Here is a 52,360-nt window from a genome sequence, read left to right as displayed (position 1 = left end):
CTATAGTCATCCGCCTTGATTCTTGAGGGTAGATCGGTAAGATCAGAGAACCTGTATCCATCAGAGCATCGCCTCTGCTTATCGTTATGAGTTCGGAAACAACATCCTCCAGTAACACCTCTGCTATCGAGGAATTGAAAGCCTTCATCAAGACGCAACGTGATAGTCGTCAGGTGAAGAAAGCCCTGGCGGTTAAACTGCTCTATCAAGAGCATACCTATGAATCAATCGTCAGCATTCTGGACGTCTCGATGGGCTTTATCGCGAAGTGGAAACAGGCGTATGGAGCCGAAGGAGTCAGTAGCTTTGCTCCTCGGCACAAAGGCCGCCAAAGCTATTTGAGTCATGCGCAAAAGACAGCGGTTATCGAGTGGTTAGGAAGCAAAGATATTTGGACGTTGAATGAATTGGAGTATCACCTGGCCAGTGAATATGGGGTGAGTTATGAATCTAAACAGAGTTACTACGATTTGTTTGAGTCAGCGGGACTGAGTTGGAAGAAAACGAGTAAAGTCAATCCTAAGAAAGATTCAGCTTTGGTTGCGAAAAAAAAGCCGACATCGAACGGCTATTGGCACGCTATCGAACCGAGATTGAATGCGGCAAGTTGAGAGTCTTGTTTGTCGACGAATGTCATCTGATGAGTGGTGATCTGGAAGGCTATGTTTGGGGACGTCGCAACCAGCGAGTCGAGGTGCCCATGATCAATGAGCGGGAACGACAAACCTACTATGGGGCATTGGATTTACTGAGTAAGCGTGTCTTCATTGAGGCGCAAGACAAGGGGAATACGGCGTGTACATTGGCCTACCTGAAGTTTTTGCAACGGCAGTTTCCAGACCAGCGCTTGCTAATTTTATGGGACGGGGCCAGTTACCATCGCGCTCAAGAAGTAAAATCTGCCCTAAGCGCCTTGAACTCCGGTCTGCCAGAATCCAAGTGGCGAATACATTGTGTTCGATTTGCGCCCAATGATCCGACTCAAAATCCGATTGAAGATGTGTGGTTACAGACGAAAACGTGGGTCAGACGCATGGCTGGATTAAAGCCTTCTTTTATAGGGCTCAAGGCATTATTTGAACAATTCTGCGCACTGGAGATTTTTGATTTCCCAAAAATGCACATGTATGGAACATTCTCATTAATCAAGTAGGAAAGCTATACATAAGAGATTGGCTTTTTGCCCTAAAACTCGAATTGTAGTTTCTTCTATCTCTTTATCTCTAGATTGATTCGGATACTGATTTAATTTTTCACCAACAAACTCAAAAACTTTTAATTCACTTTGATAGTCACTTATAACTTCATAATAAGTTCCTAAACAGTTGACAATTGTGGGGTTTTCACATCTCTCTAGACTAACTTTCAAAGCACTAAAAAGATTCTCATATTCCAATCGGCAGAAAAACAATCCTAACTGCCGCTGATTCGCTTCCTTCGAGCCCATCAACTGCTGATACTGCCCGGCTAGTCTCTGATAGTGATTCTTAAACCCCTCCTCCAGCGCCTCACGGGTCTCCCCATCCAGCTCCCTCAGCTTCGTCCGCAAAAAATAAGGAAATATGGGCTGTATCGTCAAACACCCTGGCATACCAGACTCATGGGGTGACAACAATCCCCAATTAATCGCCTCCTGAATCGCCCCATCAAACTGTTCAAAATCATACTCCTGAAACGGAGCCAGCTTTTTCAGCTCTTTAGCATACTCATCAATCACGCTTTGCAAAATAAACCCATTAAACGGAGCCAAACACACCAAAAGCTTCTGCGCCTCCGGCGACAAATTACTATGGGAATACTCCACACATTTCAAAATATTATTCGTCCGTTCCTCCCCACCCACATTCAAATCCACATCCACCGCCTGCAGCCCCGCCAACACCTCCTCAGGCCTCTGCCGCGCCAGATTCCCCAGTACCACCTCCATCGCCAACGGATATCCCGCCAACAGTTTCATCAGCCGCTTAAACCCATCATCTGAGCGCAGTGTCGCAATCTTCTGCGGATCTTTTACTTGGGCTGCTAACACCTTCTCCGCCAGCACCGATCGCGACTCCGGGTCCAGCCCCGCCAGGGCATACACATTCGCTTTACCATCCTTGGTAAATACCGAGGCCAGCCACTCCTCCCCCGCACGGGACCCCAGCAACACCTTTGTCTTTCCACCCCGCAGCAGGCCCAAAAACTCTGCTATCTGGGCCTGCTCCGCCTCCGGCAACGTATTTTGGATTGCCAATGCCTGCCCCGTTACAGACTCTAGATTATCCAACACCAGCCCGTAGGGGCGCGCCCGCAGCCGCTCAGCAATGTCCTCCATTTGCGCGTCTAGGGGCATAGCCTCAAAGCCCGCAAAGTCATACTGATCGGGATATAGCTCCTTCCCAACCATCCGCAAAATATATTGCAGCGTGTGGGCCGTCTCATCATAACCAAAGTAAAAAATATCCTGTACAAACCCCGTCGTCTGCCACCATTCCCGCAGATAGTTCAGCAGCGTGGTTTTGCCCGTACCCCCCATACCCCGCAACAGCAAAATATTGTGTTGCAACAGCGCCTTTTCAATTTTAAGAATCTCTAAATCCCGCCCAATAAACCCATAGGTGGGTCGCTCAAATCGATACCTCTGTCGTCGCTGCATCAGGTACTCTGCCTTCTCGCGGGGCTCCATCTCTCGCAGCTTTAGATCCACCTCCCGGTTGGCATATACCACTGGCAGCAGCCAGTCCTCTAGCTCCACAATCTGGTTAAAATACACCCGCCGATTCTTGCGGTTATGAAGCTCCTTGCGCCCCAACCGGATCGCCTCGGGAATTCCCTTCTGGGCAAACAGCTGACCATAGAGCTTTTCCATCATCAGCGCCGCCGCCGACACCGTCACCGAGTAGCCCATGGCCACCACCATCTGCACCCCCACCGCCATTAGCCGACTGCCCAAGCTGGTCTCCACAGCGCTTTCGTCGCCTGCCCGCACCTGTTTACCCGACTGACAAGCATTCAAAATACAAACCGGAATACCCTTGTTGATCAACAGCTCCGCCAGTTCCCTAGCCTCCACCGGGTCCGCCTTGCTCTTAGCTTCCCCTTCCAAAAATAAAAACGCCTTCACCCCATCATAGGGCTGCATATCTGAGCGACCATACCGGGACTGGTAGGTGTAGCGATCTTTTTTAACACCTTCCTGAAACTGGTTGTAGGTCATCAGGCCACCATGCACGTCAAAATGCACAATGTGGTAATACCCTTCTTTGTCTTCCAAATGCTCCGACAGCGTCTGATAGGTACCCGGTCGCAACAGTTCGACATTTACTCGCAGCTGCGCCTGCTGGATGGCTTCAATCAACGGTCGCGAAATGGTGCGATAGCCCACATCCGACTCTTCATCCGGTCGAGCTGTTACCACTAGCAAATTAATGGTGGACGAGGGCTGTAGTACGCTGTCCACATCTTTCTGAAAAAAGCGCTTGCGCGTCACCACACAATCTACCGCAAACGCCCTGGGCTGGTCGGGATCTTTTAGGGCTTCCCAGTGCAGCGCCTGAAACTCTGGAGATTCTCCGATGATCTCAATTTGCAGATTGCTCAATCCCTGTCGGCACACAGTCTCATAGGCGCTGTACGCTTTACGAGCGGAAAATATCTGCTCAAACAAATCGTGACCATAGGTCTGAATACTAGCCGCTGCCCGCTGGGCCTTTACCGTCTGATCAAACGGAAACTTAATCCACTCTTCGAAGTAAAACTCCAGTTCCTGTTCCTGCTTCGCATCAAAGGGATCGCTAATCGTAATGTCGTACTGCGTTTGATTATCGACACTTAGCGTGGCCTCAAAACCAGTAGCTGTTTTTGCCCGTTCACGAATGGTTAGCGTAGGCATAGGAGCAATTTTGTAGGAGGAGCGCCAAATTCACCGTTATGCTAGCTCAGGCAACCCGAGGGTAACCATCGTCGTTAGGCTACTTTTGGACCAGTTTCTATTCATACAAGCCTCTACACCCAAACCACGGACAAATTGCCCTTAATCTAAACTGCTAAAATTAGAACCACATTGGGCTGCCGATTTCTCATAGCCATTGCAACTCAGCGCTTCACCCTCAATGACTACCTGGCCTATGATGACGGCACCGCCTACGAACTTGTCAATGGAGAACTTGTCCGTAAACCCTTTCTATCAGAAATTCTCTGGAAACCTAAAGCTGACTTTAAGTACGCCTCATTTTAGCTGGGACGTTCTGTAATCTGGGAGACATACCTGAGTATGGGGGAATAGCTGATGAAATGGCGTAACGTCACAAAAGGACTGATCCTTGCCGGTTTAGGAACGCTTGCCGTACTTGCTGTTCCCTCAGCTAATGCTCAGGAAGATGAGCTACCCCCTACCGCCCGTTATGCGGCTGGCGAAGATGTTGATCTTGCCCTCATTATCGCAGAATGGAAAGAGCGCTTTCCCGATATCCCGGTCTTTGCCTGTGCTTGTAATGCTGACGTGTGCGACCATACTGAACGCTGGCCATTTCGTAGCTATGACCAGTATCAGCTGACTGTTGCTCTGGGACCCTTCAATGGAGAATACACAGAAAGTCTAGGCTTCAATTGCTTTGATATCCAGACAGGGCAAGGATTAAACCAGGAAGCCGAGACTCCAACAGAGCCAACAGAGCCAGCCCCCCCCCACAGAACCAACTGAACCAGAGCCCAACGGCCCACCCACCGCATCTGTCTCAGACGACAATACGGGTCTGATTTTGACCTGGCCAGATAATCAGACTAATACGATTGACGTTACGGGCTGGAATATCACCATTTTAGATGCGCTAGATTGTGAAACTGCAACTCAAGTCCCTGAAACGATATTCAACGCTCGTCGTATTATTGGTACTCCTATTGTCGATCCACTCACCAGTAATGTGGCAGTGCCAGTACTCTTAGAAGAATGTTTTGAGACACAACAAACTGCCGTATTTGTTGTTGCCCCCCAGGGGGTGAGAACCTATGCCCTATATCGAGTTCAGGTGCCGGGCGAACGTGCATTTCCCAATGAGTTTTCTAGCTACGGCCTGGATAGTATTGGCGGTTTGCAATATTGGGACTCTACTCTGCTAGTCCGTCATGGTTCAGCATCGGGAGCCGAAGCGCTGTTGGTATTTCGACCGGATAGTACGCCAGCGGGTTCATTTGCCAGTTGTGGATTCTTAAACACATTGGAAGGAGCAGATAGACTTTGTCCATCAGACCTGGCACAAGCCTCGCAATAGACGGTGCAACTTTTCAGTGGGGACAAAAGCTGGTGCAAAGTGACACTAGCTGCTCAATGCGTGTCTCTCGTTCAAAAAGCTACCCAGTGCGGTTAATTCATAGAGAGGTGTAGTAACGATATGGACGCACCCCACAGGCCCAACAGATAACACTTCTGAGTTTTAAGGTCTAGCATTTTCTCAGACTTATGGAACTATTGTTTGTTTCGTTGTGGTAAAGGTTCTAAAGTCGCTCTGTCACTTGCTTTATACAATGAATGCATGGTAATCAGAGGCTGAATAACCATGTCGACTAAACGCTATGGCATTATTGGCACAGGGGCCATTGGTGGATATTACGGAGCGCGGTTACAGCAGAGTGGCTGTGATGTGCATTTCTTGTTGCGTAGCGACTATGACCAGGTGAACAAGCATGGATTGATCGTGGAATCGGTCGCTGGTGATATCACGCTACCCCAGGTAAATGCCTATAACAATCCCAGGGATATGCCACCCATGGATGTTGTTGTCATTGCTTTAAAGACAACCCAGAATCATCGATTGGCAGAGCTGATACCACCACTGCAAGAGGGCGCAGTCATCCTCACATTACAAAATGGTCTGGGTATTGAAGCGGACATGACTCAGCTAGTGCCACCGCAACAAATTATGGGAGGGCTATGTTTTATTTGCTCTAACAAGACTGGCCCTGGACATATTTGTCATCTGGACTACGGCAAAATTCAGCTGGGGGCCTACAGCGCTGCCCATCAACAGCGAGCGTTGACGCCAACCATGATGACTATTGCCGACGATTTCCGTCGGGCTAAAATTGCTATTGATATTACCAACGATCTTTTTATTGCTCGCTGGCGCAAGCTTGTGTGGAATGTTCCTTACAACGGGCTATCGGTAGTGTTGGACGCGACAACCGATGAGCTGATGGCGGATGCAAGGGTAAAAGCTAGAATTTACACCCTGATGACAGAGGTGATTACCGCTGCTAATGCTTGGGTGGATCACCTGGCCGCCTCTGCTGTCTCGACCCGGCGAATTCCCCTCACCTGGGCCACTCAAATGCTGGAGGCCACCACCCGGATGCAGCCCTATCGTACCAGTATGAAAATTGACTTTGATGAAGGTCGGCCTTTGGAGGTGGAAGCGATCCTGGGGAATCCAGTTCGGGCGGCAGCTCAGATGGGGGTGGCAGTGCCTGAGATGGCAACGCTTTATCGGCAGGTGAAGGAACGCTCTCATTGAGCCCCCCTTTACATAGGTTTACACTGGTAGATAACTCTGGTCATTAACCAGGACCCTCTTCCTAAATCATCACTGCCCCATGCCTACCGTTATTAAATGCGTATCCCAGGAACTGTTTGATAGTGTTTCCCAGGAGGCGTTGGCCTTACCGCGCTTGCGTAAAAACCATAATTTTCACCAGCTGCCAGACAGGGTGCAGCGGTTTATCAATGTGCTGCAGCCGGGGACCTATGTGCGTCCCCATCGTCATTTGCGGGCTCAGGATGGTAACGGGTTTGAGCTGTTTTTGGTGCTCCAGGGAGAAATTGGTTTTTTAGTGCTGGATGGGCAGGGCCAGGTGCTGCAGATGGAGCGGCTCTGTGCTGAGGGGCCAACCTACGGACTGGAGCTATTGGAAGGGCAGTATCACACGTTGATTGCCTTGGCTCCCGATACGGTGATGTTTGAAATTAAAGAAGGTCCCTATGTGCCAGCGGCGGATAAGGACTTTATGGATGCTTTTCCGGCGGAAGGAACGGCGGCAGCTCAGCGCCAGGTGCAGGCCTGGGCTGACTTGTTTTTGACATGACCTGATGGGGGCAGTACTTGCCTAGGCGATACCGTTTTGTTTTATACAAAGATATTATTTTGAATTACGTTTTAACGAATTTTGACCACGTTTTTGATCTTGGGGTAACGCTGTTGGAGCGTACTCTGTTTTTTAAGCTGTGGGGAATGCCGCTGATTGTGCTGTGGCTGATGGCTGGGTCGGTATACCTGACGCTGCGGATGGGGTTTATTAATGTGCGCGGGTTAGGCCATGGTCTGGCGGTGCTGCGGGGTGACTATGATGATCCAGATGAAGTGGGTGAGGTGAATCACTTTCAGGCCTTGGCGACGGCGATGTCGGCAACGGTCGGGTTGGGGAATATTGCTGGAGTTGCGATCGCAATCCAACTGGGTGGACCTGGTGCTGTCTTCTGGATGACCGTAGCTGGGCTCCTGGGCATGACCACCAAATTTACCGAATGTACCCTGGCCCAGCAGTACCGCGTTGTCCAAGACGGTCAGGTTCTCGGCGGTCCCATGTACTATCTCAGCCAGGGATTAGCTGAACGTGGTCTCAAACCCATGGGACAGTTACTCGCGGTCACCTTTGCCATACTTTGTATGGTGGGAGCCTTGGGGGGTGGCAACATGTTCCAGGCCAATCAGTCAGCTATAGCTGTCGCTGCACTGGCCGAACAGCTGCACTGGGGCTGGCTCAGCGATCCACGAGTTTATGGTGTAGCCCTGGCCCTGGCTGTTGCTGCCGTCATCCTGGGGGGACTGCAGCGTATTGCCCAGGTTGCCTCGGCCATTGTCCCCACCATGGTCGGTCTTTATCTCACCGCTGCCCTATGGATCGTCTTTCACCACCTGGGAGATATCCCCGCCGCCCTGGCCCAAATCTGGCACTCCGCCTGGCATCCGGTGGCCATTGAAGGCGGTATCGTTGGCGTCATGGTCCAGGGGCTGCAGCGCGGTGTTTTCTCTAACGGAGCCGGGACTGGTGCTGCGGCCATTGCCCATGCCACCACCAAAAACCCCGAGCCTGTTCGTGAAGGCCTTGTTGCCCTGGTGGAACCGCTAATCGACACGGTCCTTATCTGTAATCTGACGGCTTTAGTCTGTCTGCTAACTGGGGTTTATCAGCCTGGTAGCATTGTCAACGGCATTAAACTGACAGCCACCGCCTTTGCCTCTGAGGTGCCCATAATGACTTGGGGGCTGGCCATTATTGTCTGTCTGTTTAGCTTTTCTACAATTATTTCCTGCTTTTACTATGGTGAAGCCTGCTGGCGCTATTTGCTTGGTGAACGGGGACTGCTGACCTACAAACTGCTCTATATTTTGGGTAGCTTTGGTGGCACTGTTATTGGTCTAGAAACCGTCATTCGCTTTAGCGACATCATGGTCTTTGCCCTGGGTATTCCCAATATGTTGGGACTACTGCTGTTGTCCAACCAGGTAGCCCGCAGCCTAGAGAAATACTGGCAAGTTAAACCTCAGCCTGTGTCGCTGCAATCGCCTTCCTAGACATCCACGTCAATCTAAGACTCCACTTTTGATAAATCGGTGTACCCTATAGGCACTTTTAATGGTTAGTCGGGCTGTGGTCAGGTAATGGGTAGTGATGTTTTGATTTTGACAATTTACTTTTTGGTGGTGATTTATGTGCTCTACCAAATGGCGCTATCTGTCGAGAATGCACTAGAGAATAAGTTAAGGATCGATCTCAATCGCACTGTGCTGACTGAGCAACTTGGTCAGCAGTTGCAACAATTACCTCCTGACCAGAAAATCACAGCAGAGATAGAAGACCTGGAAATAGAGGGTAAAAAATTACCCCCCCAACTATCGCTCTCTGTTACATCCCAAATCAACCCTAAACAGACCCGCAAGGTCGTCGTTAAAGTTGGCCCCATGGGCAAAATGCCTATGGCTGAATCGCTGATGGCCCTGAATGTGACCATTATCAATACCACCAGTGATGCCCAGATTTTTATTGACTGGGATAAAAGCTCTGTTACGGCCGGCCTTGCTCGACAAACGCAGCGAGTTGTGCGCTCCGGCATCCCCATCAGTAGTGATTTGTCTCGTTCCCAGGTGCTGAGTGTGATCAATCCGGGGGAAACATTTAGCACTAAGGTGACCGGTGAGAACCGGCTCAGTCTTAATGCTGAAACCCGTACCCTGACTCCGGGTAGGGCTTTGGTCAATATGCAGGAAGTGGCCACTAAGATCGCGCTTTTCATGGAAGACTCTGCTGAAGATGAGGAGATTCCTCCTGTTTTTGCCTATAGTCTGGGGTTAATGATTGGTATTCGTCAGATTACTCACGACCAAACTAATCACACAACTTATTTATTGTTACCCTTTGCGTTTCAGGCTGTCTTGCTACCGGATGAGATTGCCTTTCCACCCTTGCGTTGGCTGCTCAATCGTCCTCGACCAGCGACGGCCCGTGAAGCCTTTAGCGCTCTGATTTTAGGTCGTCCAAGACTGTAGGTGGTGCGGAAAAACCGTTGGTGTGTATTGGCTGCTCCCTATGGACCGGGTTAGCTAGAAGGATTGCCCTATGGTGTCAGAGATTTTGACGCCTACCTAGTCAGGGTCACAGTCTGAATTCCCATGCCTCCGCCTTCATGCTTCCGTCCTTTACCGGGTGAATGTAACGGAAATCTTAAGGCCATATTTTTGAGTATAACCGTTGCTATACAAGTCTTCCAGCCGCCAATTCATAAATTTATGTAAATAAATAATTCGCAGAGATGACTCAGTTTTGCAAATCTTAAGATATTATTAAGCATAGTAATTCGTGATTTGTGTCTCAGCCGGGTCCTATTGTTGACTTGGCCCATTGATTTTAAAAATCCAACTAATTTGAGGGTTTTCGAAAGTTCGTTTGTAGTGTGGCTGAGGGGTATTGATCCTCATTTGGTTGTTGGCAGATCTGCTTTGGCAATGTGCTCTTTAAAGACCAGTTAATTGAACCAGCTTTCGCCCATCCAAAAGAATTTCTCGAATAGCTCTTTTTGTCCATCATTTCAGTCGAGGATTCTTGCTGTGATGCTGAATAACAACACAACGGTCTTTAGAAATCTGCCAGCCGCTTTATCCCGTCAAGGTTCGGGTAAGGTGTCAGTGTTTATCGATGCTGCCCACATCTTTTATGCCGCTTCAACCTTAGGCATCGAGATTGATTACAGTAAACTGGTGGCCCAGTTAGTGCCCCAGGGCCAATTGCTGCGAGCTTATTTTTACTCGGGAGTTGATCCAAATAATGCTAAACAGCAAGGGTTTTTACTTTGGATGAAACGCAACGGCTATCGGGTGATCACTAAGGAAATCATCACAAAAGAAAATGGAGATGGCGGGCATCGCCCCATTGATTTTTGTGTGGAAATTACAACAGATATCCTGGCTCAAGCGGCTGTTTGTGAGACTGTTATCTTGGTGACTGGAGATGGCCGCTTTACTCATCTACTCAGGCATCTTGCGTATTCCAATACCCGTACTGAACTGGTTAGCCTCCAGTCGATTACCAGTGAGAAGTTGCTGAGTGAGGCTGACTGTGCGATTGATATAGAAGGGTTTAAAGATGCGATCGCAAAACGCCATATTACCTATAAGCGTTCTAGGTTTAGTGCCGCCTAGAGTGTAGCTATCAATAGTTTTGAGTCTCCAGTTTTGGGTCTCCTAATCAGCAATTAGAGCTTGTCTTTGTATGCAACCCTCTAATTGCTGTTTCTTCTAACAGTCAATGCTTAACAAAAATGATTTCATTTGATAGCAAGCATCTACATCTACTCTGGAGTGTGGTAGAAACCCATAGCCATGTACTGCAAGAATTGAGTGATGAGGCTCTCTGTCTGTGGCTGCAGAAAAAGATTAAAGACAGCATTTATCTAAGTCATGAAGACATGGGCGAGATTAAGGCCTATATTGCTAGCCGCAGTCATTTAATTCGCGATGTAGCTAACTCCCAACATCTCTAGGGCTCCCATAGCGAGATTGTCAAATACCGACTGCGGGCAAGCTATAGAGTTTCCACACAATAAAGCAATATAGTCCCATCGGCATCAAGACCAGGCCAGCCAAAAACATAAAAGCGGCCCAGCGGTGCTGGGAAACCATTGCCTTTCTATTCAAAACCATCAATAGGATTCCTACTTTCAACAAACAAGGCTGTGTCCCACCCATAGGCAAAACAAGCCAACCGAATCATTAAGGAAATGGCTATCTATCCGCACAATCAATGGCGATAGCTATCAAATACTCTGACTAACGCTTAGGACCAAATACACTAGCCGAAGATTTGTACATATTTATATCTGAGGTTTTTAGCCATGTTAAGCAAATTTCAGGTTCTCTTAATCTTCCGTAATACTTGCAGCAGGAGGAAAATATATTAAGTTGTTTCCTATAGCTGCCCACACCCACACCCGCCAGAATGCGACCGTCTGATTCCCTCCATAGTCCAGGTAGACTTCTGCAGGATCATGAATCCTTTCCTGTCCATCTGATTGACTTGACTCAGCCCCATGGTGTGTTGATGGTCCTGGAACAGACTACTTTTACCATCACGCAAATTAGTGAAAATGCAGCCTGTCACCTAAAGGTTAGCCCTCAAACATTGCTAGGGCAGCCATTGCTCGATCTGATTGAGCCCACAACGTCGATGGCACAACTGCAGAATTGCCTGGAGACCTGTACCCCACACCCCAGCTATAGCTCCATTGCAATTTCCGTCGCTGGAGTCACCCAGCACTTTGATGGCCTGATTCATCGGGTAAATGAAGCCATTATTGTAGAGCTTGAGCCTGCCAGCTTACAGACAGTGGTTGAACTGACGCCTTTACAAAATCAGGTTCAACGGGCCATGGCTCGTCTGCGAAAACTAGAGGATATTACCGAATTTCTGCACGCCGCCGCCACGGAAATACAGTCACTAACTGGCTATGACCGCGTCATGGTTTACCAGTTTGATGACAATAATGCTGGTGAGGTAATTGCTGAAGTTAAACCGGCTGAGGAAGTCTCCTACCTGGGACTACACTATCCGGCAACGGATATCCCTGCTTTAGTGCGACAGCTTTATCAGCAGACTATTGTCCGCTTTATTCCCGATTTGACTGCTTCCCAAATTGAACTAGTCAGTGCCGTGCCAGCTGAGGCTCCTCTTGATTTAAGTCAAGCCGTACTGAGGGGAGTCGATCCGTGCTGCATCGAATACCACCAGAATATGGGCGTGACGGCTTTGCTGGTTGTTGCCCTGGTTAGAAACAATCAGCTTTGGGGCTTGATCGCCTGTCATCATCGTACGGCAAAGTTTTTACCCTATGTTGTCCGTTCTGCCTGTGAGGTGCTAGGGCAGCTGGTGGCGGCTGAGTTAATGAGTAAAGTCAATCGTAATGAACTGGCTTATCTCAATAGCCTACAGGCGATTCAGACAGATTTTGTGGATTCCATTGCCAGGGCCAAAGACTTTAAGCAAGCCTTAATTCATCCAGTGCCACGGCTTTTAGAGGTGGTCAGTGCCCAAGGGGCTGCCATCTGTCTCGATGAGGATATTACGCTGATTGGGAATACTCCTGCGTTGGCAGATGTACGGGCTTTAATTGATTGGTCCATGGCTGAACAGCCTACGGAGATTCTTCATACCAACTGTTTATCCAATGTCTACCCGGACGGGGGCCATTTTCAAGCCGTTGCCAGTGGGCTGATTGTGTTAAAAATCTCGCAGCTGCGGCGTTATTTGATTCTTTGGTTTCGTCCGGAGGTCCTACAAACGGTTAACTGGGCTGGCAATCCCCATGACTCTGTTGATGTTGCTGATGATGGCAGCATCGTGCTTTGTCCCCGCGCGTCTTTTGAACAATGGAAAGAGATTGTGCAGGCCACTGCGTTGCCCTGGCATCCGGCGGAGTTGGCCAATGCTCTGGCTCTGAAAAACGCCATTGTGGGTATTGTGCTGAATAAAGCCGATGAACTAGCTCAAATTAATCTTGAACTAGAGCATAGGAATCTTGAACTTGACTCATTTGCCTATGCCGCCTCCCACGATCTCAAAGAGCCTCTAAGGGGTATCACCAATTTTTCCAATTTAATGTTGAGACGCTATGGTCAGACTCTAGATGAATCTGGGGTTAAACGGTTAAAAACCCTGGTCAAACTGGCGGAAAGAATGGATCGATTAATTGATGCTCTGCTCAAGTTTTCTCGTTTAGGTCAAGCAGAGCTACAGTTCCAATCAACAGACTTGAATGTCACGTTATCCAGGGTGATGGAGATGTTGCAGACGGGGCGTGAGGGAGCAATGCCCCCGCTCCAAATTCAGGTGCCCCGGCAGCTCCCTACGGTCACGGCTGATCCTGTGCTGATTACGGAAGTATTGAGTAACCTGCTGAGCAATGCTCTCAAGTATACCCATAAGTCTGAGCCAACGATTGAAGTGGGGTATTTAGACCCGGCTGATCCACACATTCTGAGCCAGGAGATCGCTGCCGATGCCTGTGTCATCTATGTCAAAGATGATGGCATCGGCATCCATGAGCGCCATTTTCAAAACATATTTCGTCTCTTCAAACGGTTGCACGAACGTGACAGCTACGGAGGGGGTACCGGTGTAGGGTTGACGATTGCCAAAAAAATTATTGAGCGTCACGGTGGACAAATCTGGGTAGAGTCTAACGCTGGTGAAGGAACAGCATTTTACTTCGTGCTAAGCTGTGAAGAAAAATAATAAATTCTGACGAAAAATTAATTTTTCCTTAAATTTATGCGCGAGCCTAACAAAACCCCTTTAATAGTCGTTGAAGATAGCGATGAAGATTTTGAAGTTCTCCAGCTCTTCATGGAGGACATGGCCGTTGCTAATCCGATCTATCGGTTTACAACCGGGGATAAGGCTCTAGATTTTTTGTATCGTGGTCAGTATAAAAGTGCCGAGACGGCTACCTGGCCTTCGATGATTTTGTTGGATTTAAATTTGCCTGGAACTGATGGTAGAGAAGTTTTGGAACGGTTGAAGCAAGATGAACAGTTCCGTGAAATTCCCATCGTTATTTTTACAACCAATTCTGACCCTAGAGATATCAAGTTTTGCTATCGAAAAGGGGCTAACGGATATCTGATCAAACCGGTTAGAACAGAACAGTTTGAGAAAGCAGTGCAGGCGTTTGTTGACTACTGGCTCAATACCAATACTCCTCCTGAATGGGTGGAATTGACTGGCATTGAGTAGGGGCAGCCCGTGCTTAGGAGACATGAGGCTGCGGCCATCAGTCTCTTGGAGAGCATATGTTAAGTTTTGTATTCTAAATTTTATATTTTATTAACAATTAAAAAATGGTGTCATGCTAAGGTATCAGATGCTCAGTTGTCATCCATGTCTTCAGCCCACACATTACTCATCGTTGATGATTGTGCCGAGGATCGAGAGGTTTACCGCGAATACCTTTCTAGCGATCCTCATAATACCTATGAATTCTGTGAGGCTTCCCTGGCTGAAGTTGCGCTGGATCTTTTCTTAAATCAGCAGTTTGATGTTGTTCTGCTGGACTTCTATATGCCCGATATGACGGGGCTAGAGTTTCTGGGGCAGTTAAAGCAACGTCAGCACAAGCTGCAATCTCCTATTATTATGCTGACGGGCCAGGGGAACGAAGAACTGGCGGTACAGGCCATGAAGCATGGTGTGCAAGACTATCTGGGCAAACAACATCTGCAGCCGGAAATTTTGCAGCGTACGGTTAGAAGTGTTATTCAGCAATCTCATCTCCATGTTGCCCTCCATAAAACCCGTGAGCAACAACGGTTGATTGCTACGACGGCATTGAGAATTCGACAGTCTCTAGATCTCGATCAGATTTTGGATACGGCTGTGGCTGAAGTGCAGCAGCTGTTGGAGTGTGATCATGTGGCGGTGTATCAATGTAATGGTCAGGAAACTCCTAAAATCAAGGCTGAGTTAGGTAACCGCTGGTGTCCAACAGATGATCTACATCCTGGACTAGACGGGGCGAACCCTAGCTATCGTGAGCTGAGCGCGCCTATTTTGATTAATGCACCACCATTATCCCAGAGTCATACCTGGGGATATCTGGTGGCTTATCAATGTTCTAAGGTGACGATGTGGCCGCCGGAGGAGCATAATTTGCTCCATGAGCTGGCGGTGCAGTTGGCGATCGCAATCCAACAAGCCGAACTCCTCTCCCAAACCCAGGCTGCCTTAGAAAAAGCTCAGGAACTCAACCAGTTTAAATCCCAAATTCTGGCAACAGTTTCCCATGAATATCGGTCTCCCCTATCGGTTATCCTGGGCGCATCGTCTACCCTAGATCGCCACGGTCAGCGTCTAGAACCGTCCCAGCAGAGTCGTTTTCTCACTATGATTCAAGAGAAAGCCAGACATATGACCCGGCTGGTTGACAACATGCTAGTTATGCACCAATGCGAGTTAGATCAGGCCCGGTTTGAGCCTGCTCCGATCAATATTCTACAGTTTGTTGCCGATCTGGTTGAAGAGCATCGAGAAGCGGCAACCAAGCACGAGCTAGTCTTGCAGGTGACTGGTAAAACAGGTGGCTTTTGGGGAGATCAGGGGATGCTGCGTCTTGCTATCGACAATCTTCTCTCCAATGCTTTTAAATTCTCTCCCGATGGAGACCGCATTGAAGTACATTTGTTGGGAGACAACAGCACAATCACCGTTTCCATCAAAGATTTTGGCATCGGTATTCCCGATGATGATCAACCCCATTTATTTCAGTCTTTTAGTCGCGCTAGCAATGCGAGTCATATTCAAGGAATTGGTCTGGGGCTGTCGATTACCAAAGCCTGCATTGATTTACACGAGGGCACTCTAGGCTTAGAAAGCCAGGAAGGCTGTGGTACCAAGGTGTTTTTTCAACTGCCTAAACAGCCGCAATCTTTGCAACAGATGTATCCCACAGACCAGGGCTAAACCGGCATCCGGTATCCCATGCCTCGCACGGTTTCAATTAAGTGACTGCCCAACTTTTTACGTAAATAGCCTACATAGACATCCACCACATTAGAACCGGGGGCGTAGTCGTAGCCCCAGACACGATCGAGCAGCTGTTCACGACTGAGCACCTGTCCTGGATGGCTCATAAAGGTTTCTGCTAGGGTAAACTCACGGGCCGATAGTTCAATCACCTGTTCTCCCACCTGTGCTAATCGTGTGCGCAGGTTAAGCACAACATTGTGATGCTGCAGCATCCATTCCGGTTCCGGGCTGGCATTGCTCGGCCGTAGCCTGACGCGAATCCGGGCTAACAGTTCTTCAAACCGGAAGGGTTTGGTGACATAGTCATCGGCTCCTAGCTCAAAGCCTGTGAGCTTATCAGCAATATCGTCACGGGCGGTCAAAATAATAATGGGAATCTGACAGGCTTGACCGCGTAACTCTTCTAGCACCGACAGGCCGTCTTTTTTTGGTAGCCCTAAGTCGAGCACAATCAGGTCAAACTCGCCGTCTAAAGCGGAGCTAATGGTCTCTTCACCAGTCGTTGCGATCGCGGTGCTAAACCCATTAGCCTGCAATCCTTTATCCAGAAACGCCGCTACCCGCGCTTCATCTTCAGCAATCAAGATGCGTCTCATTAGTGAACCTCCTGATAGGCACTTAGAACCAACGGTTGTTCTATCGGGAGGGTCAACGTAAATACCGAGCCGACATTGACCTGGCTAGATAGCCCAACGCGACCACCATGGGCCTCAACAACCGCCCGCACAATGGCTAGCCCCAAACCCGAACCATCGGATTTACGCTGAGTGTGTTGCACCCGTGCAAAGCGGTCAAATACCCGCACCTGCTCCGCTTCCGGGATACCTTCACCCGTATCCTCCACCCAAAACTCTACACAGCCATTTCTCCCTCGGCAGCCCAGGGTAATCCGATCGCCCGTCTGGGTATGTTGTGCTGCATTATTGAGCAAATTTAGCAGCGCCCCCGTTAGCCGTTGCGGATCGGCAACAATCTTGGTGCGAGTCTCTATGGCTAACTGCCAATCACGATCTGCCAGGGTCTGGGCCTTGGTAAACAGGTCAGTACAGAGATGGGCAACATCTAGAGTCTCAAAGCGGAGAAAGTTGGGATGCTCAGACTTAACAATCAAAATCAAATCGTTAACCAAACGCCCCATGCGGTCTAGTTCATCCAGGATCAAGTCTCTGGTCTCCGCTTGCTCTACCGGATCATCTCCCATCAGCTCTAAATGCCCTTGCATGATGGTAATTGGCGTACGTAGCTCATGGCCAGCATCATTGATAAAATTACGCTGGCTATTAAATGCTGCCTGCAGACGATCCATCATGGCATTAAAGGTGGTTGCCAGGTCCGCCAGTTCACCAGTGCCGACAACAGCAATGCGACTATCTAAATCTGTCTCGTTAATAGCACGGGCCGTCACGGCTAAATCCTGAACTGGTTTTAACAACCGTCCTGAGGTCAGCCACGCCAGGGCTAGTGCCAACACCAGCAGCCCACCGACAACTTCCATAAATACATACACACCGGCCAGGGCCTCTTGCCGTTCCCCGGCTGACAGATGGGCGATGACAAACTGTCCCTGGAGTTCACCATCTATCACTAAGGGCTCAACTATGTAGAGTATATCGCCAATGCTAGCATCCCCAGTAATCTCCTGATCTTGAGTGTTTTCACTGAGCTGCGTCCATGTTTCAAATAATCCGGAGTTTTCATTGATGGCGTTCGGTAGAAAGCCAGGGTTAGACCGATAAACATTATCCTCTACAATCGCAATCAGAAAGTTGTCATCCTCTGGCAAAGTGCCGGACATATAGTCATCAATAGTTGTCTTTAGGGAGGCCATTGATTGGTTTTCGGACGCTAGCCATTCGGTATAGGCATCCTTAAACTCTTCAACTTCTTCTTGCAGATCCTCGTTCACACGCTTATCAACCCCTGAGAATAGCAACGTGCGAAAAATAGGCACAGCCAGACCCACAGCAATAAGCATAAAAGCCACATAGATCAAAAAGATCCGAGTTCGTGCTTCTCTAAAAAAATCTAATGTTCTAGAGGGTTTCATCCTAAAAATGCATACAGATTATGTTGAACTCAACTTTCAGGAAAGGTATCTGTAACTTTACTTCCTTTGTTTACAAACGATGTCTGCAAGAATTATTCGGAACTGCTCAAAAAATAAGATTGCTTGACTAACCAGACAATGAAAGATGTGACATTTCAAGAACTGGCTACCTACGAAGATAAAATGTTTTTTATACACGGTAGAGATGCGTGACTTTTTCTCATTCCGATGCTTAAAAACAGTATCTAATAAAACTTTAGATGAGTTCTTAAATTAATTTTAGAGAGTCCTGAAAACCCTGTAAATTTAGGGCTTTCATAAAAATAATGGCTTTTATAAGCGATATCCTATCATGTTTGTGTTATTTGGGGTTGACGGCTGAAATATACTCACAGCAACTTAATCAGCGATTAACCTCAATTATCTAAATTAACTCTCATGAGAGTGCTCTAATAATTGCTTCATTCAAGATTTAAGCAAACTAGCGACAGTAGTTTCATCGGTCCAAATGGAACTGTTGGAGAATAAAGTTATGCGTGTATCTGTCATTGGCACCGGCTATGTTGGCCTTGTTACTGGAGCCTGTTTGGCACACATTGGTCATGATGTGATCTGTGTGGACAACAATGTTGAAAAAGTTGCGGCCTTGCAGGCAGGTCAGCCGCCAATTTATGAACCAGGTCTGGCGGATATTCTAGGGTCAGAGCAGCTATCGTTTACTACTGATTTAGCCGCAGGGGTAGACCATGGGGAGATCATCTTTATTGCTGTGGGTACGCCGCCGCTGCCCAGTGGTGAAAGTGATACTCGCTACGTAGAAGCTGTGGCCCGTGGCATTGGTCAGCACATGGGCGAGCCCTACAAGGTAATTGTCAATAAATCTACAGTGCCAGTGGGGTCCGGTGACTGGGTGCGCCGTTTAATTTTGGATGAGCTGGCCTGTCGTCAGGTGCAAACGTCGTTTGATGTGGTCAGCAACCCGGAGTTTTTACGGGAGGGGTCCGCTGTTTATGACAGCTTGAATCCAGATCGGATTGTTTTAGGCGGTCGTTCACCTAAGGCAATTGAGCGGATGCGTCAGCTGTATGCGCCCATTATTAACCGTCAGTTTGCGATGGATTCCACACTGCCTCAGGTGCCAGTAGTTGTGACTGATTTGGCCTCTGCCGAAATGATTAAATATGCGGCCAATGCTTTCTTGGCGACTAAAATCAGTTTTATTAACGAAATTGCTAATATTTGCGATCGCATCGGAGCCGATGTTACCCAGGTAGCCAAGGGCATTGGTTTAGATAGCCGCATTGGCGAGAAATTTTTGCAAGCGGGGATTGGTTGGGGCGGCTCCTGTTTTCCAAAGGATGTCTCAGCCCTGATGCACATTGCCCAAGATTACGGCGTAGAAACAGCGCTATTAGAGGCCACCATTGCCACCAATCAGCGCCAACGGCTACAGGTGGTGTATCAGTTACAAAAAACCTTAAAAATTCTCAAGGGTAAAACCATTGGTCTGTTGGGGTTAACGTTTAAGCCAAATACCGACGACCTGCGGGATGCCCCGGCCCTCGATATCATTGCCGAACTGCAGCGATTGGGAGCTAAGGTCAAGGCCTATGACCCCATCATTACCGAGGTCTCAGCCCCAGTTACCCTGGTGGATACCCCAACAACATTGGCCTATGACTGCGATGCCCTGGTGTTGGTGACCGACTGGGCTGAATTTAAAGACCTGGACTACACCGACTTAGCCCGCTCTATGACCCATCCCATCCTGATTGATGGTCGTAACTTTCTCAATCCTCAGCGCCTGCAGCAGGCCGGTTTTTACTATCAGGCCATTGGTCGCCCGAGCGTCGGTCAGCTGCTGTGGCCCACTGTCAAACGTTTTCCTGCCCTGGCTGCCTAGGGGATGTGGAAATCCTAAGGAGATCCTGACATGAAATTAATGGTCTATTCCCACGACGCCTTTGGTCTGGGCAACATTAGACGCATGCTGACCATCTGTGAGTATTTACTTCGCACACTGCCTGATGTTTCCATACTGGTGGTTTCAGGTTCCCCTGCCCTGCATACCCTCAGACTGCCTGAGGGGTTGGACTACATAAAGCTACCCTGTCTGGGGCGCGATGCTAAAGGGCAGCTGGAGGCGAAATACCTGAAGAAAATGCCAGATACCTTGGTGCGGTTGCGATCTCATCTCATTCTCACCGCCGCCGTCCACTTCCAGCCAGATGTGTTGCTGGTGGACAAAAAACCCCAAGGTCTCCGTAATGAACTCAAAGAAACCCTGGCCTATCTGAGTCTGTATGGCCCCAATACCAAACGAGTTCTGTTACTTAGAGATATTCTCGATACCCCCACCGCTACTATTCAACAGTGGCAGAAAAACAACTACTACCACATTACCCAAAAACATTATGACCAGGTGTGGGTGGTGGGGACCCCCGAGATTTTTAACCTGCCGGATGAGTATAATTTTTCACTGCCGTTGCGGCGAAAAGTCAGATTCTGTGGCTACCTGAGTCGCAACAGTGGTCGCACCCCCCGGAATGTACTACGGCAACAGTTAGGGATACATCCGGATGAATCCCTGGTGGTGGTCACCCCCGGCGGTGGCGGTGATGGTTATCAACTGATCCAGACCTATCTAGAGAGTATCCGCCAGCGCACTTTAGCGGCGCAGCCCGTCCCCAAAACAGTCATTATCTCAGGGCCAGAGATGCCTGCTGACCAGCGGCAACAGCTCCAAACCCAAGCAGTTGCCTATCCTAACATTCAACTTCTAGAATTTAGCGATGACTTGATCAGCTACCTCAATGCCGCCGATGCTGTTGTTGCCATGGCCGGCTATAACACCACCTGTGAGATTCTCTCCTTGCGTAAACCCGCTGTGGTTGTGCCCCGGACTCAACCAGTCAAAGAACAGTGGATACGAGCCAAACGCTTTGCCGATCAGGGGCTGCTTTACACCATCCATCCCCAACAACTCACCCCTCAACAGTTATTCCAAGCTTTAGATCAGGCGCTGACTACCAAGCCTCCTGCCATCAACAGTTTTCGTCTTGATGGCTTACCTCGCATCGCCCAGCTCATGCATGACTTTATGCCCAATGCTGGCTACACATCTAATCGTGATTTAGCGGAACTACCATGCGCCCTCTAATTGGCTTCTTGTTAAAAACCTATCCCAAGCTGTCAGAGACTTTTATTCTTAATGAGATTTTAGAACTGGAAAGACAGGGGCTTAATTTACACCTGTTTTCCTTAAGACGTCCGCCGGAACAGCCGACCCATCCTGGCGTAGCCCAGGTAAAAGCCCCAGTTACCTATCTTCCCTCGCTGCTGCCGGAGTTTAACCCAGTCCAGGAAAAACAACTAATTGATGCCCAACTGGATCTGTTCCATCGAGACAGTAGCACCTATCTGAAGACTCTGCAATTCTACTTGAGCCGCCACGAGGAACGACGACTCCACGAGTTTTTACAAGGATGTTATCTAGCCTGGCAGTTGCAAAAGCTTGGTATTAATCATCTCCATGTCCATTTTGCCAATGTGCCCACTGCCACTGCTGAAATTGCCCACATGTTGACTGGTATACCCTATAGCATTACTGCCCATGCCAAGGATATTTATCTAAGCGATCGTGCCGCTTTAGACCGCCGCATGACTAAGGCAGAATTCATCCTGACCTGTACAGACTTTAATCGCCGCTATCTTGAAGAGATTTCCACCGCTAGCACGCCTATCTATCTAGCGTATCACGGGTTAGATATTAGTCGCTTTAGCCCTGCCCCTAGAACTCAACAATCAGAGATTCCTCTAATTCTTAGCGTCGGGCGTTTCTGTGAGAAAAAGGGATTTCCCTATCTGTTGCAGGCTTGTTATCTACTCAAACAGATGGATCTACCCTTTCGCTGTGCAATTGTTGGTTATGGTCCTCTAGAGGATGCCCTGGGACAACAGATTAGTGAGTTGGGCCTCAATGATCAAATTACCCTGGTGGGTAAGCTGACCCAAGATCAGCTGATTGAGTATTACCAACAGGCCGATCTCTTTGTCTTGCCCTGTTTAGTCACTGATGATGGTGACCGTGACGGTATTCCCAATGTGTTGCTGGAGGCCATGGCCATGGAAGTGCCCGTGGTATCTACCCAGATCTCTGGTATTGCCGAACTGGTGCAGTCGAACCATAACGGTATGCTTGTGCCTGAGAAGGATGCCCTGGCGCTGGCCCAGACACTGGAACCTCTGCTACGGCAACCAGAGCTAAGAACAACCTTAGGCAAAGCCGGACGTTGCACCGTGTTAGAGAAATTTGGCCTGACTCGTAATGTGGGCGCGGTCAAAGACTGGCTGCTGCAGGCTGTTAAATCACCCATGAGTCCCCAAACCCAGGCCAGTATGCTCAGCGATTTGCTAAAAATGGCAGCGTTTTAGGTGCAGCCTCCCAATCATCCCATGACATCCTATTCATCTTCGAGAGACTATCCTATGAAGACATTACTGTTTTACTGTCAGCACATCCTTGGTATTGGTCATCTGATCCGCAGTATGGCTATCGCCCGTGGTCTTACACAAGATTTTAAGGTCTACTTTGTTAATGGTGGGGAAGTGATTCAGGACTTTCCTATCCCTGAGGGGATTGAAGTGATTAATTTACCTGCCATTAAAACCGATGCCGATTTTCGGGAGCTACAGGTGCCTGACGGATTTGCCGATGTGGAAGCCACGCTGGCATATCGGCGGGATCGACTGTTGGAAATTTGCGATCGCATCCGTCCCGCCGTCGTCATGGTTGAGCTATTCCCCTTTGGTCGTCGCCGGTTTTCCACAGAACTGATTCCCCTACTGGAGCGAGCCAAGCAGTATGGAGCCAAAGTCACCTGCAGCCTACGTGACATTGTGGTCACCAAGCAAGACCAGACCCGGCACGAAGCCAAAGTTTGTAAACTGATGAATCGCTATTTTGACCAGCTCTTAATCCACGGCGATCCCCAGTTTCTACCACTGGAAAATAGTTTTTCTCGGGTAAACGATCTCACTGGTGACGTACACTACACTGGCTACGTCGTCCCCGATGTCCACCGCAGATTTGCTCCTAAAGCCGAAACCGATCCACCGATGATCTTAGTCAGTGTTGGCGGCGGGCGCTTTGGCCATGAACTACTCGACTGTGTTGCCGAAGCCAGCGAGCTTTTAGAAGGGATTCTGCCCCACCAAATTCAGATGTTTACGGGACCGTTTGCTCCCGATCGGGTGTATGAGAGTTTACAGCTGATGGCTAGCCATCGCTCAAATCTCACAGTACAGCGCTACACACCCGACCTATTGAGCTACATGGCCAAGGCTGATTTATCCATTAGCATGGCAGGTTACAACACGACACTCAATGTGTTGCAAACAGGGGTACGGGCCATGCAGCTACCCTTTACCGGTAATGACGACCAGGAACAGCGGCTCCGCTCTAATCGGTTAGCAGACTTCGGCATCATCACCGTAATTGATCCCACCGAACTCCAACCTACCACTTTAGCTAACAACATCATTGATGCCTTGACCCGTACTCCCCAGCAGATGCAGTTCAATCTGCGCGGTGTTGAAGCTACCGCTGCATGGGTTAAATCCCTTGTATACCAAACAGTTTTGGCTTAATTCAGCTCAACCACAAAATTCTGACAATTCTTTCCTCTTTCTTTTCAACCCCATGACACATTCCAAAGTCTGTATTACCACCCTCGAATTTCCCCCTGACGTTGGTGGCGTCGGTGAGTCCGTAGCCCGGATTGCCAATTTGCTAAAAGATATCGGCTATGAAGTGCATGTCGCTGTTTTTCATTCCAAACAGCGTAAAGCAGAAGGTTATTATCGCTCCGACTGCAGCACTACGGATCAAAACGGCATTCAGGTTCACCGTCTGACTCCGGCCAGTCGCTCCAACGCCCCAATTTTGCAAGACTATCGCAGCGAGATTTACTTTCAACTCAAACAGCTACACCGTCAGCACCAGTTTGATCTGTTCCATGCATTCTTTATTAACGAAACGGGTTTTATTACCACTCTGCTCGCCAAAGAAGAAAGCATTCCTGTGATCAACAGTGTCCGTGGTAGCGACTTGCATAAACACGTATTTAGCCCTAAACAACATGGCCAGATCGGTTGGATTTTAGAAAGCTCAGACTGGGTCACCTTTGTCAGTGGCGACTTACAACGTCGAGGTCAGGTGCTGGTGCCTGCCCTCAAAGAGAAATCTAGCGCCTTCTGGAATTCAATTCAGCCGGTGGATTTCTCAGACTTGCCAACACCGCCTTTGGCTGATCAACTTAAAGGTCTAGTGATTGGCTCCGTTGGTCGATTCCGTGACAAAAAAGGGCTGGAATATCTGTTGGCCGCCTGCGCTGAACTTAAACAGACGATCCCGCTAACTCTGTTGCTAGTGGGCGATTTTGCTGAACGCGAACGCCCCTACTGGGAAGCTGCTATTCGCGATCTCGCCATGGCAGATCATATCGTCCTCACCGGTATGGTTCCCCGCACTGAGGGCATGGCCTACCTGCACTATATGGACATTTACACCATTCCTTCCCTCCATGACGGTTGTCCCAATGCTCTCCTCGAAGCCATGTTGGCCAGCCGACCCATTATTGGCACCAGGGTTGACGCCATCGGCGAGATTTTGGCACATAACTACAATGGCTTAGTCGTTCCTCCAGGGTCTACCGCTGCACTAAAGGCCGCCATTCTTACCCTGGCACAATCCCCAGAACTTCGTCAGCGTCTGGGTCAAGCCGCTTTGTCCACTGTGCAACACCATCTCTCTCCCAGTATCGAGCAGAGAAATTGGGCCAGAGTCTATAACCAGGTGCTGACTCGTTCCCTGTCTGTCCTCGCATCTTAACTTTAGGAGATTTACTATGACTTCTATAATGAGTGCTGCATCCACATCACCACAGTCAACAACATTTCCAGACATCACTATTGTGGTGGTCCCCCGAGAGCGATTTAGCTACACTCAACCCTCCTTAGAGAGTATTTACCAATACACCACACTGCCCTTTAAACTCGTGTATGTGGATGGAGGCTCTCCTCAGCCGGTACAGTCCTATTTAAATCAGGCCGCTGCTGAGAAGGGCTTTAACCTACTACGGACTGAGCATTTTCTGGCCCCTAACCAGGCCCGTAATCTAGGATTAAGTCAGGTTACCACTGACTATGTCTTATTTATCGACAATGATGTCCATGTTTCCCACGGGTGGCTAGAGCATCTGTGGCAGTGTGCCCAAGAAACTGATGCAACCGTTATTTGCCCCCTGACCTGCATTGGTCAGCCTTTGCACCAAAAGGTACATTTAGCCGGCGGTGAAGCCAGAATCTTTACCGAACTGAAGGGTAACACAACCCGTCGTCGTGTCCATGAAAAGCATTACTTTGTAAATCGGGCAGTGGCCGACGTTCAAGATCAGCTGCAGCGTCGAGCCTGTGAATTTGCTGAGTTTCACTGCATGTTGATCAAGCGCTCTATTTTTGACCAGATTGGCACATTGGATGAGAAATTACTCAGTACCCGAGAGCACATTGATTTTTGTCTCACAGTAACCCAGGCCGGTGGCAGAATTTACTGTGAACCCGACTCCGTTGTCACTTATGTGCCGGATATTCTCTATCGCTGGTCGGATTTAGCCTTCTTTATGCTGCGCTGGAGCGATGAATGGGAGGTGAAGAGTCTGAAACAATTTCGCAAAAAGTGGAATTTGGACAAGGATAAATACTTTAAGAAGCGCTATAACCGTCTGGGCCACCGTCGTCACTATGCATTTTTGCGCCCATTGGTTCGCAAGCTCACCTTTGGTCAGCCTATTCCCTGGTTGGAAAAGATATTTATTCAACTAGAGCGGCAGTTAAATCGCTTGATTACTCAACGCTACCAGCGATTGTATGGCCAGGATGCACAGGTGCAGGGCAAACCGTTGATGAGTAAGGTACTCGGATAGGTGCGAGATCTCTTCTGAACCGATTGGGTACACCCGAGTAACGCCTGCCTTACCCCCTCTCGCTCCCCCTGATTAAGCTACGGTGTACACACAAGTCGAAGAATAACTCAAGATGTCAAGCCCACTCTGCGAGAAGAGCAAAGCTCTACATCCCCCAACCCCTTCTCCCCTGAGGGAGAAGGAGAGCTAGTCTCAAAGTCCTTCTCCCTCAGGGGAGAAGGATTTAGGATGAGGGCTAATGCAGAGCATAGAGCTGATTTCCAGTAGATCTCTTAGATGTGTGTACACGGTAGCCCTAACTAAAGGAGGAGGACTGCCGTTTTCCCTTGGTTAGGAGAGATTGAGGAGATAAGGCAAAGATCTTGAAGTTCAACATGAGATATGTGCACCTTCTGAACTGACTATTTTGGTTAGCATCTTCCATTATCCAAACATACAATCCTTTCATTACAGACGAGAAGAGTTATCCTAACCCACCTATGGCAAAGCCCAAAAACCTGAGGTCATCCCTCCCTGGCTTACAACGTATTGCCCAGCGCTTTTGGCCCCACATCCGCAAACAATCTCATTTGCTGATCGGTGCATTCTTTGCCCTACTGGCCGAAACAGCCCTAAGGCTGTTGGAGCCCTGGCCCCTAAAAATTATTTTTGACCGGGTGATCCTCCCCAGCGGTTTTAACGTTCATGGTCACAACATTGAAGCGCTAGCAGGGGTCTCACCCATCGTTGTATTGACTGGCTTAGCCGCGGCTCTCATTGCCATTTCCGCTGCACGGGGAGCAGCTGCCTACTTTAGTACCGTCGGCATGGCTGTTGCTGCCACCCACGTGATGACTGATATTCGCGGGCAGCTCTATAGCCATATCCAGGCGCTATCGCTATCGTTCCATAGCCGGGCCAAAAGCGGTGACCTGATTACCCGCGTCACCTATGATATTGAACGACTGCGGGAAGTGACTGTAGTGGCAGCCCTACCACTGGTCACTCACTTTTTAACTCTCATCGGTATGGTGGGTGTGATGTTTTGGTTGAACTGGGAATTGGCGCTGATTGCGATCGCAATCCTCCCCCTGTTTATCTTGACCACCACCACCATGTCAAAGAAAATCCACAAGGTGGCCCGCACCCAGCGTAAACGAGAAGGAGCTATGGCGGCTTCGGCGGCGGAAGCGATTGGCGCGATCAAAGTTGTTCAGGCTCTATCCTTGCAAGACTTTCTCGGACAGACCTTTGCCAAAAACAATCGTAAAAGCCTCAAAGAAAGTGCTGAAACCCAGCGGCTGCGGGCCGGTCAGGAGCGTCTAGTCGAAACGCTGGTGGCGATTGTGCAAGCCCTGGTGCTATGGCGCGGTGTCCAGTTGGTCCTGGCTGGCAATGCAACCCCAGGAGACCTGCTGGTATTTATCACCTATTTGAAGGTGGCCTTTAAACCCATCCGTCAGCTGGCCAAATATACCGGGCAAATTGCCAAAGCCGTTGCTTCCGGTGAACGGGTGATTGCCCTGCTTGAGACTGAACCGGAGGTACGTGACCTGAAGGGGGCCAAACCTGCCCCAGCATTTCGTGGTGACGTCCGCTGCAACAATGTTACCTTTGCCTATGACCCAGAACAGGGGATTTTACGGAATCTCACCTTTGCTGCTAAGCCCGGACAGCAGGTGGCCATTGTCGGCCCCTCTGGCGGTGGTAAATCCACCCTGATTAGTTTGTTATTGCGGTTTTATGACCCCATCGAAGGGGGCGTCCACATTGACGGCCATGACCTACGGGAATATACCTTAACTTCTCTACGTCAGCAAATCAGCATTGTATTACAAGACAGTGTGCTGTTTGCTGCCAGTGTGCGCGACAACATTGCCTATGGTGCCCTGGGGGCTAACAACATAACAGTCAGTGATGCCGAGATTAAAGCGGCGGCTCGTTTGGCTAACGCCCACGACTTTATTCTGGAGCTACCCCAAGGATATGACACAATTCTGGGAGAACGCGGTGCTACCCTGTCCGGCGGGCAGCGCCAGCGGATTGCGATCGCTAGAGCTGCCATTCGCCAAGCCCCTATCATTATTCTAGATGAGCCCACTAGCGGTCTTGATAGCACTAGCGAAGCGCTGGTGAGTGAAGCCCTGAATCGCCTCACCACCAACAAAACCAGCTTTTGGATTTCCCATAATCTCAGCACCGTTCAACACGCCGATCAGATTCTCTATATTGAACAGGGCTGCATTCTAGAACGGGGTACCCATGCCCAGCTGATGGCTTTGGAGGGCCGCTATGCCCAGATGTATCGCACCCAGTCCGGTAGTTATTCAGCTGAAACCAGCTATGCGTGATCGATTACCTAGTCGCATTATTTTGGTCCGCCACGGGCGCAGTTCCTTTAATGATCAGGGACGCTACCAGGGCAGTTCGGACGAGGCTATCCTCACCGCCAAGGGACTGGAGACCGCTCAGCAGGTGGGAGACTATCTCAGTAAAACAGCGATTGATGCGGTGTATACCAGTCCTTTATTGCGGGCAAAGCAAACCACCCAGGAGATTCTCAAGGCCATGACCGATCGACGGCTAAAGCCGATTACCGTGAGTCAGGAACTGCGAGAAATCGACCTGTCTGTGTGGGAGGGGCTGACCTATGAGTATGTGCGTCAGCAGCAGCAAGACAGCTATGCCTGCTGGCAACAACGCCCCCACAAGTTTAAGTTGCAAACAACAGATGGCGAGCATTTCCCCGTTAATGATCTTTATCAGCGAGCTCAGAAATTTTGGGCACAACAGCTACCCCACTACGCTGGCAAAACAGTACTGATCATTAGCCATGGTGGCACCAACCATGCATTGATTAGTACCGCGTTAGGGTTCTCTCCAAAACATCATCACAGCTTGCAACAGTCTAACTGTGGCGTTAGCGTTTTGGAATTTTCAGGCTACGGAGTACAGTTAGTTCAGCTGAATCAGACGACTGCAATTCGGGAAATCTTACCTAAGCTTAAGGCTGGCAAACAGGGGCTACGACTGTTGTTGCTGCCTGAGGAAAGTCTTACCTCGACTGACTGTAAACAATTGGCCCATCGTCTGTCCTCGATTGATTTAAATTTCGGTCTGGCGGCAGCGGCTGGGCAAAAATGGCTGTCTCCTCTGTTGCAGCAACATCCCCAGGCGACTCGGTTTGGTGCTGAAAATGCTGATTTCTTGCCAGACTGGCAACAGACTCTGGTGGCATCGCTGGACACTGAGCAGGGTTTAATGACTGGAGTTGCGATCGCGCCCACTACGGCCATTCAAACCCTGCTGATCCAAACCCTGGGCGGTCGCCCCTACGAAAGCACAAAAATCTCCTTAAAGCCCGGTCATCTTAGCGTGATCCACTATCCCAATAACCATCGCCCCGTCGTCCAGGCCATCAATATCTGACGATTAACTGTTAAATGCGATTAACCGCTACCTAACCATTTTTCTCTAGTCTAGTACCCTGAAGGAAACTCTCCCCATGACCACAATTCTTGTAACTGGTGCCGCTGGGTTTATTGGCTATCATGTTGCCCATAGCTTACTGAACCAGGGCCATACCGTCATCGGTGTTGACAATCTCAACACCTACTACGACGTTCGTCTCAAACAAGCCCGACTGGCTCAGCTGAACCCCTATACCGAATTTCACTTTTACCAACTCGACATTGCTGACCGCGATGGCCTCCAGCGCCTATTTACCAACAACACCCCAGAGCAGGTGATCCATCTGGCAGCCCAGGCCGGTGTCCGCTACTCCCTGGAAAATCCCCATGTCTATGCTGACAGTAATCTTGTTGGCTTTGTCAACATTCTCGAAGGCTGTCGTCAGCATCAGATCCAACATTTAGTATTTGCCTCCTCCAGCTCAGTCTATGGTGCCAACCGTCATTTACCCTACGCTGTTAGCCACAATGTAGACCATCCCCTTAGCCTGTATGCAGCGACCAAAAAGGCCAATGAACTCATGGCCCACACCTACAGCCATCTCTACGGTCTACCGACCACTGGTTTGCGCTTCTTTACGGTTTACGGTCCCTGGGGACGTCCCGACATGGCACCGTTTAAGTTTACGAAAGCCATCCTTGAAGGCCGCACCATTGATGTATATAACTATGGCCGCATGCGCCGTGATTTTACTTATATTGACGATATTGTTACAGGAGTGGTGCAAACTCTCAACCATATTCCCCAACCTAGCGAGAACATAGCGAGCGATCCGAGCCATAGCCACGCTCCCTATCGCATTTACAACATTGGCAATGGTCGCCCGGTGGAGCTCATGGGCTTTATTGAAGTGCTTGAAAAGCATCTGGGGATCACAGCCCAAAAGAACATGTTGCCGCTGCAGCCCGGTGATGTTCTAGAAACCTGTGCCGATGTTACGGCCTTGCAGCAGACTGTTGGCTTTCAACCCACTACTCCTCTAGAATTGGGCCTACCCAGGTTTATTGACTGGTATCAGGACTACTATCAAAGGCACGACCAAAGGCAGGATTTATCCCTATCAGCGTAGCTCTCAGAAAAATACCGATTTATACTGATTTTTGTTGATTGGAACTGTCCTATGATTTCTTCTAGGTAGGGATGGAATGCTGACACGCCCCCGTAGCTAATCCAAACTGCTGACCACTCAGATTGATAGTTTGGTTTGATTTCTCATGATTCATTTTTAATGAATCTGGTCTCACCTAGGTTTCATTAAATTCTTAACTGTCTCTGTCATACTAGTCAGTAGTATCACCTAGTGTTGCTATTGAAGTGTTGAACTAATACTAAACCCTCATTCTACTGACGGGTTCTTTATATCATCAGGGGAAATGCATTTGGACCCAGGTCCACGGTCACTTCTGGCCGTTACTATCCCAATGTTCCCGCTGCCATTTTTGGATAGTTCCCATGACTGTTACACTTCCCTTCCCGCGCACCGCACCTACATCGCAGCCGTCAATTACTGTTGTCGTGGTTCCGCGAGAAGGCTTTAGCTGTATCCAACCGTCCCTAGACAGTATTTATAAACATACTAATATACCGTTTGAGCTGGTGTATGTTGATGCTGGGTCTCCCAGACATATTCGTAAGTATCTGATTAACTCAGCTGCCAAGCGCAGGTTCACCCTGCTGTGCAGTGATCATTTTCTCTCACCAAATCAAGCTCGTAACCTGGGACTAAGCCAGGTGACTACCGATTATGTTGTCTTTATCGACAATGATATTCATGTTTCTCCTGGCTGGCTAGAACATCTCTGGCAGTGTGCCCAGCAGACTGATGCCGCTGTTGTTAGTCCCCTTACCTGTATGGGTAAACCGCTCCACGATCGGATTCGTTTAGCTGGCGGAGAAGTCAGGATTTTTGTGGATGTTGAGGGCAATCAGAGCCGTCGTTGTTTGTATGAAAAACGCTTTTTGGTGAATCGTTCGGCAGCGGCAATTAAACATCAGCTCTACAGACGCTCCTGTGAGTTAGTGGAATTAGGCTGCGCCCTAATAAAACGAGATATCTTTGACCAGATTGGTCCCCTGGATGAAAAGTTGCTAGGTTCTCAAGAAGATGTCGACTTCTGTCTGAGCGTGAATCGGGCGGCAGGCAAAATGTTTTGTGAGCCAGCGGCTGTAGTGACCCATGTACCACAGTCCTCCATTAGCCGAACAGACCTGGCCTACTTGATGCTGCGTTGGAGTGATGCTTGGGAAGTGGAAAGTCTCACATACTTCCAACAAAAGTGGGATCTAGATATGGATCACTATTTTTTACAACGCTATAAGCAGCTGGGACAGCATCGTCGTCAAGCATTTTTATACCCGCTGATAGGCTGGCTATCTAGAGGGCGTAAAATGCCCTGGTTAATGAACTTTGCCATTAAACTCGAACAATGGTTCAACCAGATAATTGTTGATCGCCATGGTCGGTTGCCTAAAACTACTGTTAAAAAAGTAATGTCTGCATTACCTGACGATGGAATTTCTCCTCAAAAACAATTTCAACGATCGGTGCGCAACCCTGTCCGTCGATCTGAACCGCATCTAATGTCTCACTAAAAGCGCGTTGCAAAACGTTATCAAAACGGTATCAGAGGCGGTGATGGGTAGGCCCTGGCTTTTGGATGGAAACCCTGCTCCGGGTCACGATATGATTTGGGCACAAGCTAATGGCATAGTGTTTTTAGACTATGCCTAATGTAGAAACCTAGCATTGTCTTTACCCTCTACACCCGGACACTCCCATGCCCGATTTTGCTACTTTTTCCCTATTTCTTAGCGCTGCCATTATTTTGGCGATTACCCCAGGCCCCGGCATTTTTTATGTGATGACCCGCAGTCTCAAAGGGGGGCGAGGTGAGGGGATTGCCTCGGCCATGGGAACTTCAGTGGGCGGTATGTTCCACGTCGTTGCTGCAACCTTAGGAATTTCGATTGTGTTGGCGGCCTCTGCGTTGGCCTTTAATTTGGTCAAATATCTGGGAGCAGCGTATCTAATTTATCTTGGTATTAAAACAATTGTGGGCCGTGATGGCCATTGGGAAAGTGCCAATATTTGTCGTACGGGATACAAGCGAGCGTTTTGGCAGGGGGTGACGGTTGAGGTCTTGAATCCAAAGACAGCACTGTTTTTTTTGGCGTTTATTCCTCAGTTTATTAATCCTGATGGGGTTGTTTTTGCACAATTTTTGTTGCTGGGCTCGACTTCTGTTGCTCTAAATACTAGTGTTGATCTGGTTGTGATTACCCTGGCGGGTCCCATTGGTCAGTGGTTAAAGACGAGCCCCAGGTTGAGAACAGGGCAGCGCTATGTGACTGGGACGGGACTCGTTGCCCTGGGTAGCTATGTGGCGTTAACCGGTGAGGCAGAGTAACCCATGCTGTGTGCAGAGTCGTTATTGCAGATGGAGGCATTTCAGTCACTGCCTCGGGCGCGGTTAGATTGGATTTGCGATCGCGTCGAACCCATGCAACTCAAAGCCGGTGACGTCTTGGTGAAAGAAGGCGAGCGACCGCTTGGTTTTTTTATTCAGCTGAGTGGTCAAATTACCGTTAGTCGCCAGAGCAACGGTGTGAATATGCCCGTTGGTCGCCATCTAAGCCCGTCGTTTTTTGGGGAGATTCAAGTACTCACCGAAGACTTGGTCCCTGTGACCCTGAAAGCAGACACCGATGTGGATCTCTACCGTTTGCAGTGCCTTGATTTTTTAGATGTGCTCCACAGCTGCCGCGAATTTGAGCGAGATATCTTTCGGACTGTGGGCAAACGGATGCGAGGATTGGAGTCATTTATCCAGAGTCGTGAAAAAATGGCCGCCCTGGGGACGCTATCAGCGGGCTTGGCCCATGAACTTAATAATCCCGCCGCCGCCCTAGTGCGGTCCCTCAAAGATCTGCAGCCTGCCATGCTGGAACTGCAGCGGATGAACCTGGTGTACGGTCAGCGTCAGGTGGATGATGACCATACTCAGGAGTGGTTGGACATCCGCGATCGCGGATTTGAAGCGATTACCCATCCTGACAATGATCCACTGGCCCAGGCAGATCGAGAAGACGCCCTCACAGACTGGTTAGAAGACTATGGAGTTGCCAATGCCTGGCAGTTAGTAGAACCGCTAGCCGCTGGGAAGGTAGACCCTGCCAAGCTAGATGAACTGATGGCACGTTGGCGCGATGATCCCACCGAACTGCGAGATATGGGACTACGCTGGCTGGCATTATCCTTTGACGTGATTGGGATGATCCAAAGTGGTTTGGACGGAGCCGATCGCATCTCTACCCTGGTGCAGTCAATGAAGTCCTATTCTTATATGGATCGGGCGGCTCAACAACAGGTGAATATTCACGATGGCATTGAAGATACCCTCCGGTTGTTTGCCTTTAAGCTCAAACATGGCATTACGGTGGAGCGTCGCTACGATCAGACACTGCCCAAGATTATGGCCTTTGGCAGTGAGCTTAACCAAGTATGGACCAATCTAATCGACAATGCCATTGATGCTTTAGATGAGAGTTCTACTACAGACGCACCTAAGATTGTTATTCGCACCTGTGCCAAAAATGATTCTCTGAGGGTGGAAGTAGAAGACAATGGTCCTGGAATTCCTGAGGAAATTAAAAATCGGTTAACGGAACCCTTTTTTACCACTAAACCCATGGGTAAGGGATCGGGACTGGGGCTAGATGTGGTCCGACGCATTGTTGAAAATCGGCATCAGGGGAGTCTGCTGATCGAGTCTGTGCCAGGAAAAACCTGTTTTATTGTGATGTTGCCTCTATAGGGGCAGCGGCTGGTGATGTCCCTATAGGTCGTATCTAGCCTTATACATGTGGCACCAGGCTGATATCCCAGTTGTGTAGCATAGAAAAGCGAGTGGTTAAGAAAACCACTCGCCTTAGTGAAACTAAGAACGCTTGAACAACAAACGCTTAATTGTTAACTGAGCCAGGTTGGCTTAGAAAGAGTTACGACGATAGCCGCCGCCACCACCTGCAGATGCAGTACGAGGCTTCGCTTCGTTGACTCTCATCACACGACCCATCCACTCAGCACCGTCAAGTGCTTCAATGGCTTTCTGCTCTTCTTCTTTTGCAGCCATCTCAACGAAGGCAAACCCCCGAGGACGACCAGTTTCACGATCCGTCGGCAAACTTACACGGTTTACACGACCATACTCGTTAAAGACAGCTTCAACGTCTTCACGAGCGACATCATAGGACAAATTGCCCACATAGATAGACATAAGGAAATCCCCTTAATTGAAAAACATGTAGCGAGTTAAACGGAGATATTCCTGTCACTGAGATTGAGACTGTAACAAAATTAATTCTCTGCCGAAAACTTACCGTTTATATTATAGCAGCCGATTTTGGTATTTGGGAACCCCATAACGATAGCTTTTTTGTCCATAACGGGTTCCTACTCAGCTAAATCTAGCGAATCCCTAGTCTGGGCTATCTCTAGTGGCATCAGCGAAGGTTGGGCTGGGGGATTATTTATCTACAAAGCCATTAAAAAGAGGGAATAGGTTATAAGGGAAACAGGTTGTCATTTGATATCGGTGATGTGGGAGCCTCATCCATGCAGAGCCAGATTAATTTCGTCAATAGCCAGACCCTCCAGCCAGCGCCGACCGTCAATGCAGGTAAAATTTTAGTATCCAGTAAAGACCTCAACTGGGACGGTATTTATATAGAAAAAGGCGAGAACGATTCATTTAACCCAGATGATGTCACTGTGCCCCAGCACTACTTTGCTATGAATGTGGGGCAGCCTTTTGAGTGGGAATGGCAAGATGGCCGGACATTCAAAACCCACTGTTATGGCCCTGGTGAGCTTTGGGTGAACCCGGCAGGCGTACCCTTTTCCCATCGAATCAATACCTACAACCAGTTTGTTCTACTGACCCTAGATCCCGCGAAAGTTGTTGAAGTATTACCCGACTATCCCCTACTTGAACGTCGGACATTTCGCCGACAGCATAAGGTGCAAGATCGACATTTACAAATGTTGCTGCAGTCGTTGTTAGTAGAAGCAGAAAGCGGTGGACGCAATGGTAAACTCTATGCAGATGCCCTTTCAATGGCCCTGGCGGCACATTTTGTAAATCATTACAGCGCTGATACACCATTGAATCTCTCAGTTGCTCAGACGATTGAGCGACAGCGACTAGGCCAGGTAATTGATTATATTGACGCCTATCTGACCGAAAATTTGAGTCTGAATGATCTGGCTTTGGTCGCCGGGCTCAGTAAGTTCCACTTTTCACGACTGTTTAAACAAGCTTTTGGGGTCACTCCCCATCGATATCTGATGCAACGACGGGTAGAACGAGCGACCACACTACTCAAGCAAACTACTCTCAGGCAGCACTCCCTGACCATTGCTGAGATCGCCCACCAGCTCAGATTTGCCGATCAATCTCACTTTACGCGGGTCTTTAAGCAGATTAAAGGTGTAACTCCAAAACAGTTTCTCCAGCAAATTTAGTAGGTAGCTCGTAAGCGACTGAGGAGATAGTCTCCTGATTTAACCGGAGCATATTTCGGTGGATTTTGTTGACTATGGCATGTAGGCAAGCAAACAATATCCGCATCCGCATCAGGCTGACAAAAGAAAGCAATTGAGTAGCGGTTGCTCTGTGCTGAATTGGGTAATTTGACCCGATGTTTCGTCGAGCGAAAGATATTGTTGCTCCATTGCTGCATTAAGTCACCAGTATTGATCAACACAGTGTTGGCAATTGTGGGAGCTGCGATCCAGTCTCCTTGAGCAGTTTGCACTTCGAGTCCGCCTACGTTGTCTTGAAACAGTAAAGTTAAGGAGCCATAGTCTGAATGTGCACCTGCTCGCAGTTGGCCCGCTCTGGGAGCAGCTGTCAAGGGAGGATAGTGCAAAAGACGAAGAGTGTAGTTCTGGGTTTGGTGATGTTGAACCAGATAATCCGCAGGCATCGAAAGAGCACAGGCAAATGCTCGAAAGATCTGCTCTGTTGCTGTGGAGCACAGTTCAAAGAAATCATTCATCGTTTGGCGAAATAGAGGCTGCTCAGTCGGCCACAGATTAGTTGACGGATGAACGGTGGCTGCCGTCAGACTCTCTGAACCAATATTGAAAGCCTCTTTTAGATCTCCAGGTTTAGCTTCATCCAGACACTCACGTTCCAGCCCAATATAACCAAGGTTAGTGTATTCACTAGACCAGGCAAGTTGCTGTTTTGCTGTTAAAGGTAGATCAAAAAAAATACGCGATTGATCAAAAGCTTGATCAATCGCCTTTAAAGGAATGCCGTGATTTTTTAGATACAGAAAACCGACTTGATGACAGGCTTGAAAAATTGTCTGAATAGTCTGCTGACGAATTGCTGAATTGCCCTGAAGAAACCCAGAAAAATCAACCACCGGTATGTTAGTTAATGCCAGTGAAGTTGAATCGCCCATTTCAGCACTGTTTAAGCAGCTTGGGTTTGCAGAGACTGGTTGACAAATTCAGCCTGGAATTCAGTAATCAAGTCTTGTTGTCCCTCATCCAATAACCCCCACACTGAATTTTGTAAGGATTTAGGCACCTTGGGGTAGAACGCCTCGGCAATGCCGCCTGCAATAGCGGCTAAGGTTTTTGCATCGCCACCCAGTGAGATAGCTTTGCGGATAGCATCCTCAAAATCCTTAGAGTATAAAAATGCAATGATGGCCGCTTCCACCGTGTCTGTTGCCAGACAGCTGAACTGATAGCTTTGTTGCAGGTCTTGGTAAGAAGTCTTAAAGTTGTAGCCAAAAATATTGGTTAGGAGGTCTGAAATGGTCTCCTTTGGTGCTTTTTCTTTAGCTAAAAAGATAGCTGCTGCTGTCGCCTGAGCCCCCTGGACACCGTCGGGATGGTTGTGGCTGACCGTAGCAGAGCGCTCTGCCTCTTCCATGACCTCCTTGAGGTTATCAAATGCATAGGCAATGGGAGCAGCCCGCAATGCGCCGTCGTTACGACAACTGTAGTAAGGCTTTAGGCCATTTGTCTTAGCCCACTCACTAAAGCTGTTGTTGTACCCTCCCTTGATTTTAGGATACCAACTATACCAGCGTGTATAGCTTTCCTCATACTCCCCACCGTACAGAAGGTAATCTGCAGTAGCCAGAGTGAAAATTGTATTCTCTGTCCAGTGGCTGTCTGGGGTAATCAGTTCAAAGTCCTGGATTTTGGTGCGTTGGTGAGCAGAACCAAACGCATCTCCAAGAATGACTCCGAGCATATCTATGTTAATTGATTTTCATCGACATTCATCGCCTCAGCATTCTAACGTATATGTGTTCAAGTGGGATAAGTTTCTCATTAAAACCTGAAAACAGCCTCGACAGTTTCTAGTAATGAGGCCACATAATGTTGACTTCTGGCCTCTGATGTTGACTTCTGGCCTCTTAGGAACAATTCTATTCAGATTGATAGTTTCATGACTTTGAGTATAGCGATACTCAAGTCTTTAAAAAAAGCCCTGTTTAGTAGAACTTAGGTTAAAGCTCAAGACAACATCGCCCGTTGAGCACTATATAGCACCTCAGATTCATCTAGTGGCGTCGATGGGTGATGAGATAAGCAAAGTGAAGTGGCAATTTTAACAGGTGGATTTAACGATTCAGAAGCAACATAAAATTGTCCTCTCTTTAGTCTGGCGATGTCATCTCCATGGCCACCACGCTGGCGGATTTGGTCTTGAACCACACTAATGGCGGCTGGGGAGTTAGCTCTGCCATAAAACTGATTAGAGCAGTTGGCAATAATATTGTGATCAATACTCTTGGGTGCCTGGGTGGCAAAAATGATACCAAGACCATACTTGCGAGCCTGAGCAGCCAGGCGATTGAGGCTAGATTTACACGGTGTTACTTGCTGAGATGGCAAAAAGTCTTTAGCTTCGTCAATGACTAAAAGCCCTCTCAGGGGCTGATCCGAAGGAGCTGGATTCTTTTTGATCCAAGTAAACAAGGTCATCGCCAATTGATTGAGAAATTGCTGTTGTTGAGGCAGACCTGGTAAGCCAATAAAGTTGATTACGGACAGACGTGTTTTGGCTGGATTCTCTAACCCAAATAGGGTAGCCGGATCAAGTGCTGTACCGCTTTGGCGCAGAAGGGGATTATTGGCAATTTCTGCATTTAATAAATCAGCCATTTCCTCAGCCCGTCTGGCGGCATTTTTAATCCTTCCATTGGCTTCTTCAGGCAATTCTCTCAGAAATTCTGCAAAATATTCCAGATCGCCACCTCCCGTTTTGGCAAAGTGTTCTAGGGCATTGCGCAAAACACCCCGTTTGATCTGGGCGGTATTCCCTTTACCGGCTGCTACAATCCCTTCTAAACTATCGCGGGCCATATCAATGGCTTGGCTCAATTCGTCGGCATCACTGACCAATGCTGCAAAGTTGGGCAAGGGATCAAGAGAAAGGGGTCTTCCTGCCTTACGTCCTGGGGTCCAAATGACTACCTCAGTGTTGCGATGATAGTATTCAGCCTTATATTGCTCGTCTTCACTCCATACCTCTGGTCGGTTAGGCCATCTGTCACCCATTCTTGCCAAATCATTAGCTCCATCAATGACTATGGCTGGAATATTCTGAAGTGCAGTTTCTTCAACTAATCGGCGCACTAGCACTGTTTTTCCGGCACCGCTGCCTGCCAAAATCACGGTATGTTTGGTTAAGGCTTCTAGGGGAATTGTAATTATGTTACTGATTTGTTGACCAATAATGCGTCTACCCACCGATAAGCTATTGGGCTGAGTTTTTATATCAGGACCCAGCGGGACAGGGTTTAAATCATCAGCTGAGGTCTCACCTAGTGTTTCAGTGACAGTAGACGGGGGAGTACCATTACTACTGATTGAAGAAACACTTGGAGAAACACGTTCAGAATCCTCACTATTGACTGAGCTAAGGTTATCCCGTCTGATTTCACTAGGTGTTTCGCCACCAAACAGCCAGGCTACAGTTTTTTGGAGACAGGGAAGCTGAGAAACTGGACGCTGCTGTCGGATCCAGCTATCAAAATTAGGTAGACTTTGTATCTTTAACTGATGTAAAGCCCCCATAGTTTTAAGCTCTTCATCAGTGGGATAGATAATCAATCCGCCCAATTGAGAAAATTTATGAGTTAGTTGTTGGGCGACTGGACCACCTGGAAGCTGATTATTTTGAGTTCTGACAATGACTAATCGACGAAAACTTAATGCGTGATCAATTCCTGCTGTGGTCATAGCAGCTTTTAATCGAGCTCTGTATGCATTGGAATTCCTGCGCTGGAGCGCTCTAAGACAGAGATGCTGTTCGCGATCGCTTTCGTCTCTGTAAATCAACCTTACTCGTGCATGCATTTGAGGGTAGTTTCTACCGCCAGGAAAGCTGATATCCAGAGCGGTGTCTACATTATTAGCCAAAGGGTTTTCTTGTATCAGGCACTCACCAACGGTCTTTAGCCACTGGCCTAAAATTTTATCCTCACTTTTTTCATCTATTGCCTGAACAAGATTAAGCTGCTGGTGTGCTTTTTTAAATTTTTGTTCAATTTCAGAGTACTGAACATTTGATCGCTTGACTGGTGCCGCTGCTTCAAATGAGTGAAGCTCAATAATCTCCTGGTTCTCTAAACAGCGCTGCCGATGCTGATCGCAGTATCGCAAAATCTGTCTGGGGAACTTTCCACTTACCGATTTGAAAAAATCAGGATGAAAAGGCCATGTTGGGTAAGGTACCTTAAGATTACTTTGTTGATAGGCGACTTTCAGGCGGGGCTCTACAAGCTGAGCTGATATGTTTTGCTGGGAAATCTCTGATAGTACAGTTAAATCCTGAAATCGTCCTGTAAAGGATTGAATTGCTTGTTCTGTAAAATACTTCCAAGTAGGATCTAGACAAGAAACAATTGTAAGGGTCCTTGATGTTTTATCTAGCAAAGACATGAACCCACTACAAATTCCTTTGATAATGAATTTGGAAGTAGACTGTTCTTCTGATAGTTGCTCAGTGCTTGAGTGTATTTCAGAACGATAGTGCTGAGCTACAATTGCGTCCAGCTGATCAAATGCTAAAACCCAAGGAGATTGTAAGCTTAGAAGCCAGGATAATCCCTCTACGATTTCGCTAGGCTTTTTATTAGCTGCTGCTCTAAAGCGAAAGTCTCTTTTGGCAGAATCTTCGATTTCTAATCCGGACAACCAGGAATAGCCAATGTCAGAAAATATAAAGTCATCAGAGTTGAGCAGTATGAGTGATCTAATGATGTCTTGATATTGATTAGCCGCCTGGGGATTAAGCTGATTAACGGCCTTAAGAATCAAAAGAATGCCCTTTTTTAGGTAGTTAGCAGGCAGTTTTGCCATTTTCTCAGCTGATACATTAGAGTAACCAGCTAAGTCGAGCAAATATTGTATGATTTTCCTTAACTGAAATTGGGGTGTACCCTCTTCATCTTCCTCTCGAAGGGAGCTGATGTATCCCTGCAGTGTTGTCTCCCAAAAGTCATGAACATCTGTCATATCCACCAGGATAAAACCAATGCCCTGACTAATTAATTGCTGTCGCAGTACCGCTAAAAAATGGGTTTTCCCTGAACCAGCAGCTCCTGTAATCACCTCTCCTAATGGAGATTCAGTGCTTTGAGTAGTAGCCAGTTTACTGGCAGCAGCAAGAATCTTTAGTCGTTCCTGGTGATGTAAGTCGTCGATATGAAATTCTGGAGTGCTCCATACATGCCGTATACGAGTTGTCCAATTAAAGTCAACTGTTCGTAATGCTTTAAGCGCTAAGTCACGATTAAACATAACCTTGATTACTTAATAAAAACAAAATAGCGTTTGTCTCCACCGCCTAAGTCGATGGCCGCTTTTTCATCTTCAAGAGCAATCTCTTCAGGATCTTCCATAGGTCTGAGGGAAAGCTCGCCAGCCTGTTGCATCGAGCGTAGTGTATTGTTAACTGTCTGAGGTGGTATATCGTTTATAGCTTGATGAATTTGAGCAATACGCACCCTAAAATCAGCACTGGTTTGAGTTAGGCTGGCGTATGTTTTTCGAATTCTTTCTTCCAGTGAAGCGTGCGAGGGCTGATGGTCGATGGGTGCGTTTGATGAAGAGAGTGCTGGCTTGAGGAACTCTACCAGCGGCACATCGTTAGAGCGCATATATTGCCCTAATCGCATGAGAAAGGTTTGAAAAATTGGAATGGCTGTTGTAGCTCTGGGAGAAAACTCTACCTTAAAGTCTTCTGACTGTAGACGTTCTGACATCCAATCCCAGGCTTTGTCTTCTAGCACAAGATGGTTGGCACGTCCTCGTTTTTCCAGCCTGATCAGTCCCTGGTGAATCAGGGGTTTACACTCAGCTGTAGTCAGCTTAGGTTTGATTTTTGACACTTGGGGTTCATCCCCCGTTAGCAAAAGATTCCAAAGGATTAACTCATATTTAGATTTTAAGGGTTCACTCATGAACGTACCTCGTGCAAAGATAAAAGCTGCTGACGCCGAAATCGGACGACATCACGGATTTTTTCGATAGCTACCTCAGCATCTGCCATCACTTCGTCATGGGGTAACCTCAACACAATATAGTCGCTAATGAGAAGTTCGTAGTCGCGATTGCGATCGCAACTAAATCCAAATCGACTTCCATGGTGTCGATAGCCATCAATCTCTACAACGACACGTCCTTCAGACCAGAGTAAATCAACTATAAATTGGCTCAGACGTACTGATTGTAACTGTTGGTTAAACTTAAACAGTGGCGCTAATTCGTCGTCTTGGCCTAGTAAAACGGCTAACTTTTGTTCTCCAGGGCTAAAGGGATGAGGTCTGCCGTGAATAGGGAAGATTGTATATTTAGTTTCTTGAGGGACAGCGGTTGGCGGAACAGCTATATCGTGTAGTGAAATAGCTCCGTAAAGCACCGACTCTAGCTCATCCGCTGTGGATAAACTCTCTGGCAATAGTAATAGCAAACGTGAATGGGTATGGTCAGCAATCCACGTAATAGCTTTGGCTAATCCCAACAGACAGTGACTGGCTGGCTGAGGATGTGCGATCGCAAGAATCAGCCCATCCGAATCTAATGCAAACGCCAGCTGAGTTAACTGTAAGCTATGGGGAAAGTCAGGCAAACAAGGAACATTTTGCTGCTGACATTGCCGTACAGCTTCCTTGAGCCAGGGTAATGAAATGTTGTCACGAGTTGCCTGCAGGCTAGAACAGGCATACCGATTCATTAGGATATCCGTAACTGACGTGCCAGCCTCTATAAATAGCTCATCTTGTTGATACCAGGCAGGCCATAGTTCAAAGGCAACCTGGGCAAGCGTTTCTACAACATCAGCAATCGCCTGACTTTGGTTAGGTAGCTGTTCCCAGACATGAGTAATTACCCGTTGCCAACGTATATAGTGCGCTGTATCGAGTAAATAAGTAAGATTCTCCGTAATATTCTGACACAGAACGACTTGAACCTGCCCTGGAGAGAGTTTTTCTAGAACATTCTGTAATCGCTTTTGAGACATTAGGAATAAACACGATATCTCCAGTAAAGTTTATCCAAAAAACGCGATTGCTGATTTAGGGAATGGGTCGATCTGAAGCCTTTGCTATTTGACGGTTCCTTACAGCTAAAACCATCCTGAGGCTCAGTAATGCCCAAAAAACTATCGGATTAATCAGGAGATATATCTAAACTACATAGTCTCAATCACTTTCTAATGATGTAAATCTTAAAGTAGGGCGAGACACTTTGGTTTAGCACAGTCTGCTGCCCTTAAACAAAATTTGAGTTAAAACCCAGAGTTTTCTCTATGGTGAAACTGTGATTTTGAGCAGCGACGCCGTTTAATCCAAGGCACTTTAACAATACTTAAAACTGTTTTTCTTCTAGCCAAGTTCCATCGTTGCACACAATCCTATTGGTGAGATTATTGTAATCGGCTAATGAGGTTATGGCTGGGAAAAGGTAACAGTTTTTTGGATTAGCTGGGGGTAAGCAAATTGCCGAGGAGGGAAGTTATGGGGAGTGCGATCGCACTCCCCATAACTCCGAAAAGTATTACTTCAATGCCGCCAAAACAGCTTTAGCCGCTGGTTCAGATGAAGCTGGGTTTTGACCCGTAATCAAATTCCCATCCTGTTTAGTAAATGCCCCCCAGTCAGAACCGGCTTCAAAGCTTGCCCCTAGCTCCCGCAGACGAGTTTCTAACAAAAAGGGAACAACCGTATCGAGCTCAACCGCTTTCTCTTCACTATTGCTAAAGGCAGTAACGACTTTCCCTTTAACCAACGGTTCGCCTGAGGCTGTTTTCACATTGACCAGACCAGCCGGTGCATGACAGACGGCAGCAATGATTTTCTCCTCTTCATCAAAGGCTTCAATCAAATTGCTCAGGGTAGAGCTGACAGCAAAATCCCACATGGTGCCGTGACCGCCGGGTAGAAAAATGGCGTCATAATCACCGGCATCCACCTGGTCAATGGCAATCGTATTAGCCAATGCCTCTTGGGCTGCACTATCAGCTAGAAAGCGTTTGGTGTAGTCAGTTTGACTCTCGTCTAGATGGCTTTTAGGATCTAGCGGAGCCTGACCGCCTTTGATTGAAGCCAGGGTGACGGTGGCACCGGCATCAAGAAATGTGTAGTAAGGACAAGCCAGCTCTTCCAGCCAGAATCCGGTAGCGTGCCCGGTGTCGCCAAGCTGGTTGTGGGAGGTAAGCACAATCAGAATATGAGGATTAGCCATGAAGTGTTGCTCCTAAACAAGTTGCAAAATCTGACAACGGAAGATTCCCCCGAACGCTTTAGTGAGGATGCGTTGGTTCGTTGTTTCTTTCGTTGTTTCTATTGTTGCTCATGAAATATAAAATTAGACTTGGTCAAATAACTTTTGCTCAGCTGCAATAATATGAGCGTTTGGGATGGTGTTTCAGAATTTGTCACGGTAGTGGATGCAGGCAGTTTTTCAGCTGCAGCAAAGCGGTTGGGGGTTTCCACATCCTATGTTAGTCGCCAGGTTTCGGCCTTGGAAGAACGGTTAGGCATTCGGTTATTAGCGCGGTCTACCCGCAAAGTACGGATGACAGATGCCGGAGCAGAATACTATCGCCGCTGTTCCGAGCTGGTCGCTGGGTTAGAAGAAGCCAACCAGGTGGTGGTAGGTGAAACAGCTGAGATTGTAGGACGAATTCGCGTGGCAGCAGCAGGCGCATTTGCAGAACGCTACGTGGCTCCAGCACTCGCAGAGTTTGCCCGACAGCATTCCCAGGTGCATATCGACATCGACTTTAATACGCGCAATATTGATCTAATTGACGAAGGGTTTGATTTTGCCATTCGCTATGGGGTGCTGCAAGATAGCAGTTTAATCGCGCGTAAACTGACGGGACGGACCTTGGTGGCCTGCGCCAGTCCTGACTATCTGCGGCAATGGGGCAGACCAGTCGAGCCAGATGAGCTACGGGAGCATGCCTGTTTACTAGCTAATACCGACCGCTGGCGGTTTTCCTATCCCGATGGCGAGCGGTTTATTCGGGTATCTGGGCCCTGGCGCAGCAACAATGGACCAGCCCTGGCAGCGGCAGCTGTAATGGGGTTGGGAATCGCTTATTCGCCTCGGGTTAATTTATTGGCAGGGCTGGATTCCGGAAAGCTGGTTCCCATTTTGCAAGATTTCTGGGATCGAGATCGATCTACGTGGATTGTATATCCCAATCGTCAGCACCTGCCCTTACGGGTACGTCGGGCGATTGATTTTTTGGTGGACTATTTTCAGAAGCGTCAAGCAACGCTGGCTGTGTAGTCTGACGCCTACCGTCTTCTCCCGTGGACAAACCTATAATTGGAGTAGATCAATACATTGGAGAATGTTGGCAACCGCCAGGATTCTAAATGTTGAAACATATGGGAGAGGACATCTATATTTTTGAGTAAAATGCAAATCTGAAAGAGGGCTCACGTTAGGCTGGTCTTTAGTGAGGCTATTGGCACAAGGAGGAGACGATGTGCAAAAAGTCTGAAGTGGGTCGTGTGGTCTGGCACGATCTGATCACTCATGATGTTGCCAGGGCAAAGCGTTTCTATGCTGATCTGCTTGGTTGGGAATACCAGATCGAGCATGCCTCTGATTTTGTCTGGAAGCCTGGTGAGGCTGACTATCCTTTGATTTTTGCGAATGGTCAGGCCCACGGAGGGTTGGTTGATGTTGGAGAAGATATCTCATCCTATTGGATAGCCTATGTGATGGTTGAAGATGTCGATACTGTAACAACGAAAGCAAAGACTTTGGGCGCGTTGATTGAGCGGGAGCCTTTTGATACACCAGGAGTTGGCCGTGGTGCAGTGCATCGAGATCCGCAGGGTGCAATTATCAGTCCTTTTTGTCCCTCCTATGGCTTTCCAGCTCCCGACGGTATATTTCTTTGGGATGAACTGATCACAGATGATGTGGAGTCAGCCCAGCGTTTCTATAGTGAGCTATTTGCCTGGCATGTCACTGACATCGATGTGGGTCAAATGAGTCGATCCAGCGTCTTTAAATGTGTTAACCACACTGATGTGGTTGGGGTGACGACACATTTGTTTGATGAAATTGGATTTTCTGCTTGGATCAGTTATCTTGCGACTAATGATGTGGATGCGACTCTTGTCAAAGCAAAGATGCTCGGTGCCAGTGTGATTATGGAGGGAACCGATATGCCAAAGCTGGGACGATGCGCCATCCTGGTAGATCCGACGGGGGCTATATTTGGGCTATTGGCACCTGGTAGATCCTACAAAAACTGAAGTGTTGAAAGACGGAATCGGCAACCATTGAGACTGTTTCCACCTTGAGAACTAAGGTTTTTCACGGGAAAATCTCAAGATTTCAGCTTGGATGTGATTTCTCTTCAGACTATCCGTACGTTATTCCCTACGCTGATGGTGCCGGGAGCTAAAACGCGAGCATAGAGACGACTGATGCCAGGATGGTGTTTTTGATTAATGCGGCTATAGCGGCGATCGCTAAAGTAACGGCTAATGTGGCGACAGGGGGCAGCATAATCGGTAATCAGCAGACGCACAGTATCTCCTAGCTGCAGTTGTACATCGGGAACCAGCTGTTCCCAGACAAGTCCAGCCACAGTGATGTTTTCACCGGCGCTGCCAGCCTCGATCCGGTGCCCTTCGTTTTGGAGGGTTTGAATAATCTCAGCAGACCAGAGACAGACAGCACGCTCTGGACCACCATGATATTTCAGGTTTCGCTGGCGATCGCCGATGAGGCCGTCTGGCGTGATTTGGGCTTCAGAGATCGGACGTTTAGGCGTGCCGCCATCAGAGATATTGATTTGGATAATCTGACCTGAGGAGGAGTGCATAGATTTAAGCAGATGACCATTGGTATTTTGCCAAAAAATAACGCATACTCCCTGTTACCCATTTGGTTTGATAGTCTGCGCTGCAGACTCTTGCTGAGCCAGATTAACATCAAAAAATTGTGATTCTTATTGATTAGCTGGGAAATATGTCTCTATAAACAGCAGCTATAACTTGCTGTTGCAAATTTCTATATGCTTCTAGGTTTTATGAAACCATTACTCACGATTTCTATCGGTCTTAGTTCTGTTTTAGCTCTGTTTGGTTCTGCTGCTCAGGCGCAGTACGATTCTTTTGAGCCACCATTGGGGTTTTATGTGGATTATGCCTGTTCCAGTCAAGATGGATTAGGAGAGCTCAATGTCGAGTTGTTTACGACTCAAGGTGGATTGTTTCTAACTAGTGACGATATCGATTTTCCTGAGTTTCTAGGCGTTAGCGAAGAGCTAGGCCCCTATGCTGACTACAACGAAGTTGGTGAGCCATGGGCATGGGAGTATCAGTTTACCGGCAGTTCAGCAGGTGAAGAATTATCCTATGATATTGTTCTGTTAGATCAGTGGGATTCGGACGACAGTGAGTATTTAAGGGTGACCCAGTATGCGCCAGAATTTAGTGGATCACCTCGGGCACCCGTTGTTCTAGATTATGTTTGTGAAGTAACTGGGGGTGGTGTAAACCCTTTCCTGTAGGCTCATTGCATTAGAGTTAATACAGGAGATAAATGAGACCCATATGGTCGAGGACCGTGTGGGTTGATTGTTAGACGTGAACAAGTTTTATTTCAGGTTGGATAATTGGCGTCCGCCTAGGCGTTCTTGGGTCGCTGAGGGTAATGTTTGTACGGATAGGGTGGCATAGGAGCCCATACCCTGGCCAATAATCATGAGGCGGATAAAGTTGCCGAGATTTTCGAGTAGCCTGGCCTGGCGTAGAGGGCCGCAGTCTAGAGGGCTAAAGCCAATTTCTTGGGCGAGTTGGGCTACAGTTTGTTTTGCAGTGGCGTCATCACCTGCTAAAAAGACTGAAACATTATGCTGATCTAGGGGCTGTGGAGAGAGTTCGAACACTTCCTGGGCCATCGTGTTGAAGGCTTTGACAATCTTGGCATTGGGAGCTTGGTCAGCCAGGATCTCGGCTAGAGAATAGGTGATGGGCTCATAAGCAAATTCGGCGGGGATTTCAAAGTTGTTGCAGTCAATTAATATCTTGCCATTGAGAACATCAGTTGTTGATAACACCTCAGCTGGATTAACGCCGCGAATAGTGTAGAGTAGCACATCGCCAAATTCAGCGGCTTCGATATTGGTACCTCCCTGAGTGTTGTGGCCCATTTGTTCAGCTATTTGCCGTCCTTTTTCCTGGGTACGAGCGCCAAAAAAGACGTCATGTCCCTGCTCTGCCCAGAGGGTACCGAGGGAACGTCCCATGTTGCCGCTGCCTAGAATGCCAATTTTCATAGTTTGAGTCCTGAATAATTAAAACGAACAGGTCTGTATTTAACCTGATTTGATTAATAACAGACAGGTCTGTATCATGTCAATAGGTTTATTTTATAAAGCCCATGCCGCGTAAGTCTGCTGCCACTGATAAGCCGCTGAAGGAGCACATTCTGGATGTGGCAGACCGATTATTTTATACGTGTGGGCTGCATGCGGTTGGGGTGGACCGGGTGATTGCTGAGGCGAAAATTGCCAAGACGAGTCTCTATCGGTACTTTCCGTCAAAGGATGCGCTGATTCAGGCTTATTTGGAGCGACGAAATCAGCGGTTTTGGCAGCTATTGGAGGCGTCTTTGGCAGACTGTGAGCCGGAGTCGCTGGCGCGGCTGGTGGGCATGATTGATTTTATTGTTTACCTGTTGGCAAGGCCTGATTGTCAGGGTTGTCCGTTTTTGTTGACAGCCAGCGAGTTTGCGGATGCAGAGCATCTGTCGCGGCAGGTGATTTTGGCCCATAAACGGCAGGTGTGCGATCGCATCACTATTCTCGCCACTGCTGCTAACCTCAACCAGCCCCAAACACTGGCCACCCAGCTCACTATGCTGATCGACGGTGGCTTTTCCCAAGTTCGATATTTAGACAAAGTTCAGGTTAGTCAAACCTTTAAGGGCGCAGCCACAGCTTTAATCACTCAAGCAGCGGCCTAATCAGTCGGTCAATTAAACCAGACTCTGACTACGCAACCGCTTTTGCTGCAGCCACAGCACTACCAACAGTGTAATCAGCACCAATGGCCAGCTCATCTGGTTAAGAATCTCCCAATTAAAGCGATAAAACACTCGTCCTGCTAGGAAGGTGACGACAGCCACAAAGCTAAACATAATAAAGTCGTGGATCGCCTGTACCTGACCTTGCTCTGCAGGCCTATGGGTTTCCGTCAGTAGAGTTGTAGAGCCCACATACATAAAATTCCAGCCCAGCCCCAACAAAAATAAAGCGATCGCAAAGTGCCAAAAGCTAGTACCTGTTAGATTCAGCCCCATACAGCCCAGGTTTAACAGGGCTCCGGTCACAATAATCTTCAACACACCCAGCCGTTTAATCAACCATCCCGTCACCAATGAAGGTGCAAACATACCGAGCACATGCCACTGAATCACTGAGGCTGTCTGGTCAAACGAGTGTAATTCTGCTGCCATAGCTAAGGGTGTTGCTGTCATCACAAACACCATAACGCCGTAGCTAACCGTACTTCCTAGGGTGGCGACCAAAAATTTAGGTTGTCGCATAATCTGCACCAGAGGTCGTTTACGGTGGACATTGTGGGCTGTCGAAGCATTAGGAATCTGCAGCCCTAACAACAACAAACCGGTTAATACCTGCAGCCCCATTATCGCCACAATTGAACCGATATACAGCTCACTGTTAAACCAACCTTTAGAACCAGTGGCGACCCAGGGGCCTAGTATGGCCGCAATAATGCCACCTGCCAGTACCCAAGAAATTGACTGGGAACGCAGGGCATCATCGGCTATATCTGCAGCCGCAAAGCGATAGTAGCCAACAAAACTATTAGAAACACCCAGCAGCGTTGTAGACAGCGTAAACAACCAAAAATGAGCGATGATGAGACTATAAATGCCAATGCCTGCCCCGATTAGTCCCACCAATGTACCGACCAGAAACCCACCGCGCCGACCGATTCGCTGCATCAATAATGAAGCTGGAATCGTAGCCGTCATCGTAGCCACCTGACGCATAGCTAGCGGCACAGTCGCTAACGCTTTGTCAGTTGCCAGGGCATAGCCGATCAGAGCCGCAACGGTGACTAAAACAGTATTGGTAGTCATCGCCGTTGCCTGACAAAGCGCCAGCAGCGCCACCTGAGATTTGGCAGATTTCATAGGAGTGGGTGATTGATAGGCTTTGAGCCTACCATGGGTGCCCCGTGAGATGTATTTATGGCTTGTATTATGGCTATCTATAGGATTAATTGTAGAGGCATCCACAAGAGATGCCCCTACAATATCTAGAAGCACTTGCCCTAAAGCGTAGCCCAGCCGCCAGCCACCAGGATCTCTTCGCCGAGCATATAAGAAGAGTCATCGCTGGCCAAGAACAAAACCGCTTTAGCAATCTCATCAGGTTTACCAAAACGACCAATGGGAGTACGTCCCAAAACCTGGGCAGGAACATCCTCAGGGAGATCCATTTTTGACCAGATGGGAGTTTCAATTGGGCCAGGGGAAACGGCATTAACCCGAATCTGCCGATCTAACAATTCTCTGCTGAGAGAACGGGCTAGAGACCGAACAGCAGCTTTAGAGGCACCGTAAATACTTTCACCAGGCAGGGCAGTTTGATCGAGAACCGTAGTTGTCAGAATCATGCTACCGCCATTGTTCATCAAAGGCTCTAGCTTTTGGACAGTAAAGAATGCACCTTTGAAGTTAATGGCAATCTCTTGGTCGAAGTCAGCTTCGGTAACATCGCGGAAGTCAGCGCGTTTAGCAATACCTGCATTGGCAAAGAGAATATCGAACTGGCCAACGGTGTTTCTGATTTGGGTGGCGAGATGATCGAGTTCATCCAGAGATTGGACATCGGCTTTGATGCCAGTGACATTCGGTCCAAGGGCCGCGACAGCTTCGTCAATGCGGGTTTGGTTACGACCAGTGATGATGACCCGTGCCCCTTCAGCGATGAACAGTTTTGCCGTTTCAAAACCGATGCCAGTGGTGCCGCCAGTGATGACTGCTGTTTTGTTAGTTAAACGTGCCATGGTGATACCTCCAAAAATAAATATTGACTGATTGGTCTAAGTTTTTGCAAAAAAAAGAGCCCTCATTCCCCGCCCCTTCTCCCCAGGGAGAAGAGGAGTTAGAGGTTGTAGAATTCTACTGAAACCAAGAAGGTCTTGATCTTCAAAGTCCCTTTCTTCGGAGAGAGGGATTTAAGGTGAGGGCTCCTCCTCTAAAAGCAGCAAGGCGGATTGCACTGCGCCTTTAAGGGTAGTGTCGTCTTCCATCACTCTGCCGAGGAGGGCAATGCCCTGGGTGGTGCAGAGTAGCAGGCGAGCCAGGTCCCGTGGGTTTTTGTGGGGGCTGAGCTCTCCGGCTTTTTGGGCACGGGTGAGGGCGCTGCTGAAGGTGTCTTCTAGCTGGCGCAGGTAACCGCGCATGACTTTGGCGATGGCTTCATCGTCGGTATTGAAGTCGGCAATGTTAGTGCCGAGCATACAACCGCAGCTACCGGGAAGACCGTGCATGGTTTGCCAGTCGAGCAGTAGCTGTTTGATGTGGTTGAGAGTGGACCCCTCTGCCGACAAACGTTCTTTGATATCTCGCAGCGTAGTATGAGCGTAGTGCTCCAGGGCTTTGAGAAACAGCGATTGTTTGTTGCCAAAGGTATCGTACAGGCTCTTTTTACCAATACCCATTTGCTTGAGCAATTGTGAGAGGCTGGTGGCTTCGTAGCCGTGGTGCCAAAACACGTCCATAGCCTTGCTAAGGGCGACTTCGGTGTCAAATTGCTTGCTGGGTCCGCGTGTCATGAGTCTGGGGGGTTGACGACCTTGATTTAAGAATAGCGAACTTAGACCAATTGGTCAAGGTTTATTTTGAATTAAGTTTTGATGCTTGGCTGGTGTGGGTTTGCCAGAATAGCAGGGATAGTTTCTGGGAATGGTCGGCATGACGCAGGATGAGTTGTTGGAGGTGATTGAGGAAGCATCGCGGACTGGGGCGACGGAGTTGGATTTGTCGGGGCAGAAGTTGACGGAGTTGCCGCCAGAGATTGGGCGATTGACTCAATTGGAAACGTTGATATTGGGAAAGTGGGATGAGGATGAGTTTGAGTATGTTGGCAATCAAATTCGTGAGCTGCCGCCGGAGATTGTTCAGCTCACGAGTCTGACGTCGCTTTCCCTCAGCTCTAACCAGTTGAGTGAGTTGCCGCCAGAGATTGTCCAGCTCACGAGTCTGACGTCGCTT

Annotated in this window: 46 protein-coding genes and 1 pseudogene; 32 read left to right on the top strand and 15 right to left on the bottom strand. The window is 48.3% G+C overall.

Annotated features, from left to right (window positions below; all coding sequences use genetic code 11):
• Positions 1-86 precede the first annotated feature (86 nt).
• Positions 87-611 (top strand): helix-turn-helix domain-containing protein, encoded by a 525-nt coding sequence (locus N836_RS77195; RefSeq protein ID WP_023070088.1) that lies wholly within the window; start codon positions 87-89, stop codon positions 609-611.
• Positions 572-1,153, top strand: coding sequence for a transposase (locus tag N836_RS77190; RefSeq protein WP_031291150.1), 582 nt, complete (start codon positions 572-574; stop codon positions 1,151-1,153). Before N836_RS77195 ends, N836_RS77190 begins: the two co-directional genes overlap by 40 nt.
• Here the strand turns inward: N836_RS77190 and N836_RS63370 are convergent.
• Positions 1,142-3,874, bottom strand: coding sequence for a CHAT domain-containing protein (locus tag N836_RS63370; RefSeq protein WP_023075191.1), 2,733 nt, complete (start codon positions 3,872-3,874; stop codon positions 1,142-1,144). The two genes, N836_RS77190 and N836_RS63370, sit on opposite strands and share 12 nt — an antisense overlap.
• A gap of 171 nt (positions 3,875-4,045) precedes the next feature.
• On the opposite strand from N836_RS63370, the gene N836_RS77680 reads away from it, so the two are divergent.
• The 12 genes from N836_RS77680 (at position 4,046) to N836_RS63310 (ending at position 15,981) form a co-directional block, all read left to right on the top strand.
• Positions 4,046-4,219 (top strand): hypothetical protein, encoded by a 174-nt coding sequence (locus tag N836_RS77680; protein ID WP_023075190.1) that lies wholly within the window; start codon positions 4,046-4,048, stop codon positions 4,217-4,219.
• Positions 4,220-4,270: 51 nt separating this feature from the next.
• A complete protein-coding gene (locus N836_RS63365) occupies positions 4,271-4,684 on the top strand; it encodes a hypothetical protein (RefSeq protein ID WP_023075189.1) in 414 nt (137 codons plus the stop codon).
• A gap of 58 nt (positions 4,685-4,742) precedes the next feature.
• Positions 4,743-5,252, top strand: a complete 510-nt coding sequence (locus N836_RS63360) for a hypothetical protein (protein ID WP_023075188.1) — start codon at positions 4,743-4,745, stop codon at positions 5,250-5,252.
• Between the two features lie 285 nt (positions 5,253-5,537).
• Complete coding sequence (locus N836_RS63355) at positions 5,538-6,491, top strand: putative 2-dehydropantoate 2-reductase (protein ID WP_023075187.1); 954 nt, start codon at positions 5,538-5,540, stop codon at positions 6,489-6,491.
• A gap of 79 nt (positions 6,492-6,570) precedes the next feature.
• Positions 6,571-7,059 carry a WbuC family cupin fold metalloprotein gene (locus N836_RS63350; protein WP_023075186.1) on the top strand — a complete coding sequence of 163 codons (489 nt, stop codon included), beginning with the start codon at positions 6,571-6,573 and terminating at the stop codon, positions 7,057-7,059.
• Between the two features lie 59 nt (positions 7,060-7,118).
• A complete protein-coding gene (locus N836_RS63345; protein WP_071789084.1) occupies positions 7,119-8,549 on the top strand; it encodes an alanine/glycine:cation symporter family protein in 1,431 nt (476 codons plus the stop codon).
• A gap of 87 nt (positions 8,550-8,636) precedes the next feature.
• Complete coding sequence (locus tag N836_RS63340) at positions 8,637-9,521, top strand: hypothetical protein (RefSeq protein ID WP_023075184.1); 885 nt, start codon at positions 8,637-8,639, stop codon at positions 9,519-9,521.
• Between the two features lie 561 nt (positions 9,522-10,082).
• Complete coding sequence (locus tag N836_RS63335) at positions 10,083-10,670, top strand: LabA-like NYN domain-containing protein (RefSeq protein WP_023075183.1); 588 nt, start codon at positions 10,083-10,085, stop codon at positions 10,668-10,670.
• Between the two features lie 119 nt (positions 10,671-10,789).
• A complete protein-coding gene (locus N836_RS63330) occupies positions 10,790-11,011 on the top strand; it encodes a hypothetical protein (protein ID WP_023075182.1) in 222 nt (73 codons plus the stop codon).
• Between the two features lie 455 nt (positions 11,012-11,466).
• The gene (locus N836_RS63320; protein ID WP_023075180.1) at positions 11,467-13,758 is read left to right on the top strand and encodes an ATP-binding protein; all 2,292 of its coding nucleotides are present in this window, start codon (positions 11,467-11,469) and stop codon (positions 13,756-13,758) included.
• 36 nt (positions 13,759-13,794) lie between these two features.
• Positions 13,795-14,259 carry a response regulator gene (locus tag N836_RS63315; protein ID WP_023075179.1) on the top strand — a complete coding sequence of 155 codons (465 nt, stop codon included), beginning with the start codon at positions 13,795-13,797 and terminating at the stop codon, positions 14,257-14,259.
• 144 nt (positions 14,260-14,403) lie between these two features.
• Positions 14,404-15,981: a sensor histidine kinase gene (locus tag N836_RS63310; protein WP_023075178.1), complete on the top strand. Its 1,578-nt coding sequence runs from the start codon at positions 14,404-14,406 to the stop codon at positions 15,979-15,981.
• On the opposite strand, the gene N836_RS63305 is transcribed toward N836_RS63310, so the two are convergent.
• Together N836_RS63305 and N836_RS63300 are read right to left on the bottom strand one after the other, a co-directional pair.
• A complete protein-coding gene (locus N836_RS63305) occupies positions 15,978-16,643 on the bottom strand; it encodes a response regulator transcription factor (protein ID WP_023075177.1) in 666 nt (221 codons plus the stop codon). The genes N836_RS63310 and N836_RS63305 overlap by 4 nt on opposite strands.
• On the bottom strand, positions 16,643-18,094 hold the full coding sequence (locus N836_RS63300; RefSeq protein ID WP_023075176.1) for a sensor histidine kinase: 1,452 nt from the start codon (positions 18,092-18,094) through the stop codon (positions 16,643-16,645). The genes N836_RS63305 and N836_RS63300 overlap by 1 nt, the downstream gene beginning before the upstream one ends.
• 532 nt (positions 18,095-18,626) lie before the next feature.
• On the opposite strand from N836_RS63300, the gene N836_RS63295 reads away from it, so the two are divergent.
• From N836_RS63295 to N836_RS63240, 12 genes are all read left to right on the top strand, one after another.
• A complete protein-coding gene (locus N836_RS63295) occupies positions 18,627-19,997 on the top strand; it encodes a UDP-glucose dehydrogenase family protein (protein WP_031293756.1) in 1,371 nt (456 codons plus the stop codon).
• A gap of 30 nt (positions 19,998-20,027) precedes the next feature.
• Positions 20,028-21,254, top strand: coding sequence for a glycosyltransferase family protein (locus tag N836_RS63290; RefSeq protein WP_023075174.1), 1,227 nt, complete (start codon positions 20,028-20,030; stop codon positions 21,252-21,254).
• The gene (locus N836_RS63285) at positions 21,242-22,528 is read left to right on the top strand and encodes a glycosyltransferase (protein ID WP_023075173.1); all 1,287 of its coding nucleotides are present in this window, start codon (positions 21,242-21,244) and stop codon (positions 22,526-22,528) included. Before N836_RS63290 ends, N836_RS63285 begins: the two co-directional genes overlap by 13 nt.
• A gap of 54 nt (positions 22,529-22,582) precedes the next feature.
• A complete protein-coding gene (locus N836_RS63280; RefSeq protein WP_031293755.1) occupies positions 22,583-23,743 on the top strand; it encodes a glycosyltransferase family protein in 1,161 nt (386 codons plus the stop codon).
• Between the two features lie 52 nt (positions 23,744-23,795).
• A complete protein-coding gene (locus N836_RS63275; RefSeq protein WP_023075171.1) occupies positions 23,796-24,986 on the top strand; it encodes a glycosyltransferase in 1,191 nt (396 codons plus the stop codon).
• A 16-nt stretch (positions 24,987-25,002) separates the two neighbouring features.
• Positions 25,003-26,079 carry a glycosyltransferase family 2 protein gene (locus N836_RS63270; protein WP_031293754.1) on the top strand — a complete coding sequence of 359 codons (1,077 nt, stop codon included), beginning with the start codon at positions 25,003-25,005 and terminating at the stop codon, positions 26,077-26,079.
• A 479-nt stretch (positions 26,080-26,558) separates the two neighbouring features.
• A complete protein-coding gene (locus N836_RS63265) occupies positions 26,559-28,409 on the top strand; it encodes an ABC transporter ATP-binding protein (protein WP_023075169.1) in 1,851 nt (616 codons plus the stop codon).
• Positions 28,402-29,487 carry a histidine phosphatase family protein gene (locus N836_RS63260; protein ID WP_023075168.1) on the top strand — a complete coding sequence of 362 codons (1,086 nt, stop codon included), beginning with the start codon at positions 28,402-28,404 and terminating at the stop codon, positions 29,485-29,487. The genes N836_RS63265 and N836_RS63260 overlap by 8 nt, the downstream gene beginning before the upstream one ends.
• A 76-nt stretch (positions 29,488-29,563) precedes the next feature.
• Positions 29,564-30,598, top strand: coding sequence for an NAD-dependent epimerase (locus N836_RS63255; protein ID WP_023075167.1), 1,035 nt, complete (start codon positions 29,564-29,566; stop codon positions 30,596-30,598).
• Positions 30,599-30,981: 383 nt separating this feature from the next.
• On the top strand, positions 30,982-32,121 hold the full coding sequence (locus N836_RS63250) for a glycosyltransferase family 2 protein (protein ID WP_031293752.1): 1,140 nt from the start codon (positions 30,982-30,984) through the stop codon (positions 32,119-32,121).
• A 185-nt stretch (positions 32,122-32,306) separates the two neighbouring features.
• The gene (locus N836_RS63245) at positions 32,307-32,936 is read left to right on the top strand and encodes a LysE family translocator (protein WP_023075164.1); all 630 of its coding nucleotides are present in this window, start codon (positions 32,307-32,309) and stop codon (positions 32,934-32,936) included.
• A 3-nt stretch (positions 32,937-32,939) separates the two neighbouring features.
• Entirely contained in the window at positions 32,940-34,343 is a 1,404-nt protein-coding gene (locus N836_RS63240; protein ID WP_023075163.1) for an ATP-binding protein, read from the top strand.
• 174 nt (positions 34,344-34,517) lie between these two features.
• Here N836_RS63240 and N836_RS63235 read toward each other — a convergent pair whose 3' ends face one another.
• Positions 34,518-34,805, bottom strand: coding sequence for an RNA recognition motif domain-containing protein (locus N836_RS63235; protein ID WP_023075162.1), 288 nt, complete (start codon positions 34,803-34,805; stop codon positions 34,518-34,520).
• Between the two features lie 302 nt (positions 34,806-35,107).
• Here N836_RS63235 and N836_RS0139055 point away from each other — a divergent pair, with 302 nt between their 5' ends.
• Entirely contained in the window at positions 35,108-36,052 is a 945-nt protein-coding gene (locus tag N836_RS0139055; protein WP_152532242.1) for a helix-turn-helix transcriptional regulator, read from the top strand.
• On the opposite strand, the gene N836_RS63230 is transcribed toward N836_RS0139055, so the two are convergent.
• From N836_RS63230 to N836_RS63205, 6 genes are all read right to left on the bottom strand, one after another.
• Entirely contained in the window at positions 36,049-37,002 is a 954-nt protein-coding gene (locus tag N836_RS63230) for an isopenicillin N synthase family dioxygenase (RefSeq protein ID WP_023075160.1), read from the bottom strand. The two genes, N836_RS0139055 and N836_RS63230, sit on opposite strands and share 4 nt — an antisense overlap.
• 11 nt (positions 37,003-37,013) lie before the next feature.
• Complete coding sequence (locus tag N836_RS63225) at positions 37,014-37,808, bottom strand: ADP-ribosylglycohydrolase family protein (protein WP_023075159.1); 795 nt, start codon at positions 37,806-37,808, stop codon at positions 37,014-37,016.
• A 266-nt stretch (positions 37,809-38,074) separates the two neighbouring features.
• On the bottom strand, positions 38,075-41,368 hold the full coding sequence (locus tag N836_RS63220) for a helicase HerA domain-containing protein (RefSeq protein WP_023075158.1): 3,294 nt from the start codon (positions 41,366-41,368) through the stop codon (positions 38,075-38,077).
• Positions 41,369-41,376: 8 nt separating this feature from the next.
• On the bottom strand, positions 41,377-42,030 hold the full coding sequence (locus tag N836_RS63215) for a hypothetical protein (RefSeq protein WP_023075157.1): 654 nt from the start codon (positions 42,028-42,030) through the stop codon (positions 41,377-41,379).
• Positions 42,027-43,091, bottom strand: coding sequence for an endonuclease domain-containing protein (locus tag N836_RS63210; protein ID WP_023075156.1), 1,065 nt, complete (start codon positions 43,089-43,091; stop codon positions 42,027-42,029). The genes N836_RS63215 and N836_RS63210 overlap by 4 nt, the downstream gene beginning before the upstream one ends.
• A gap of 536 nt (positions 43,092-43,627) precedes the next feature.
• Positions 43,628-44,314, bottom strand: coding sequence for a type 1 glutamine amidotransferase domain-containing protein (locus N836_RS63205; protein WP_023075155.1), 687 nt, complete (start codon positions 44,312-44,314; stop codon positions 43,628-43,630).
• 162 nt (positions 44,315-44,476) lie between these two features.
• Between N836_RS63205 and N836_RS63200 the strand changes: the two genes are divergently transcribed.
• Together N836_RS63200 and N836_RS73720 are read left to right on the top strand one after the other, a co-directional pair.
• Positions 44,477-45,370, top strand: coding sequence for a LysR family transcriptional regulator (locus N836_RS63200; RefSeq protein WP_023075154.1), 894 nt, complete (start codon positions 44,477-44,479; stop codon positions 45,368-45,370).
• Between the two features lie 200 nt (positions 45,371-45,570).
• Complete coding sequence (locus N836_RS73720; protein ID WP_023075153.1) at positions 45,571-46,353, top strand: VOC family protein; 783 nt, start codon at positions 45,571-45,573, stop codon at positions 46,351-46,353.
• A 104-nt stretch (positions 46,354-46,457) separates the two neighbouring features.
• Here N836_RS73720 and N836_RS63195 read toward each other — a convergent pair whose 3' ends face one another.
• A complete protein-coding gene (locus tag N836_RS63195) occupies positions 46,458-46,928 on the bottom strand; it encodes an MOSC domain-containing protein (protein ID WP_023075152.1) in 471 nt (156 codons plus the stop codon).
• A gap of 207 nt (positions 46,929-47,135) precedes the next feature.
• Here N836_RS63195 and N836_RS63190 point away from each other — a divergent pair, with 207 nt between their 5' ends.
• Positions 47,136-47,618: a hypothetical protein gene (locus N836_RS63190; RefSeq protein WP_031293747.1), complete on the top strand. Its 483-nt coding sequence runs from the start codon at positions 47,136-47,138 to the stop codon at positions 47,616-47,618.
• Between the two features lie 87 nt (positions 47,619-47,705).
• Here N836_RS63190 and N836_RS63185 read toward each other — a convergent pair whose 3' ends face one another.
• Complete coding sequence (locus N836_RS63185; protein WP_023075149.1) at positions 47,706-48,386, bottom strand: NADPH-dependent F420 reductase; 681 nt, start codon at positions 48,384-48,386, stop codon at positions 47,706-47,708.
• A 104-nt stretch (positions 48,387-48,490) separates the two neighbouring features.
• Here N836_RS63185 and N836_RS63180 point away from each other — a divergent pair, with 104 nt between their 5' ends.
• Positions 48,491-49,075: a TetR/AcrR family transcriptional regulator gene (locus tag N836_RS63180; protein WP_023075148.1), complete on the top strand. Its 585-nt coding sequence runs from the start codon at positions 48,491-48,493 to the stop codon at positions 49,073-49,075.
• 12 nt (positions 49,076-49,087) lie between these two features.
• On the opposite strand, the gene N836_RS63175 is transcribed toward N836_RS63180, so the two are convergent.
• The 3 genes from N836_RS63175 to N836_RS63165 all read right to left on the bottom strand — a co-directional run bounded on the left by N836_RS63175 (position 49,088) and on the right by N836_RS63165 (position 51,921).
• Positions 49,088-50,272 (bottom strand): MFS transporter, encoded by a 1,185-nt coding sequence (locus tag N836_RS63175; RefSeq protein ID WP_023075147.1) that lies wholly within the window; start codon positions 50,270-50,272, stop codon positions 49,088-49,090.
• 140 nt (positions 50,273-50,412) lie between these two features.
• The gene (locus tag N836_RS63170) at positions 50,413-51,150 is read right to left on the bottom strand and encodes an SDR family oxidoreductase (RefSeq protein WP_023075146.1); all 738 of its coding nucleotides are present in this window, start codon (positions 51,148-51,150) and stop codon (positions 50,413-50,415) included.
• A 171-nt stretch (positions 51,151-51,321) separates the two neighbouring features.
• Positions 51,322-51,921, bottom strand: a complete 600-nt coding sequence (locus N836_RS63165; RefSeq protein WP_023075145.1) for a TetR/AcrR family transcriptional regulator — start codon at positions 51,919-51,921, stop codon at positions 51,322-51,324.
• Positions 51,922-52,060: 139 nt separating this feature from the next.
• Between N836_RS63165 and N836_RS0139045 the strand changes: the two are divergent.
• Positions 52,061-52,360 (top strand): annotated as a pseudogene (locus N836_RS0139045) (hypothetical protein); the annotation flags it as partial.

Origin of the sequence: Leptolyngbya sp. Heron Island J (assembly GCF_000482245.1) — a bacterium.
GTDB lineage: Bacteria > Cyanobacteriota > Cyanobacteriia > Phormidesmidales > Phormidesmidaceae > Leptothoe.
The sequence above is the reverse complement of the archived record's forward strand: the minus strand, read 5'-3'. Positions and strand labels throughout refer to the sequence as shown.

What these genes read in the sequence shown, in the direction of transcription:
- N836_RS77195 (WP_023070088.1), top strand. Translation starts at nt 87, where the DNA reads ATGAGTTCGGAAACAACATCCTCCAGTAACACCTCTGCTATCGAGGAA.
- N836_RS63370 (WP_023075191.1), bottom strand. Translation starts at nt 3,874, where the DNA reads ATGCCTACGCTAACCATTCGTGAACGGGCAAAAACAGCTACTGGTTTT.
- N836_RS63365 (WP_023075189.1), top strand. Translation starts at nt 4,271, where the DNA reads ATGAAATGGCGTAACGTCACAAAAGGACTGATCCTTGCCGGTTTAGGA.
- N836_RS63355 (WP_023075187.1), top strand. Translation starts at nt 5,538, where the DNA reads ATGTCGACTAAACGCTATGGCATTATTGGCACAGGGGCCATTGGTGGA.
- N836_RS63350 (WP_023075186.1), top strand. Translation starts at nt 6,571, where the DNA reads ATGCCTACCGTTATTAAATGCGTATCCCAGGAACTGTTTGATAGTGTT.
- N836_RS63340 (WP_023075184.1), top strand. Translation starts at nt 8,637, where the DNA reads ATGGGTAGTGATGTTTTGATTTTGACAATTTACTTTTTGGTGGTGATT.
- N836_RS63335 (WP_023075183.1), top strand. Translation starts at nt 10,083, where the DNA reads ATGCTGAATAACAACACAACGGTCTTTAGAAATCTGCCAGCCGCTTTA.
- N836_RS63330 (WP_023075182.1), top strand. Translation starts at nt 10,790, where the DNA reads ATGATTTCATTTGATAGCAAGCATCTACATCTACTCTGGAGTGTGGTA.
- N836_RS63320 (WP_023075180.1), top strand. Translation starts at nt 11,467, where the DNA reads ATGCGACCGTCTGATTCCCTCCATAGTCCAGGTAGACTTCTGCAGGAT.
- N836_RS63315 (WP_023075179.1), top strand. Translation starts at nt 13,795, where the DNA reads ATGCGCGAGCCTAACAAAACCCCTTTAATAGTCGTTGAAGATAGCGAT.
- N836_RS63310 (WP_023075178.1), top strand. Translation starts at nt 14,404, where the DNA reads ATGTCTTCAGCCCACACATTACTCATCGTTGATGATTGTGCCGAGGAT.
- N836_RS63305 (WP_023075177.1), bottom strand. Translation starts at nt 16,643, where the DNA reads ATGAGACGCATCTTGATTGCTGAAGATGAAGCGCGGGTAGCGGCGTTT.
- N836_RS63300 (WP_023075176.1), bottom strand. Translation starts at nt 18,094, where the DNA reads ATGAAACCCTCTAGAACATTAGATTTTTTTAGAGAAGCACGAACTCGG.
- N836_RS63295 (WP_031293756.1), top strand. Translation starts at nt 18,627, where the DNA reads ATGCGTGTATCTGTCATTGGCACCGGCTATGTTGGCCTTGTTACTGGA.
- N836_RS63290 (WP_023075174.1), top strand. Translation starts at nt 20,028, where the DNA reads ATGAAATTAATGGTCTATTCCCACGACGCCTTTGGTCTGGGCAACATT.
- N836_RS63285 (WP_023075173.1), top strand. Translation starts at nt 21,242, where the DNA reads ATGCGCCCTCTAATTGGCTTCTTGTTAAAAACCTATCCCAAGCTGTCA.
- N836_RS63280 (WP_031293755.1), top strand. Translation starts at nt 22,583, where the DNA reads ATGAAGACATTACTGTTTTACTGTCAGCACATCCTTGGTATTGGTCAT.
- N836_RS63275 (WP_023075171.1), top strand. Translation starts at nt 23,796, where the DNA reads ATGACACATTCCAAAGTCTGTATTACCACCCTCGAATTTCCCCCTGAC.
- N836_RS63270 (WP_031293754.1), top strand. Translation starts at nt 25,003, where the DNA reads ATGACTTCTATAATGAGTGCTGCATCCACATCACCACAGTCAACAACA.
- N836_RS63265 (WP_023075169.1), top strand. Translation starts at nt 26,559, where the DNA reads ATGGCAAAGCCCAAAAACCTGAGGTCATCCCTCCCTGGCTTACAACGT.
- N836_RS63260 (WP_023075168.1), top strand. Translation starts at nt 28,402, where the DNA reads ATGCGTGATCGATTACCTAGTCGCATTATTTTGGTCCGCCACGGGCGC.
- N836_RS63255 (WP_023075167.1), top strand. Translation starts at nt 29,564, where the DNA reads ATGACCACAATTCTTGTAACTGGTGCCGCTGGGTTTATTGGCTATCAT.
- N836_RS63250 (WP_031293752.1), top strand. Translation starts at nt 30,982, where the DNA reads ATGACTGTTACACTTCCCTTCCCGCGCACCGCACCTACATCGCAGCCG.
- N836_RS63245 (WP_023075164.1), top strand. Translation starts at nt 32,307, where the DNA reads ATGCCCGATTTTGCTACTTTTTCCCTATTTCTTAGCGCTGCCATTATT.
- N836_RS63240 (WP_023075163.1), top strand. Translation starts at nt 32,940, where the DNA reads ATGCTGTGTGCAGAGTCGTTATTGCAGATGGAGGCATTTCAGTCACTG.
- N836_RS63235 (WP_023075162.1), bottom strand. Translation starts at nt 34,805, where the DNA reads ATGTCTATCTATGTGGGCAATTTGTCCTATGATGTCGCTCGTGAAGAC.
- N836_RS63230 (WP_023075160.1), bottom strand. Translation starts at nt 37,002, where the DNA reads ATGGGCGATTCAACTTCACTGGCATTAACTAACATACCGGTGGTTGAT.
- N836_RS63225 (WP_023075159.1), bottom strand. Translation starts at nt 37,808, where the DNA reads ATGCTCGGAGTCATTCTTGGAGATGCGTTTGGTTCTGCTCACCAACGC.
- N836_RS63220 (WP_023075158.1), bottom strand. Translation starts at nt 41,368, where the DNA reads ATGTTTAATCGTGACTTAGCGCTTAAAGCATTACGAACAGTTGACTTT.
- N836_RS63215 (WP_023075157.1), bottom strand. Translation starts at nt 42,030, where the DNA reads ATGAGTGAACCCTTAAAATCTAAATATGAGTTAATCCTTTGGAATCTT.
- N836_RS63210 (WP_023075156.1), bottom strand. Translation starts at nt 43,091, where the DNA reads ATGTCTCAAAAGCGATTACAGAATGTTCTAGAAAAACTCTCTCCAGGG.
- N836_RS63205 (WP_023075155.1), bottom strand. Translation starts at nt 44,314, where the DNA reads ATGGCTAATCCTCATATTCTGATTGTGCTTACCTCCCACAACCAGCTT.
- N836_RS63200 (WP_023075154.1), top strand. Translation starts at nt 44,477, where the DNA reads ATGAGCGTTTGGGATGGTGTTTCAGAATTTGTCACGGTAGTGGATGCA.
- N836_RS73720 (WP_023075153.1), top strand. Translation starts at nt 45,571, where the DNA reads ATGTGCAAAAAGTCTGAAGTGGGTCGTGTGGTCTGGCACGATCTGATC.
- N836_RS63195 (WP_023075152.1), bottom strand. Translation starts at nt 46,928, where the DNA reads ATGCACTCCTCCTCAGGTCAGATTATCCAAATCAATATCTCTGATGGC.
- N836_RS63190 (WP_031293747.1), top strand. Translation starts at nt 47,136, where the DNA reads ATGAAACCATTACTCACGATTTCTATCGGTCTTAGTTCTGTTTTAGCT.
- N836_RS63185 (WP_023075149.1), bottom strand. Translation starts at nt 48,386, where the DNA reads ATGAAAATTGGCATTCTAGGCAGCGGCAACATGGGACGTTCCCTCGGT.
- N836_RS63180 (WP_023075148.1), top strand. Translation starts at nt 48,491, where the DNA reads ATGCCGCGTAAGTCTGCTGCCACTGATAAGCCGCTGAAGGAGCACATT.
- N836_RS63175 (WP_023075147.1), bottom strand. Translation starts at nt 50,272, where the DNA reads ATGAAATCTGCCAAATCTCAGGTGGCGCTGCTGGCGCTTTGTCAGGCA.
- N836_RS63170 (WP_023075146.1), bottom strand. Translation starts at nt 51,150, where the DNA reads ATGGCACGTTTAACTAACAAAACAGCAGTCATCACTGGCGGCACCACT.
- N836_RS63165 (WP_023075145.1), bottom strand. Translation starts at nt 51,921, where the DNA reads ATGACACGCGGACCCAGCAAGCAATTTGACACCGAAGTCGCCCTTAGC.